Annotated in this window: 52 protein-coding genes (1 of these 52 only partly in view); 26 read left to right on the forward strand and 26 right to left on the reverse strand. The window is 62.9% G+C overall.

What is annotated here, in order from left to right; all coding sequences use genetic code 11:
• Positions 1–141: 141 nt before the first annotated feature.
• Positions 142–2,910 (reverse strand): WD40/YVTN/BNR-like repeat-containing protein, encoded by a 2,769-nt coding sequence (locus ACPQ6D_RS14520; protein WP_423225063.1) that lies wholly within the window; start codon positions 2,908–2,910, stop codon positions 142–144.
• Positions 2,911–3,270: 360 nt separating this feature from the next.
• Between ACPQ6D_RS14520 and ACPQ6D_RS14525 the strand changes: the two genes are divergently transcribed.
• The 5 genes from ACPQ6D_RS14525 (at position 3,271) to ACPQ6D_RS14545 (ending at position 8,357) form a co-directional block, all read left to right on the forward strand.
• The gene (locus tag ACPQ6D_RS14525) at positions 3,271–4,500 is read left to right on the forward strand and encodes a DUF3048 domain-containing protein (RefSeq protein ID WP_423225064.1); all 1,230 of its coding nucleotides are present in this window, start codon (positions 3,271–3,273) and stop codon (positions 4,498–4,500) included.
• Between the two features lie 117 nt (positions 4,501–4,617).
• A complete protein-coding gene (locus ACPQ6D_RS14530) occupies positions 4,618–5,646 on the forward strand; it encodes a DUF3048 domain-containing protein (protein ID WP_423225065.1) in 1,029 nt (342 codons plus the stop codon).
• Positions 5,647–5,659: 13 nt separating this feature from the next.
• The gene (locus tag ACPQ6D_RS14535) at positions 5,660–6,802 is read left to right on the forward strand and encodes a DNA gyrase C-terminal beta-propeller domain-containing protein (protein WP_423225066.1); all 1,143 of its coding nucleotides are present in this window, start codon (positions 5,660–5,662) and stop codon (positions 6,800–6,802) included.
• A 192-nt stretch (positions 6,803–6,994) separates the two neighbouring features.
• Positions 6,995–7,870, forward strand: a complete 876-nt coding sequence (locus tag ACPQ6D_RS14540; RefSeq protein ID WP_423225067.1) for a DinB family protein — start codon at positions 6,995–6,997, stop codon at positions 7,868–7,870.
• Between the two features lie 55 nt (positions 7,871–7,925).
• Complete coding sequence (locus ACPQ6D_RS14545; protein WP_423225068.1) at positions 7,926–8,357, forward strand: PaaI family thioesterase; 432 nt, start codon at positions 7,926–7,928, stop codon at positions 8,355–8,357.
• Positions 8,358–9,342: 985 nt separating this feature from the next.
• Here ACPQ6D_RS14545 and ACPQ6D_RS14550 read toward each other — a convergent pair.
• The 7 genes from ACPQ6D_RS14550 to ACPQ6D_RS14580 all read right to left on the reverse strand — a co-directional run bounded on the left by ACPQ6D_RS14550 (position 9,343) and on the right by ACPQ6D_RS14580 (position 17,827).
• Positions 9,343–10,680 carry a cytochrome P450 gene (locus ACPQ6D_RS14550; RefSeq protein ID WP_423225069.1) on the reverse strand — a complete coding sequence of 446 codons (1,338 nt, stop codon included), beginning with the start codon at positions 10,678–10,680 and terminating at the stop codon, positions 9,343–9,345.
• Positions 10,681–10,778: 98 nt separating this feature from the next.
• Positions 10,779–11,984, reverse strand: coding sequence for a 2-oxoglutarate dehydrogenase complex dihydrolipoyllysine-residue succinyltransferase (odhB, locus tag ACPQ6D_RS14555; RefSeq protein ID WP_423225070.1), 1,206 nt, complete (start codon positions 11,982–11,984; stop codon positions 10,779–10,781).
• A 44-nt stretch (positions 11,985–12,028) separates the two neighbouring features.
• Positions 12,029–12,541, reverse strand: a complete 513-nt coding sequence (locus tag ACPQ6D_RS14560; protein WP_423225071.1) for a protein-tyrosine phosphatase family protein — start codon at positions 12,539–12,541, stop codon at positions 12,029–12,031.
• 266 nt (positions 12,542–12,807) lie between these two features.
• Complete coding sequence (locus ACPQ6D_RS14565) at positions 12,808–13,200, reverse strand: nuclear transport factor 2 family protein (protein ID WP_423225072.1); 393 nt, start codon at positions 13,198–13,200, stop codon at positions 12,808–12,810.
• A gap of 62 nt (positions 13,201–13,262) precedes the next feature.
• Positions 13,263–14,051 carry an ABC transporter permease gene (locus tag ACPQ6D_RS14570; protein ID WP_423225073.1) on the reverse strand — a complete coding sequence of 263 codons (789 nt, stop codon included), beginning with the start codon at positions 14,049–14,051 and terminating at the stop codon, positions 13,263–13,265.
• Positions 14,048–14,932: an ABC transporter ATP-binding protein gene (locus tag ACPQ6D_RS14575; RefSeq protein ID WP_423225074.1), complete on the reverse strand. Its 885-nt coding sequence runs from the start codon at positions 14,930–14,932 to the stop codon at positions 14,048–14,050. The genes ACPQ6D_RS14570 and ACPQ6D_RS14575 overlap by 4 nt, the downstream gene beginning before the upstream one ends.
• 105 nt (positions 14,933–15,037) lie before the next feature.
• On the reverse strand, positions 15,038–17,827 hold the full coding sequence (locus ACPQ6D_RS14580; protein ID WP_423225075.1) for a 2-oxoglutarate dehydrogenase E1 component: 2,790 nt from the start codon (positions 17,825–17,827) through the stop codon (positions 15,038–15,040).
• A 288-nt stretch (positions 17,828–18,115) separates the two neighbouring features.
• Here ACPQ6D_RS14580 and ACPQ6D_RS14585 point away from each other — a divergent pair, with 288 nt between their 5' ends.
• The 4 genes from ACPQ6D_RS14585 to ACPQ6D_RS14600 all read left to right on the forward strand — a co-directional run bounded on the left by ACPQ6D_RS14585 (position 18,116) and on the right by ACPQ6D_RS14600 (position 22,874).
• Complete coding sequence (locus tag ACPQ6D_RS14585) at positions 18,116–18,775, forward strand: histidine phosphatase family protein (protein ID WP_423225076.1); 660 nt, start codon at positions 18,116–18,118, stop codon at positions 18,773–18,775.
• A 53-nt stretch (positions 18,776–18,828) separates the two neighbouring features.
• A complete protein-coding gene (locus ACPQ6D_RS14590) occupies positions 18,829–20,058 on the forward strand; it encodes a BaiN/RdsA family NAD(P)/FAD-dependent oxidoreductase (RefSeq protein WP_423225077.1) in 1,230 nt (409 codons plus the stop codon).
• A 167-nt stretch (positions 20,059–20,225) separates the two neighbouring features.
• Positions 20,226–21,563 (forward strand): BCD family MFS transporter, encoded by a 1,338-nt coding sequence (locus tag ACPQ6D_RS14595; RefSeq protein ID WP_423225078.1) that lies wholly within the window; start codon positions 20,226–20,228, stop codon positions 21,561–21,563.
• A gap of 198 nt (positions 21,564–21,761) precedes the next feature.
• The gene (locus ACPQ6D_RS14600) at positions 21,762–22,874 is read left to right on the forward strand and encodes an LLM class flavin-dependent oxidoreductase (protein ID WP_423225079.1); all 1,113 of its coding nucleotides are present in this window, start codon (positions 21,762–21,764) and stop codon (positions 22,872–22,874) included.
• A 20-nt stretch (positions 22,875–22,894) separates the two neighbouring features.
• Here ACPQ6D_RS14600 and ACPQ6D_RS14605 read toward each other — a convergent pair whose 3' ends face one another.
• The 7 genes from ACPQ6D_RS14605 to ACPQ6D_RS14635 all read right to left on the reverse strand — a co-directional run bounded on the left by ACPQ6D_RS14605 (position 22,895) and on the right by ACPQ6D_RS14635 (position 27,856).
• Positions 22,895–23,566: a nucleotidyl transferase AbiEii/AbiGii toxin family protein gene (locus tag ACPQ6D_RS14605; RefSeq protein WP_423225080.1), complete on the reverse strand. Its 672-nt coding sequence runs from the start codon at positions 23,564–23,566 to the stop codon at positions 22,895–22,897.
• The gene (locus ACPQ6D_RS14610; protein ID WP_423225081.1) at positions 23,563–24,627 is read right to left on the reverse strand and encodes a 3-oxoacyl-ACP synthase III family protein; all 1,065 of its coding nucleotides are present in this window, start codon (positions 24,625–24,627) and stop codon (positions 23,563–23,565) included. The genes ACPQ6D_RS14605 and ACPQ6D_RS14610 overlap by 4 nt, the downstream gene beginning before the upstream one ends.
• Before the next feature lie 167 nt (positions 24,628–24,794).
• On the reverse strand, positions 24,795–25,238 hold the full coding sequence (locus ACPQ6D_RS14615) for a universal stress protein (RefSeq protein WP_423225082.1): 444 nt from the start codon (positions 25,236–25,238) through the stop codon (positions 24,795–24,797).
• A 117-nt stretch (positions 25,239–25,355) separates the two neighbouring features.
• On the reverse strand, positions 25,356–26,150 hold the full coding sequence (locus ACPQ6D_RS14620) for an inositol monophosphatase family protein (RefSeq protein ID WP_423225083.1): 795 nt from the start codon (positions 26,148–26,150) through the stop codon (positions 25,356–25,358).
• On the reverse strand, positions 26,150–26,446 hold the full coding sequence (locus tag ACPQ6D_RS14625; protein ID WP_423225084.1) for a Dabb family protein: 297 nt from the start codon (positions 26,444–26,446) through the stop codon (positions 26,150–26,152). The genes ACPQ6D_RS14620 and ACPQ6D_RS14625 overlap by 1 nt, the downstream gene beginning before the upstream one ends.
• 88 nt (positions 26,447–26,534) lie before the next feature.
• The gene (locus ACPQ6D_RS14630) at positions 26,535–26,828 is read right to left on the reverse strand and encodes a Dabb family protein (RefSeq protein ID WP_423225085.1); all 294 of its coding nucleotides are present in this window, start codon (positions 26,826–26,828) and stop codon (positions 26,535–26,537) included.
• Between the two features lie 20 nt (positions 26,829–26,848).
• Complete coding sequence (locus ACPQ6D_RS14635; RefSeq protein WP_423225086.1) at positions 26,849–27,856, reverse strand: aminopeptidase; 1,008 nt, start codon at positions 27,854–27,856, stop codon at positions 26,849–26,851.
• Positions 27,857–28,051: 195 nt separating this feature from the next.
• On the opposite strand from ACPQ6D_RS14635, the gene ACPQ6D_RS14640 reads away from it, so the two are divergent.
• The 14 genes from ACPQ6D_RS14640 to ACPQ6D_RS14705 all read left to right on the forward strand — a co-directional run bounded on the left by ACPQ6D_RS14640 (position 28,052) and on the right by ACPQ6D_RS14705 (position 41,464).
• A complete protein-coding gene (locus tag ACPQ6D_RS14640) occupies positions 28,052–28,978 on the forward strand; it encodes a Clp1/GlmU family protein (protein ID WP_423225087.1) in 927 nt (308 codons plus the stop codon).
• A 15-nt stretch (positions 28,979–28,993) separates the two neighbouring features.
• Complete coding sequence (locus ACPQ6D_RS14645; RefSeq protein WP_423225088.1) at positions 28,994–29,341, forward strand: winged helix-turn-helix domain-containing protein; 348 nt, start codon at positions 28,994–28,996, stop codon at positions 29,339–29,341.
• A 72-nt stretch (positions 29,342–29,413) separates the two neighbouring features.
• Positions 29,414–30,304: an ABC transporter substrate-binding protein gene (locus tag ACPQ6D_RS14650; RefSeq protein WP_423225089.1), complete on the forward strand. Its 891-nt coding sequence runs from the start codon at positions 29,414–29,416 to the stop codon at positions 30,302–30,304.
• Positions 30,305–30,308: 4 nt separating this feature from the next.
• Complete coding sequence (locus ACPQ6D_RS14655) at positions 30,309–30,998, forward strand: ABC transporter permease (RefSeq protein WP_423225090.1); 690 nt, start codon at positions 30,309–30,311, stop codon at positions 30,996–30,998.
• A 122-nt stretch (positions 30,999–31,120) separates the two neighbouring features.
• Positions 31,121–31,840, forward strand: a complete 720-nt coding sequence (locus ACPQ6D_RS14660) for an ATP-binding cassette domain-containing protein (RefSeq protein ID WP_423225091.1) — start codon at positions 31,121–31,123, stop codon at positions 31,838–31,840.
• A 63-nt stretch (positions 31,841–31,903) separates the two neighbouring features.
• On the forward strand, positions 31,904–33,199 hold the full coding sequence (locus ACPQ6D_RS14665; RefSeq protein WP_423225092.1) for a hypothetical protein: 1,296 nt from the start codon (positions 31,904–31,906) through the stop codon (positions 33,197–33,199).
• Positions 33,200–33,223: 24 nt separating this feature from the next.
• Positions 33,224–34,132, forward strand: coding sequence for a PD-(D/E)XK nuclease family protein (locus ACPQ6D_RS14670; RefSeq protein WP_423225093.1), 909 nt, complete (start codon positions 33,224–33,226; stop codon positions 34,130–34,132).
• A 180-nt stretch (positions 34,133–34,312) separates the two neighbouring features.
• A complete protein-coding gene (locus ACPQ6D_RS14675; protein WP_423225094.1) occupies positions 34,313–34,819 on the forward strand; it encodes a transposase in 507 nt (168 codons plus the stop codon).
• A 94-nt stretch (positions 34,820–34,913) separates the two neighbouring features.
• Positions 34,914–35,198, forward strand: a complete 285-nt coding sequence (locus ACPQ6D_RS14680; protein ID WP_423225172.1) for a phospholipase D-like domain-containing protein — start codon at positions 34,914–34,916, stop codon at positions 35,196–35,198.
• 378 nt (positions 35,199–35,576) lie between these two features.
• The gene (locus tag ACPQ6D_RS14685) at positions 35,577–37,340 is read left to right on the forward strand and encodes an NAD(P)H-dependent oxidoreductase subunit E (RefSeq protein WP_423225095.1); all 1,764 of its coding nucleotides are present in this window, start codon (positions 35,577–35,579) and stop codon (positions 37,338–37,340) included.
• Between the two features lie 29 nt (positions 37,341–37,369).
• Positions 37,370–38,170 carry a formate dehydrogenase accessory sulfurtransferase FdhD gene (gene fdhD, locus ACPQ6D_RS14690; RefSeq protein WP_423225096.1) on the forward strand — a complete coding sequence of 267 codons (801 nt, stop codon included), beginning with the start codon at positions 37,370–37,372 and terminating at the stop codon, positions 38,168–38,170.
• On the forward strand, positions 38,148–38,378 hold the full coding sequence (locus tag ACPQ6D_RS14695; RefSeq protein WP_423225097.1) for a hypothetical protein: 231 nt from the start codon (positions 38,148–38,150) through the stop codon (positions 38,376–38,378). The genes fdhD and ACPQ6D_RS14695 overlap by 23 nt, the downstream gene beginning before the upstream one ends.
• Positions 38,379–38,454: 76 nt before the next feature.
• Complete coding sequence (locus ACPQ6D_RS14700) at positions 38,455–39,168, forward strand: 2Fe-2S iron-sulfur cluster-binding protein (protein WP_423225098.1); 714 nt, start codon at positions 38,455–38,457, stop codon at positions 39,166–39,168.
• 55 nt (positions 39,169–39,223) lie between these two features.
• Positions 39,224–41,464: a molybdopterin oxidoreductase family protein gene (locus tag ACPQ6D_RS14705; RefSeq protein WP_423225099.1), complete on the forward strand. Its 2,241-nt coding sequence runs from the start codon at positions 39,224–39,226 to the stop codon at positions 41,462–41,464.
• Here ACPQ6D_RS14705 and ACPQ6D_RS14710 read toward each other — a convergent pair.
• The 4 genes from ACPQ6D_RS14710 to ACPQ6D_RS14725 form a co-directional block, all read right to left on the reverse strand.
• Positions 41,439–41,663, reverse strand: coding sequence for a type II toxin-antitoxin system HicB family antitoxin (locus tag ACPQ6D_RS14710; protein ID WP_423225100.1), 225 nt, complete (start codon positions 41,661–41,663; stop codon positions 41,439–41,441). The genes ACPQ6D_RS14705 and ACPQ6D_RS14710 overlap by 26 nt on opposite strands.
• Before the next feature lie 95 nt (positions 41,664–41,758).
• A complete protein-coding gene (locus ACPQ6D_RS14715) occupies positions 41,759–42,148 on the reverse strand; it encodes a toxin-antitoxin system TumE family protein (RefSeq protein WP_423225101.1) in 390 nt (129 codons plus the stop codon).
• Complete coding sequence (locus tag ACPQ6D_RS14720; protein WP_423225102.1) at positions 42,132–42,452, reverse strand: hypothetical protein; 321 nt, start codon at positions 42,450–42,452, stop codon at positions 42,132–42,134. Before ACPQ6D_RS14720 ends, ACPQ6D_RS14715 begins: the two co-directional genes overlap by 17 nt.
• 339 nt (positions 42,453–42,791) lie before the next feature.
• Entirely contained in the window at positions 42,792–44,474 is a 1,683-nt protein-coding gene (locus ACPQ6D_RS14725) for a sulfatase-like hydrolase/transferase (RefSeq protein ID WP_423225103.1), read from the reverse strand.
• Positions 44,475–44,775: 301 nt separating this feature from the next.
• Here ACPQ6D_RS14725 and ACPQ6D_RS14730 point away from each other — a divergent pair, with 301 nt between their 5' ends.
• Together ACPQ6D_RS14730 and ACPQ6D_RS14735 are read left to right on the forward strand one after the other, a co-directional pair.
• Positions 44,776–45,006 (forward strand): hypothetical protein, encoded by a 231-nt coding sequence (locus tag ACPQ6D_RS14730; protein ID WP_423225104.1) that lies wholly within the window; start codon positions 44,776–44,778, stop codon positions 45,004–45,006.
• Between the two features lies 1 nt (position 45,007).
• Positions 45,008–45,385, forward strand: coding sequence for a hypothetical protein (locus tag ACPQ6D_RS14735; RefSeq protein ID WP_423225105.1), 378 nt, complete (start codon positions 45,008–45,010; stop codon positions 45,383–45,385).
• Between the two features lie 90 nt (positions 45,386–45,475).
• On the opposite strand, the gene ACPQ6D_RS14740 is transcribed toward ACPQ6D_RS14735, so the two are convergent.
• The 6 genes from ACPQ6D_RS14740 to ACPQ6D_RS14765 form a co-directional block, all read right to left on the reverse strand.
• Positions 45,476–47,830, reverse strand: coding sequence for a penicillin acylase family protein (locus ACPQ6D_RS14740; RefSeq protein ID WP_423225106.1), 2,355 nt, complete (start codon positions 47,828–47,830; stop codon positions 45,476–45,478).
• Between the two features lie 54 nt (positions 47,831–47,884).
• On the reverse strand, positions 47,885–49,126 hold the full coding sequence (locus tag ACPQ6D_RS14745; protein WP_423225107.1) for a glucose-1-phosphate adenylyltransferase family protein: 1,242 nt from the start codon (positions 49,124–49,126) through the stop codon (positions 47,885–47,887).
• Between the two features lie 19 nt (positions 49,127–49,145).
• Positions 49,146–50,402: a glucose-1-phosphate adenylyltransferase gene (locus ACPQ6D_RS14750; RefSeq protein ID WP_423225108.1), complete on the reverse strand. Its 1,257-nt coding sequence runs from the start codon at positions 50,400–50,402 to the stop codon at positions 49,146–49,148.
• Positions 50,403–50,445: 43 nt separating this feature from the next.
• Positions 50,446–51,867, reverse strand: a complete 1,422-nt coding sequence (locus ACPQ6D_RS14755; RefSeq protein ID WP_423225109.1) for an SH3 domain-containing protein — start codon at positions 51,865–51,867, stop codon at positions 50,446–50,448.
• A gap of 450 nt (positions 51,868–52,317) precedes the next feature.
• Positions 52,318–52,695: a phage holin family protein gene (locus ACPQ6D_RS14760; RefSeq protein ID WP_423225110.1), complete on the reverse strand. Its 378-nt coding sequence runs from the start codon at positions 52,693–52,695 to the stop codon at positions 52,318–52,320.
• A 30-nt stretch (positions 52,696–52,725) separates the two neighbouring features.
• Positions 52,726–53,745, reverse strand: coding sequence for a GNAT family N-acetyltransferase (locus tag ACPQ6D_RS14765; RefSeq protein WP_423225111.1), 1,020 nt, complete (start codon positions 53,743–53,745; stop codon positions 52,726–52,728).
• 262 nt (positions 53,746–54,007) lie between these two features.
• Here ACPQ6D_RS14765 and ACPQ6D_RS14770 point away from each other — a divergent pair, with 262 nt between their 5' ends.
• Positions 54,008–54,619: a cytochrome c3 family protein gene (locus tag ACPQ6D_RS14770; protein WP_423225112.1), complete on the forward strand. Its 612-nt coding sequence runs from the start codon at positions 54,008–54,010 to the stop codon at positions 54,617–54,619.
• Positions 54,620–55,571: 952 nt separating this feature from the next.
• On the opposite strand, the gene ACPQ6D_RS14775 is transcribed toward ACPQ6D_RS14770, so the two are convergent.
• A protein-coding gene (locus ACPQ6D_RS14775) for a HEAT repeat domain-containing protein (RefSeq protein ID WP_423225113.1) crosses the window boundary here: on the reverse strand, positions 55,572–56,049 show its end. 800 nt of this gene lie beyond the right edge of the window; the window shows 478 of its 1,278 coding nt (coding positions 801–1,278); the start codon falls outside the window, past its right edge; the stop codon is at positions 55,572–55,574.

Genomic DNA, 56,049 nt, shown 5'->3' on the forward strand with positions numbered 1-56,049 from the left:
CGTGCTGTGACCGCTGCGGCTGTTCCCACAACCAGGTGCGGTTGGTGAAGATGCAGCCGCAGCGGTCGGTGTCTGCGTCGCGGGACGCACCCCCAACCGCAACGGTTGGGGGTGCTGGTGTGCGCGTTGCCTACGTGTGGACTACGGTGATGGATGGCAGATCAGGAGCGCGGCATCGTCAAGGACCGTACGGCTGATGCCGCCCGTGCCGTTGTTGTAGGTGCCGAACTGCAGGCGCAGCGTCTGACCCGCATACGGAGTCAGGTCGAGGGATGTGACCTCTCGCCAGGTTGGGTTGTTGATGCGCTCGGTCAGCAACCAGACGAGACTGCCGTCGCTGCGGATGGCGAGGACATAGAAGAAATCGGTGAGCAGCGGCGCCGACGGGACATCGCTGGCGTCGTGGCTTAGAAAGTGCTGAAGTTCCACCTCGTTGCGCGGCAGCATCTGCGGATCGGGCGGCGCTGCGGTCGCCTGGCCGCTGGCGCCGTCACCCCACACGTTGTAGCGCCAGAAGCGCACCTCTGACCTCCCCATCCCTGCCACGACCACGGCCTGTTCGACGGGCGAGTAGCTCTCGACGTTGGCGCCGCCCTGCGCGATGCCTGTGCGCATGGCGCGGCTGCCGCTGTGCACCGGTGATGTCACATAGGCGGCCAGCACCGGATTGGGGCGGATGACCCACGCCTCGTTGGTCTCGAAGCCGCCGTTCACCAGCATGTTGGAGCAGTCGGAGGGTGTGGGCGTCGCCGTGGGCGTTGGCGTCGGGCTGGCGCCGGCCGGCGGCGTCGGTGTGGGCGTAGCGTAGCCGAAGTAGACGTAGAACGCCCCGTCTGGGCTGTTCAGCCACACGCCATTGCTGCCGTCGGTCAGCAGGCCATCCACCGGCTGATTATCCCAGCTGTAGCCGCTGATCTTTTGCCATGTCTGGCCGTAGTTGAAGCCCTCGTACAGCCCGGCCGCCGTGCCCACATACAGGCGGCTGGGATCGTCCAGGCGATTGATGATCTCGAGCAGGCCATAGGTCTCTCGACCTGGCGCCCAGAGTATATTCTCCAGGCCTGCGGTGAAGCGCTGCCAGGCGCCGCCGCCGTTCAGGCTGCGCCAGACGCCGTTCGGCTCCACGAAATAGACGCGGCTGGGATGGGTGGGATCCACCCACACATCAGTAACTCCCCAGATGTCGTCATACAGCGGAGTCACCTGCTGCCAGGTCTGGCCGCCATTGGTGCTGCGGGCCACCATGCCGCCGCCGCCTTCACTGATGCCGCTGGCGTAGACCGTGGTCCAGCTCGGATCAATCGGCGCGATGTCCGACACGAAGTAGGCCCGCCAGAGGTCGGAGTCCTGGTGCTGCCAGGTGGCTCCACCATCGTTCGTCAGGTAGACGCCATCGCAGCCAAAGGCGTAGACCTTATTGATGTTGGTCGGGTGGGCCACGACCGGCTGCAAGTTGAGTCCGGCCGGCGCTTCAGCCCACGTACGGCCGCCGTCTGTGCTCTTGTACATCGGCTCATCGGGCCCACCGGCCAGGCAGCGCGGCGTCAGCCCAGACCAGATTACGCTGGAATTGGCCGGGCTGAAGACGAATTTCGGCCGCGGCGCGGCGTTGTTGACCAGGGTCCAATCGTTGTAGCTAATCCTGCGATGCAGCCCCGCGAAGCTGGTGGCGTAGCGGTCTTGCGTGCGATAGTCAGCGATCTGACGAATGGCGGGATAGCCATTGACGATCAGTTGATACTGGTTGCTGGGCGGTGGGGGTGGGCCTGGCGGCAGGCTGAGCGTATGCCAGGTGGCGCCCTCATCGTCGCTGCGCACCAACTGCGTGCTCCAGTCGCCGGTGTCGGTCAGGTTGACGTAGAGCGCGGCGCCCTGCGGCCCCCAACCGACGGCCAGCGGAACCACCGACTTGTTGGCGCCAAAGTCGTGCACGAGCTGCCACTGCACATCCTCAGGCGTCGGCGTGTTGGCGTTGAGGCTGCGCCAGAGCTTACCGGGGCTGCGGCTGCCCATGTACAACGCGTTGGCGCCGTTGTCGAAGGCCAGACCGGTATTCACGTAATAGCCCATGGTGGGCAGCGGCAGCCAGCGCCAGTTGCCCGCGTTGGTGCCGCGGTACAGGATTCCACCGCCGTATTTGGTGGAGGTGGTCAGGTACAGCGTATTGGGATCGTCCGGATCAATAATGATGGGGTTGGCTGCGGTCCAGCCGCTGAGGTCGCCGCTGGCTGCGCGCCAGATCTGCCCGCCGTCGTCGCTCTTGATCACCATCACACCGCCGCCGAAGTCGTGACCCCAGTTGGGCGCGGCCCAGAGCGTGGTAGGCCGGCTGTACTCCACCGACAGCGCGTGGGTGTGCACGGTGTGCAGCATCTGCCACTGGCCGTTGGCGTTGGTGCGGAACAGCCCGGCCTCCGTGCCCAGGTAGAGCGTGCTGGGGTTGGCGTAGTCCATGCCCAGGCCAGCCCGGCCCACGGCCGGCGGCACGCCTTGCGGCGCCGGCTGCCAGCTCTCACCGCGGTCTGCGCTGACCAGCAGCAGTTGGCTGTTGGTCAGCGCATACACCAGACCTGGCTCGCCGGGCGCCACGACCAACTCGCGCACACTGGCGGGGAAGACCGCGCCGGTTGGGGTGGGCGTGGGGGTGCGTGAGGGAGTGGCCGTGGCCGTATGCTGCACGGTAGGCGTTGGCGTTGCGGTCGGCTGAACAGCAGGCACGTTGTACTGGAGCCGGGGCAAGTAAAGCCAGGACGTCCACGGCGGAGCCGGCCGGCCATCGGGGGGAGGCGTCAGCATGAACCAGGGGTCTGGGGGAGGGACGGTGCGCCCCAGGCTCGCCGAAGCCACACTCGCGAGCACGAGCAGGGCCAACAGCGCGCCGCCGATGAGCATTAGTGATTTGGATCTCATGCTATCCTCCTGCGCAAGGGGAATTGCTGCCGCCAGTTGCCCAGCCAGGCGCCGGCAATCTGGCTGCGGGCATGACGACCTCGGCGCTGCCCAGGTCGTCTGCTTTCCCATTGTGATGACGCAGGCCGTCCTCAGGCGATGTGGTGACATTATGACCAGGCGCGCGCCAGGTCGCGGTGCTCGTATGAGCCGAGGCCGTCGCCCGCACGGAGGTGAATCCTGACCGCCGCATCTCGTCCATCCATTATCTCCCGCCCCGGCCATTTGGGCCGCAGATACGCCGATGTTATAATCACGCGACGCCGCCCCTGGCTGCACGATGCCGGCGGCGCTGAACCTGTTGTTGCGAGAATGAGTCCTATGCCTATCAAATCTGCTGTGAATCACCGCCGCGCCTGGGGCCTTCCCTGGCTGCTGATTGCGATCCTGTTGCTGACGAGCTGCGGTCAGCCCAACGCCGAACCTTCTCCGACCCCGACCAAAACGCCGAAGGCGCCGGCGGCCCAGGCCACCGACGCGCCCAAAGAGACGGCGCCGACCGCGACGCCGGCGCTGCTGCCCAGCGACACGCCAGTGTTGCCGACAGACACTCCGGTCCCTCCCACCCAGACGCCCACCAACACACCGCTGCCCAGCGGCTATCTCGATCCAGCCAAAGATCCGAACCTGGCGCCTTTCACCGGCCTGCCGCTAACTGACGCGGCCGTGCGCGACCGGCGGCCCCTGGCGATCAAGGTGGCGAATACCGAAAACGTGCGGCCGCAAAACGGCCTGAGCAAGGCGGACGTGGTGATCGAGCAGCGCGTCGAGTACAACCTGACCCGGTTTACGGTGATTTACTACAGCCAGGGCGCGGAGCGCGTCGGCTCGATTCGCAGCGCGCGCCTGCCCGACCTGGAATGGCCGGCGGTGTTCGACGCCGTGCTGTGCTTCTCCGGCGGCGTCGAGCCGGTGCGCCAGAAGCTGTACGCTTCGGATTTTGCCGATCGCATCCTGGAACAGGCGCGCAACGGCAGCGCCTACTTCCGCGATCCCAAGATCGCCGTGCCGAACAATCTCTTTGCCAGCACCACCACCCTGTGGAACGTGGCTGCGGCGCGCGGCTGGAACAAGCGCCCACAGCCGGCGCTGGGCTGGGTTTTCAGCGTCAGCCCGCCGGCCAGCGGTCGCGGCGTATCCAGCCTCAAGATTCCCTATCCCACGGGCAGCGATCGCGTGGAGTGGCGCTATGACGCGGGCAGCGGCCGTTGGCTGCGCTGGCAAGGGGGTGTGGGGCAAACTGATGCCACCACCGGCGCGCAGTTGACCAGCGCGAATGTCGTGGTCATGGCGGCCAATCATGTGCCGACCCTGATTTTGGAGCATGACACGGTGGATCGCGGCGTCAACCGCTCGATTGAGATCCAGGTGTGGGGCGAAGGTCCGGCCACGGTGTACCGGGACGGCCAGGCCTACCAGGGCAAATGGATCCGCAGCGGTCGCCAGGATCCCTTGCGCTTCGTGGACGCCAACGGCAACCTGATCCCGCTCAAGCCGGGCAATACCTGGCTAGAGTTGATCCCGCTCGACATGGCGGTGACGGCGCAGTAGGGAGACCAGAGACCAGAGATCGGAGATCAGAGATTGGGTGGTGGGGGTGTTGATGGGAAGAAGGATCAGATGAGGAAGCAGGTTGATTTGGGGAAGAGAAGAGAAACGGAGGTGAGGATGCGACGGCTGTGGGGTGTAGCGCGGGTGTTGATGGGAGTGATTGTGTTGTTGACCGGTGTGGTCGGGCCAGCCAGGGCGGCGACGACGCCAGCCGATGGCGCGGTCGCGCCGTTCACGGGGCTGCCGGTGCGCGATTCGAAAATTCTGTCTCGGCGGCCGCTGGCGATCAAGGTGGCAAATACCGCGAATGTACGACCGCAAGGCGGGCTGAGCAAGGCCGATGTGGTGATCGAGCAGCGCGTTGAGTACAACCTGACGCGCATGACGGCTATTTTCCACAGCCAGGGCGCGGAGCGCGTCGGTTCGATCCGCAGCGCGCGCCTGCCTGACCTGGAATGGCCGGTGATTTTCGATGCCGTGCTCTGCTTCTCTGGCGCTTCTACCGAAGTGCGCAAGATGCTGTACGAATCGGACTTCAAGGATCGTCTTTTGGAGCAGGCGCTCAATGGCCCGGCCTATTTCCGCGACCCCAAGCGCGCCGTGCCGCACAATTTGTACGCCAGCACGACTACGCTGTGGAATGTCGCGCAGAAGCGCGGTTGGAACAAGGCGCCGGAGCCGCGGCTTGGTTGGGTGTTCGACGCCAGCGCGCCGGCCGGCGGCAGCGCAGTCGCCAAGCTCAAGATTCCTTACCCCACGCCCAGCGATCGCGTCGAATGGCGCTACGATCTGGCAACAACCCGTTGGTTGCGCTGGCAGGGGAACGTGGTTCACAAAGATGCGGCTACCAACACGCAGTTGACTGCGGCCAATGTGGTGGTGATGACGGCTGTGCATGTGGCAACGCCAATCCTGGAGCATGGCACGGTGGATGTGGGCATCAATCGCTCGATCGAAATTCAGCTGTGGGGCGAAGGCGCGTTGACTGTCTACCGCGATGGCAAGGCCTACCCCGGCAAATGGGTGCGCGCAGATCGCCAGGCGCCTTTGACGTTCCTCGACGCCAACGGTCAGGTCATTCCGCTGCGACCCGGCAATACCTGGATCGAGGTCGTAACGCCCGAGATGAAGGTAACCGCACAGTAAGAAAGAAGAGTCCATGCCTGACGACATTCACAGCGACCCCTTGCCGGACCTGACCGCGCTTTCTGCGGCCGTGCGCGCGTACATCGAGACGCTGCAGGCCGAAAATCGCAGCCTGCGCGCGGAGCTGGAGCAGGTCAGGGGCGTGCGCCGCCCCGCGCCGCCCGCCGCGCCGCGCGCCAGCGCGCCGCGGTCGCCCGCGGCGGAGCGGGGCGAGCCCGAGCCGCTCAATCTACCGGCCGTTCAATATCCGCCGGACACGATGCTCATCAGCCTCAGCGGCCAGGGCATGCTCAAGCGCACGCCGCTCAACGCGTATGGAAAACAGCGCCGGGGCGGCATGGGCGTCTACGACATCAAGCTCAAGGACGACGACGCGCCCGCGTTTCTGCTGACTGCGCTGGCGAGTGAGACGCTGGTGGTGGTGACGACACGCTGCCGCACCTTCCGCGTCCCCGTAAACACCCTGCGCCTGGGCGATGTACGCGACCGGGGCGACAGCCTGGCCGAGCGCCTGCGCCTGACCGAGGGCGAGAAGATCGGCGCGGTGCTGGCGGTGAATGATGCCAACGAAAGCGACCGCCCCTGGGTGCTGCTGGGCGCGGCCACGGGCGTCGTGCGCCGCCTTCGCCGTAACGTCATCGGCCCTAACCTGGCTGACGGGACCATTTTGTACGATCCGAAGGATGGCGGCGCGCCGACCGTCATGTGCCTGAGCCGCGGCGATGGCGATCTCTTCCTGGCGAGCAACACAGGCCTGGGCATCCGTTTCGAGGAGAAACTGGTGTCGCACCGGGGTACGCGCGGTATGCGGTTGACGCCGCAAGAACGACTGGTGGGCCTGACGCCGCTGCCGGCTGACGGCAGCGTGCTCCTGGTCAGCGCGGATGGGCAGGGCGTACGCCGGCCGATGGAGAGCTTTGCCGCCAGCAAAACCGTGGGCGGTCAGGGCAAAATTGCCATCAAGACCGATAACCTGGTGGCCGCGCTGTCGGTCAGCGATGCGGATGAGGTGTTGTGCATCAGCGCGTTTGCCAAGCTGATTCGCTTCGACGCCGCGGAGGTGCCGCCGCGCACCAGCGTGGCGCAAGGCGTCAATGTGATGGAACTGCGCGGTGATCGCGTGGCCGCCGCAACCGTCAGCACACCGCCTGGTTAGCGCAATTGAAATCGCGTCTGATGGGCGCACCGCCTGGCGTCTACCTGCGTAGACGCGATGCCGGTCGGCTTGCGCCGACCTTGCGGTGGAACGCTCTTTCAGTTCGAATTCATTCGGCGGCTGCAGTCGGCGTGGGATGCCTGAGCAGTTACCGATGCGCCAGGAAATGTCTTGCACGGAGGTATGATCAACATGAGTGACATCAGTATTGCGCAGGCCGTGGAGGCGTTCACACACGTCACGCAGGGCGCTTCGGCCGCTGACCTGGAACGACCCTGGGTGTGGGGGGCGTACGACGAGGAAGGTGTGCGCTTTGCCTTCTTTCGTACTTACGAAGAGCTGCGTGAACTGGCGGTGCGCTTGCTGACGGCTCGCGTTGCCGCTGGTTCCCCGCCCACGGCTGGCCAGCGCATCCTGGCCCTCTACCATCTGGCCCAACGTGATCTCGAGGCCGCGCTGCTGGGCGTCTCACCCGCCCTGGCGACCCGGCCGCCCGCGCCCGGCGAGTGGTCGGTGCACCAAGCCCTGGCTCACATGGCCCAGGCCACGATTGGTTTCTACGCCGTGGTGCGCTATACGCTGGACAGTCGACGCGACGGCATAGAACAGCCGCCGGAAATGACCGACGAGACGTGGGAAGCTGCCGTGGGCGCAAGCGATGCCGCGCTGCTGGCGCAGCTTGGGGGTGAGTTTGCTGATCTGCTGGCGTTTGCTGCCCAGTGGCACGACCGGGTGCTGGCTGAATTTGCCGATGTGACGGAAGAAGAGCTGGCCTGGCCGTCGCGTTATTGGGAAGGGTACGACCTGCCGCTGCGCTTTCGCCTGCACCGCTTCGATGCCCATCTGCGCCAGCATACGATCCAGGTAGACAAGACTCTGCTGGCCCTGGGGCACGCGCCCACGGAAGCCCGGCGCCTGCTGCGCTTGATCTACGCCGCGCTGGCTGAGGTTGAAGGTGCTTTGATTGGCGCCGCGGGCGTGGGCGATGCGCTTGTGCGGCACGCGGCGGCTTCTATCGCCGCGCGCAGCGAGGAGATCGCCGTAATCCTCAAGTCATCAGGCGACTGAGGCTTCGTCGTGAGCTCAGCCGAACGGTCGCGGCCACGGCTGCCACAGAGAATGAATGATGTCTGACAATCATGCACAACCCATGACCGCGGAAGCTCTGCAGCGTTTCCTGGTCGGTGAATTTCCCCAAACTACGCTTCAGATCGAAGCCGTGGGCGAGGGCAAGGCGCGCATCCGCCAGCCCATCGGGCCGCGCCATCTACGCCCCGGCGGCACTGTCTCCGGGCCGACGCTCATGACCGTGGCTGACACAGCCATGTACATGGCGCTGCTGGGCGAGATCGGCCTGCAGCCGCTGGCGGTAACGGTCAGCCTGAATATCAACTTCCTGCGCCGACCGGTCGCTGGGCATGACATCATTGGCGAGGCGCGGCTGCTCAAGCGCGGGCGCCGCCTGGCCGTGGGCGAAGTCCTCATCTACTCGGGGGATGATCCCGACGCCGTGGCGCACGCGACCGTGACTTACGCGATTCCCTACGCCATTTGACCGTTATTGCAAAGCGCCCGTATCTGAGGATGCGGGCGCCTCGATCGCTCACTTCTTTCGTAGGTCACATCTCCGGTATGACAATCGCACTCACAGCATGAGCTCTCATCGTAGGTCACATCTCCGGTGTGACAATCGCACCCAGGGCACGGCTTTCTTCAAAGCTCAAGTCGTCGCTGTGACGTCGCACGTCACAGCGGAGCTGTGACCTACAATCCGTCAATTCAGTGTGACGTCGCACGTCACAGCTCCGCTGCGACCTACAACTATCCCGTTTAATCTGCGTGTTTCTGCGACCATCTGCGTCCTACCTCGAAATCCCACTCGCGGTTACAAGTTCTTTCGTAGGTCACATCTCCGGTGTGACAATCGCACCCACGGCATGGCTTTCTTCAAAGCTCAAGTCATCGCTGTGACGTCGCACGTCACAGCGGAGCTGTGACCTACAATCCGTCAATTCAGTGTGACGGCGCACGTCACAGCGGAGCTGTGACCTACAACTATCCCGTTTAATCTGCGTGTTTCTGCGACCATCTGCGTCCTACCTCGAAATCGCACTCACGGCACGAGCTTTTTTCGCCGGTCACATCTCCGGTGTGACAATCGCACCCACGGCATGGCTTTCTTCAAAGCTCAAGTCATCGCTGTGACGTCGCACGTCACAGCTCCGCTGCGACCTACAACTATCCCGTTTAATCTGCGTGTTTCTGCGACCATCTGCGTCCTACCTCGAAATCCCACTCGCGGTTACAAGTTCTTTCGTAGGTCACATCTCCGGTGTGACAATCGTACCCACGGCACGGCTTTCTTCAAAGCTCAAGTCATCGGTGTGACGTGCGACGTCACAGCAGAGCTGTGACCTACAATCCGTCAATTCAGTGTGACGGCGCACGTCACAGCGGAGCTGTGACCTACGATTAGACACGACTTGTCTCATCGGTCACATCTCCGGCGTGGGAATCACACGTCACCGCGGAGCTGTAACCTACGACCGCCAGGCGGTGATGCTGAAGCCGAAGCCTTTGGGGGTCATGGACGGCAGATAGGCCTTCTTCAGCCGATAGTTGGCCGGATCGAGGGCAAGCTCGGCATGATGCAGCAGCGTCGCGATGACGAGCATAATCTGAACTTCGGCCAGACCGGCGCCCAGGCATGTGTGGGGACCAGAACCAAAGGGGGCAAAGACGCCCCGTTTCTTGTGCTCAAGGCGCGGCTCGCTATAGCGCGTGATGTCGAATCGGTAAGGATCGGCGTAGAACTGCGGGGCGAAATGGGGCGCCGCATTCGCCACCATGAAATGTTCGCCCTTGGGGATCACGTAACCGGCAAACTCGAAGTCGCGGGCTGTGATGCGCGGCAGGACGCCGGCAATGGGATACAGGCGCAGCGTTTCCAGCGCGGTGGCGTGCAGCGTGGGCATGGCACGTAAGCTGTCCGCGGCCGGTGTGCCCTGCGCAAACGCTTGATCGGCTTCGGCGCGGACGCGCGCCAGGATGTCCGGATGCTTCAGCAGCTCATAGAGCATGAACGAAGAGACATTGGCGACCGTGTCGAGGCCAGCGAAGTAGGCCACGAGGGTCAGGAAGAGGGCTTCGTCATGGTTGAGGAATTCCGGGTCCTGCTGACTGGTATCAGCGAGATTGTCCAGGAAGTTGTCTTCAGCCGCGACAGGACGGTTGGCTTGCCGATCCGTGAACACCGTGGTGGCAAACTCCTTGACGCGTGCGCGCGCCTGACGATAGGCAGGTTGGCTGATCTTGCTTACTGGTTTTGAACGCGAGATGAAGACTTCCATCATCGTATTCCACCACAGCACGATGTCGTCAAATTGATCGCCCGGCACACGTCCGTTGCTCAAGAGACCCAGGACGTCCGCGGTCATGCGCTGCATGAAGTAGACGCCTGGGATACGGGCGCCAACCGTGTAACGGCGCAGAGACTCAACGACCACGTCGGTGACCATCGGGATGTGAGTGACCAACGCTTCACGTGAGAAGCTTTGGCGTAAGAGTCGTCGCATGCGGGCATGTTCGGGGCCATCCACCATTGTCAGGGTTCTGCGGCCGCCGAAATCGCGCACGACAGGTTCCCAAATATCCCAGGCTGTGAAGGCGTCTGGCTGTGTCGCCATGGCAATGTTGATCTCAGGCCCGGCCAGCACCTTGAACTCGCGCCCCAAGGCGCGCACGCGGAAGGCATTGCCCAACTGGCGATACTGGGTGTAGAAAAAATCCTGTGCATCTTGCGCCAGCGCAAGGATGCTGCCCACGAAAGGCAGGCCCGGCGCCAAAGGCGGGATGTTTGACGTAGTAGACGTTGTCATAGGTTTCCTTAGCATTTCGTTGCTTGTTGGAACGCAAGGCAGCAGCGGATCGCGCCGGCGCGCCTGGCGTTCCCATCAGGGGTTAGTCGGGGGCATCGTCAGGCTTCCAACAGCAGTGCCTCCGGGTCTTCGATCAACTGCTTGACCTTGACCAGGAACTGCACCGCCTCGCGGCCGTCCACCAGGCGGTGATCGTAGCTGAGCGCCAGGTACATCATCGGCCGAATGACGATCTGACCGTTGACGACGACCGGCCGCGACTCGATCTTGTGCATGCCCAGGATGCCAACCTGGGGGGCATTGAGGATAGGCGTGCTCAACAACGAACCGAAGACGCCGCCGTTGGTGATGGTAAACGTGCCGCCTCGCAGATCGTCCAGCGTGAGCGTGCCCTGGTCAACCTTCTGCGCAAACGCCTTGATGGCCTGCTCGATTTGGGCAAAGGTCATGCGGTCGGCATCGCGCAGCACCGGCACCACCAGGCCTTCGGCCGCGCCAATCGCCACGCCAATGTCATAGTAGTGCTTGGTGACAATCTCATCGCCCTCGATTTCCGCGTTGAGCCGCGGAAAGGCCTTCAGCGCGGCGATGACCGCTTTGGTGAAGAAGGACATGAAGCCCAGGCCGATGCCATGCTGTTCCTTGAACGACTCTTTGCGCCGGCTGCGAATGTCCATCACGGCGCTCATGTCCACCTCGTTGAAGGTGGTTAGCATCGCGGCCGTATGCTGCGCTTCCACCAGGCGTCGGGCGATCGTCTGGCGCCGGCGGCTCATACGCACGCGCTCCACGGAGCGGCCAGCATCGGCGCTGACGACTGTGGGCGCGGCGGTTGTGGGCGGTGGCGGCGGCGGCATGACCGGAGCCGTGGGTTGTTCCTCTTTGGGCTGGCCCGCAAAGCCTTGCACATCAGCCTTGGTCACACGCCCGCCGGGGCCAGTGCCGGGCACACGACTGACATCCACCCCCGCCTCTTGCGCCACGCGCCGGGCCACGGGCGTGGCTTTGTCATCCGCGCGGAGCGCGGCCGGCGGGGCGGCGGGCGCTGCAGCCGCTCTGCTCTCGCCTGCCAGGTTCAACATGCCAAGCACTTGCCCCACCTGGACATCCGCGCCTTGCGGTTGAGCGATCTGTGCCAGCACCCCGGCCTGTTCCGCACCCACCTCCAGGTCAACTTTGTCCGTTTCCAGACGCACCAGCGCCTCGCCCACGGCCACGGCATCGCCTTCCTTCTTCAGCCATTCTGCCACCGTCGCCTCGACGACCGACTCGCCCAGGCTGGGCACAACGATATTGATTGCCATTCGATCTCTCCCTGGTGGCGCCCCGCCGTCACCCGTTGTTCGGTTTAGCCGTCAAGCAGCGCTGGCGCCGGCTCTTGGGCGATAAGTTGTTCTACCCACTGTTTTTGCTCCGGCGTCTCAGGCGCCGGACAACCGCGGCTCATCTCAATCTGCCGAAATGCTTGTTCAACCCCAACGCCGGCATTCACTAGCAGCGCCGCGGCGAGCAGCGCTGAACGCCCAACCCCTTGCCGACAATGAATGGCGACGTTTTTACCTTGTGTCAACAGGCTCGTCAGCCTACCAACCAGTTCTTGTGCGTCCCATCGCCTTGATGGTACACCGCGATCAACAATGGGGAATGAGATAAACAGGAGTCCTTGTTCTGTGATCGTGGTGGCTTCATTCGTTAAGCCTAATTCTTGGTTCTCCTGGCGTGTGAGCAAAGAAACCACAACATCAATTCCTCTTTGTCGCCAGCGCAGAACCTCATCTGCAAGCCACTCACCGCCACGCGGTCGAGCCACAATCGCGAGTCGTCCTGCCCACGGTCCTTCAATTGCGTAAATGGTTTTCACCGTTTGTCACCTTCTGGGGACAATTTCGCGCGGCAACTGATCCACGTCAATACCACGTTCCCGCAGCACTTGAATGCGATGATGCCCATCCAGAATAGTGCCATCGGCTCTGGTTTTGAGTGCTCCTGGATGCCCAGGTAACAAAGACGTGATAAGTTCTTCTGTTCTCAAACGCCGAAATTGGCCGAGCTTCTGTTGGATCAAGGTCTGTGCGGGATGTAGCGGCTTTAACGGCGGTAAGCTCATGATACAACCTGTTAACCAACTTAGAACATGGTGTTGTCATGGGCCGACGTTGCCGGCACTACCTGCAGCACATCCCAATGCTCGACAATCTTGCCGTTGTCATCCAGACGAAAGATGTCAATACCGGCCCATTCGCGGTCACGATCGCCGGGCCACTCCTGGTAGCAGTGCAGCACCACAAAGTTGCCCTCCGCGATGGCGCGTTTGAAAGTGACGCGCTTGCCGGGATATTCCGCGGCCATGCGCTCGAAATAGGCGATGAACGTCTGCTTGCCGTCAGCGACATGCGGGTTATGCTGAATATAGACCTCACCCGCGTACTGTTGAATCGCGTCGGCGGGCTTGCACTGGTTGAACATCAGGTCGTAGAAGCCCATGACGGCCTGTTTGTTGCGTTCGAGTTGATCGTTCATCAGAGAGCCTTTCACACAGTAATTACCGAACCTGCCTCAAAAACCGGATTCATGATCGGCGGCTAGCGCGCCTGATCTGCGCGCTGCCACCATGCAAAGGTGGCTGCCATCCCCACCACGAAGACCAAAAACACCACCAGGTAGCTGTGCAATGCAATCCTCTCGGCGCCGAGACCAGCCATGCCGCTGGCCAACGCGGGCACCGCCCAGGGAAACCAATCGCCCCACCCCAACACGACGGCGATTTGGGCAAAGACCAGGGTTGACAAAGCCCAGCCCAGGGGAGGCAGATAACCGCGCCCCGCGCTGGCCGCCAGGGCTACGAGCGGCATGAGCTGCATGAGCAGCCAGGCGATCAACAAAAGCGTGCCGCCTGAGGCCCAGGCCAGGCCCAGCGACCAGCCTGGCATGCCGACGGCCGCTCCGACGCCAAGCGCAACCACGAACACCAGCACGGTCAGCCCCAGGGTCCACAGCGCCAGCAGCACGAACTTGGCGCCGACGATGGTCTCACGCCGCGTAGGCAGGGCCAGCAGTTCCTTCACGGTGTGATCGGAAAACTCGCGGCCAAAGACCCAGGCGGTGATAAAGGCAAAGATCATGCCGCCGCCCACGGCCGCACCCTGCGTCAACAGACTCCAAAACGCCGGCCAGTCAGCCGTCCCGCCCACCAACTGCGCCTTGACGCTGATCAGTCCCAGGGCACGCGCCTGCTCCGGGTTCTTCAAGATGATCATGAACAGCCCGCCGATCAGGGGCAAGATCAAGAAACCCGCCGTTGTTCCCCAAGTGACCCGGGAACGGCGCGCTTTGAGCGTCTCCGCCCACAAGGCGGCCAGAAATGCGTTCATACCTCGCCTCGCGTCAGGCGCAGGAAGTAATCTTCGAGATCCTCTTGTTCCACAGCCAGCCTGGTGGGCGGCGTTCCCGCGTTGACGAGGATGGCGGCTACCTCATCCGGCGCTTCGATCGCGCGCATGTCGCTGAGGATCAGACCGCCTGCGCCCGCCTTCACCGCCAGGCCGGCTGCGGTCAGGGCGCCGCGCGCACCTTCCAGGTCGCGCGCTTCGATTTCCAACCGCTGTGCGCGCAAGGCTTCCATTTGGTCAGCCTCGAGTTCCTGGATCAAGCGGCCCTGGTGGATGATGCCGATGCGGGTGGCCAGGCGATCCACCTCGGTCAAGATATGGCTCGACATGAACACGGTCACGCCTTGCTCATGCGCGAGGCTCGCCAACAGGTCGCGGATTTCAACCACGCCCGCAGGGTCAAGCCCGTTCGCAGGCTCATCGAGAATCAACAGCGCAGGCTCGTGCAGCAGCGCGCGCGCCAGGCCGAGGCGCTGCAGATTGCCGGTGGACAGCGCGCCCGCCTTGCGCTGCGCGTACGCAGCAAGGCCCAGGCGCTCGATCACATGGGACGTGGCGCGCACGTCGGCAATTCCGTGCAGGCGGCGGGCGATCTCCAGGTTCTCGGCGACGGTCAACTCGGGATAGGCGGCCGGCTGTTCGACCAGGTGACCGACTTGCCGCCAGGGTCCGCGCCCTTGAGGCCCTACCGGCTGTCCCAGTACAGACACCGAGCCTGCGCTCGGACGGATCATACCCAACAAGGCGCGGATGGTGGTGGTTTTCCCTGCGCCATTCAGCCCCAGGAAGCCGTAAATTTCTCCCGGGCCCACGCGCAGATTGACCGCGTCCACCGCGGTCACGGCGCCGTACGATTTTGACAACCCATGGGTTTCGATGGCGAACGTCACAGCGGTATCTCTCTTAGCTTTTTCGCCCTGTTGGCTGAACTCTCGATGATTCATGCCACGTGCTGAGATGACGCCGTTTCACCCGATGTGTGATAGCGGCTGAAACGCCTGTTCGATCAGTGCGTTTTGGTTGACGACATGCCAGTTGGTAGATCCTTCGGCCGGGCTGGAGGCGCGCGGGCGGCCGAGGTAGCGCAGAGGCCAGCGCTTTTCCAGCAGCTCCTGCAGCCGCGGGCGCGCATACGTCCAGGCGCCCATATTTTCCGGCTCCTCTTGCAGCCACACCACCTCGTGCAGGGCCGGATAACCTTCCAGCAGCGGCCCCAAATCGGCCAGCGGGAACGGATACAACTGCTCGACGCGCACGATCGCGACTTCGGGATGCGCCGGCCGCTGCTTGCTCGTCAGCAGGTCCACAGCCACTTTGCCGCTGCACAGCAGCACCCGGTGGATCGCCTGCGGCTTGGCCTGCGCGTCGTCAATTACCGGCTGCCAATGCCCCTGCGCCAGCGCGGCCAGCGGCGACGCTGTGAGCGGATGGCGCAGGAGGCTCTTGGGCGTCAACACCACCAGCGGCAGGGGATCGGTTTCCAGCAGCGCGGCCTGGCGGCGCAGCAGGTGGAAGTATTGCGCGGCCGTGGTGCAGTTGGCGATGCGTATGTTGGTTTCGGCCGCGGCCTGCAAGAAGCGCTCCACCCGCGCGCTGGAGTGATCCGGGCCTTGCCCTTCGTACGCGTGCGGCAGCAGCAGCACCAACGACGGCGTCTGCCCAAACTTGGCGCGCGCGGAGGTCAGATACTCGTCAATCAGGACCTGCGCGCCGTTGATGAAGTCGCCGTACTGCGCCTCCCAAATCACCAGCCGCCGCGGGTCTTGGATGCTGTAGCCATACTCAAAGCCAATCGTCGCACCTTCCGTCAGCGGGCTGTTGTGAATCTCGAATGAGGCGCGCGCGTGCTGCAAAGCCTGCAGCGGGATAAAGCGCGCGCCGGTCTTGACATCGTGATACACCGCGTGACGATGGCTGAAGGTGCCGCGCTCGACGTCCTCGCCCGTCAGACGGATCGGGGCGCCGTCGGCCAGGATCGAAGCCAGGGCCAGCGCCTCCGCCGTGGCCCAATCCACCGACGTCTCCTCATCGCTGGGATTGGCGAAGGCCTGGCGTCGTTTTTCCATAGCCTTGAGCAGCTTGGGATTGACCGTGAAGCCAGGCGGAGTTTCCAGCAGGGCCGCGTTGAACGCACGCAGCTGCGCGGCCGGCACGCCGGTCTTGGTGCGGCGAGCCGCGCCCGGCGGGGGCGGTGCGGGCGGCTGTTCCGCCAGGTCCTCTTCCGGTTTGAGTGAGGCCAGCACCTGCTGCAGCGCGTCCATGCGCGCTTGCTGCAGCGAGTCGGCCCAGGCCTGGCTGCTGACGCCGCGGCCGATCAGCGCGCCTGCCCACAACTGGCGCACCGTGAGGTGTTTTTCGATCGCCTGGTACATCAACGGCTGCGTGAAAGTTGGCTCGTCGCCTTCGTTGTGCCCGTAACGCCGATAGCCGATCAGGTCAATCAGGAAGTCGCGTTCGAAGCGCGCCGTATACGCATAGGCCAGCCGTGCGACCTCGATGCAGGCTTCTGGGTCGTCCGCGTTGACGTGTACGATTGGAACTTTGAAGCCTTTGGCCAGATCGCTGACATACAGCGTGCTGCACACCTCAGGCCGCAGCGCGGTGAAGCCAATCTGGTTGTTCGCGATGACATGAATGGTGCCGCCGGTGCGATAGCCCGCAAGCCGCGAGAAGTTCAGCGTCTCCGCCACAATGCCCTGACCCGGGAAGGCCGCATCGCCATGAATGAGGATTGGCAGGCACGCGTGTTCATCAAGGATCGGCGGGCCAGGCTGATAGGCCTGCGTGGCGACCGCGCGCGCCATACCTTCGACCACGGGGTTGACAAATTCGAGGTGACTAGGGTTGGGCGCCATGCTGACCAGCAGGTTGACCAGCGCGCCTTCGCCAATCGCGCGCAGTGCGCCCTTGTGATACTTGACATCGCCGGTCCAGCCCAAATCTTCACGGATGGTGTAGCCAGCCCCGCGCAGCGGATCTTTGTACTCGGCCAGGATTTGCGCGTAAGGCTTGTTGAGCACATGGGCCAGCACGTTGAGGCGCCCGCGGTGCGCCATCCCCATCAGCACGCTGCGCACCTCATCTTCCGCCGCGGCGCCGATGATCTCATCGAGCATGGGCACCAGCATGTCCAGCCCTTCCAGGGAGAAGCGCGTCTTGCCAGGAAAAATGCGGTGCAGGAAATGCTCGAAGGCTTCGACCTGGGTCAGGCGTTCGAGCAAGGCCAGGGGCCGCATGGGCAGCGCCGGCGGCCGGAACGGGCCTGCTTCCGCGGCCGTGCGCAGCCAGGCGCGCTCGTCTGGGTTGCGGATGTGGTCGTAGTCATAGCCGATGTGGCCGGCGTAAGTCTGGCGCAAAGCCTGGATGGCTGCGGCCGCGGTGCGCGCGGACGCGGCCAACGGGCCGCCGATGAGCGAGGCCGGCAGCATCTGCAAATCCGCCTCGGTCAAGCCGTGGCTGGCCGGGTCCAGCGCGGGATCGCCTGGCGGCGCGGAGCCGAGCGGGTCGAGCTGCGCGGCCAGGTGCCCGTACTCCCGAATCGCCTGCGCCAGGTTGACGACCGCCATCACCTTGTCCAGGTTGGGAGGCGGCGCGGCAGCTGCGGCGGGCGCGGCCAGCAGGGTCTCGCGCGGCGGCTGCCACGCGGCAAACGCGGCGCGCGTGGCCGGGTCTACCGAGCCTGGGTCGCGCACGAAACGATCATATAGTTCCAGGATGTAGCCCGCGTTGGGGCCATGAAATTCTTGCCAGATGTCCATCGGTTTCTTTCCCATAGCATGTCAGGGCAGTTGGAGTTTAGCACAAAGCAGGCAGAACATCAAGGCGGGGTGGAAATTGAAGAAGGGAGATCGGAGATCGGAGATCAGAGACCGGAGATCGGAGGTCGGAGACCAGAGATCGGAGATCGGAGACCGAGGCAGGAGCTGCGGGACGCGGGCCAGGGGTCGAACGATGCCCTGGTGGCTCTGCTGGTTTTGTTGTATCCTTATCCTGTGTGCTACAATAAAATCCGAATTTCCACTTCAGTCTTCCAGGAGGAGACCGTCATGTCCACACGACTGTTCCTGATTCGCCACGGCGCAACCGTTCTTTCGGCCGAAGACCGCTTTGCCGGGGCCACGGATGTTGAGCTGTCGGACGTCGGCCGCGCGCAGGCCGAAGCCCTGGCTCGCCGGCTGGCGGATGACCACGTCACGACCGTCTATGCCAGCCCGCTCAAGCGCACGCTCGAGACTGCGGCCATCATCGGCCGGCCGCATGGCCTGGCACCCATCCTGCGCGACGGCCTGCGCGAGATTGACCACGGCCGCTGGGAGGAGTTAACCCGCGCCGATGTCGAAGCGCAGTTTGCGGAGGAGTACGCGGCCTGGGAGGAAGACCCCTACATCTTTGCCCCCGCAGGCGGCGAGTCCGGGATCAGCGTCCTGGCGCGGGCGCTGCCAGTCATACGCGAGATCGTGCTGCAGCATAAAGGCGAAAACGTAGTGGTCGTCTCACACAAAGCGACCATCCGCCTGATCATCAGCAGCCTGCTCGGCTTCGATGCCCGCGGCTACCGCGACCGCCTCGACCAGTCCCCTGCCTGTCTGAACGTGCTCGACTTCAAGGACGCGGTGCGCGCGCGGCTGATGTTGTTCAACGACGTCTCGCACTACGTGGATCAGCCGCCGCGCTCCGATGGGCGGTTGTCCAAGTGGTGGGATTAGTCCCTGCCAGTTGACTCGGTGTCTATGCTGCAAACTACCCTTCAATACAGTCCATGAATTCACACCCGAATGTTGTTATCATTGGCGGCGGGGCCGCGGGCTTCATGGCTGCCATCACCTGCGCGGAGGCGAATCCGCGCGCGCAGGTGACGATCCTGGAAAAGGCCGCGCAGCCGCTGAGCAAGGTGCGCATCTCCGGCGGAGGACGCTGCAATGTCACCCACGCCTGCTTCGATCCAGCGCAGCTCGTGACGTTTTATCCACGCGGCGGCAAAGCCTTGCGCGGGCCGTTCATGCGTTTTCAGCCGCGTGACACGATTGCCTGGTTTGCCGACCGCGGGGCGGCGCTCAAGACCGAGGCGGACGGTCGCGTCTTTCCAGTGACCGATTCTTCGGCGACGATCGTGGCCTGCCTGCTGCACGCCGCGCACGCGGCCGGCGTGGCGCTGCGTACGCACGCGTCTGTGACGCGGGTGAGCCGGCTCACGGGAGGCGCCTTTCAGATTGAGTTGGCGACCGGAGAGACCCTGACGGCGGATGGCGTGCTGCTGGCGACCGGCGGCGAACGCCGCGCATATGTCTGGGCGCAGGACTTGGGCCACACCATTCAACCGCCCGTACCCTCGCTGTTCACCTTCACGGTGCCTGATGCGCGACTGGCCGGTCTGGCCGGCGTGTCAGTGCCGTTGGCGCATCTACGCCTGCCAGAGAGCGGGCTGGCGCAGTCTGGCCCGCTGCTCATCACGCACTGGGGGTTGAGCGGGCCGGCCGTGCTGAGGCTGTCAGCGTGGGGCGCGCGCGTGCTGCACGATCAGCAGTACCAGGCGGAGCTGCGCATCAACTGGTTGCCCGGCTGGACGCGACAGGCTGCCCATGATCATCTGCAAGCGGTCAAGACCGCGCAGGCGCGCCGCACACCGGGCAGTCAGGCGCTTTTCGATCTCCCGCTGCGCCTGTGGCAGCGGTTGGCGCAGGCCGCCGGGGTGAGCGAGGGCCAGCGTTGGGGCGACCTGACCCGGCTGCAATTACAGCGCCTGCTGGATGAGTTGACAGCCGGAGTGTATGCCATCGAGGGCAAGGGCGTATTCAAAGAGGAATTCGTCACCTGCGGCGGCGTGACCCTGGACGAGGTCAATTTCAAGACCATGGAGAGCCGCTGCTGCCCCGGTCTTTACCTGGCCGGTGAAATCCTGGATGTGGACGGTGTGACCGGCGGTTTCAATTTTCAGAGCGCGTGGACGACCGGCTGGCTGGCTGGCAATGCGCTCAGCCGCCGCGGGTGATCCAACACCTTGTTCCTCTCAGAAACGGGTGTTCGAAGGTAAGAGATCAGAGACCGGAGATTCGTCAACATTTAGCGTCTTGACGCCATGCACAATCTGTGATATTATTCCATAGATTTACTAAGATTTTGATATAAATTCCATTTCTGAGCGTGACCATCAACCTCATGTCTTCATCTTCTCAAGCCAAGCTGCCCTTGTGGCGCATTCTGAAACTCGGCCTTTTCCACATCGGCTCGGCCATGATTGATCTGTTGGCTTTCAGCGTGTGGAATCGCGTCATGATTGTTGAGTTGGGCCTGCCCGCGACGCCGGTTGGGCTGGTGCTAACGCTGCACAATTTTCTTGCCCCTCTTTTAGTTTGGGGCGGCTATTTGTCAGACGTGCGACCGCTGGCGGGACTGCGCCGTTTGCCCTATGCGCTAGGCGGCCGCCTGCTGATGGTGGCGCCGTTCCCACTCTTGCCGCTGATTGCCTGGAGTATTGCGTCCGGCGCCTCATGGGGCTGGAGCGTGGCCTTCATTGCCTTTGTGCTGTACGGCATCGGGCGCGCCATCTCGGGCACCGCGTTCCTGGCGCTCATCCATGATGTGGCGCCTGCGGAACAGAGAGGCCGCGCCGTGGGCATTGTGTGGACGATGCTCATCACCGGCTTTGCCGTCGTGCCCATCCTGTACGCGCGCCTCCTGCCGGTCTACGATCCGGCGGCCGTGCAGAAGCTGTTCTTGGTGGCGCCGACCATTGCCACGGCGCTCTTCTTCATCTCCTTGTGGGGTGAGGAGAAGCGGCAGCCAGCAGCGGCCGCGACCCGCCAACCCGCTCCGGCTCCGCTGCGCCGCACCCTGGCCGCCGTGTGGAACAACACCGGCACACGTGTTTTTGCCGCCTTCCTGCTGATCTCAGCGCTTTTCATCTTTGCCTACGATCAGATTCTGGAGCCGTTTGGCGGCGATGTTTTCAGCCTGCCGGTGGGCAAGACTACCATGTTCAACGCCTACTGGGGCATGGGCGTGCTGTTGGGCATGTTGGGCACGCTGGCGATCAGCAGTCGGCCGCGCCGCCCGACGGATGTCACGATCTCGATTGTGGGCGCGGTGGGCAGCGCCCTGGCCTTCGTCCTGTTGAGCCTGGCTTCCGCCCGCCAGCAGCTGCCGCTGGTTTCGCCCGCGCTGCTCATCCTGGGGCTTAGCATGGGCATCTTCAACGTCGGCAGTCTGGCGCTGATGATGCGCATGTCGGATGAGCGCCTGGCCGGCACCTTCATGGGCGTTTGGAGCCTGATGCAGTTGATGGGGCGCGGCCTGTCGGGGCTGATCGGCGTCATCTCACGCGACCTGTCCCTTGCCTGGTTGGGCAATTTTGGGGCCGCCTATGGCGCGACCTTTGCCCTGGAAGCCGTCGGCGTGGTAGTGGCGGTCTTCTTCCTGCTCCGGCTTGACCTGGGGCAATTCACACAAACGGTGGAGCGGCGGGCGGCTGATTTGATCGGCGCCGCGGCTGATTGATATCTCACGGGGCGTCGCTTCGGCAGGGAAACCGGGTTTTGGCACAGACCCGGTTTTCTTTTTCACCCAATCCCGTCTGGCGATTCTCGCACGTATTGTCCGTTCGGCGCGCTGCGGGTATAATAGCGCCGCCTTAAACAACCAGTGCTTCCCAGTCGCGGTTGCTTGGGCCACGATGTTGACCAATAGGAGTAGACCATGCCAATCCAACCCTCCCCGCAGCCCGATGTGCACAGCCAGGCCTTTGAACTGGGCATTTATTCGTTCGTTGAGCTAACGCCTGATCCCGTCACCGGCGCGAGTGTGAGTCCGGCGCAGCGTATGCGCAACCTGCTCGAAACAATTGAGTTGGCTGACCAGGTCGGCCTGGATGTCTTTGGGATTGGTGAGCACCACCGACCCGATTTTGTCTCTTCCTCGCCGGCGACAATTCTGGCCGCCGCGGCCGCGCGCACCAAGCGCATCCGCCTGACCAGCGCGGTCACAGTTTTAAGCTCGGACGACCCGGTGCGTGTCTTTCAGGACTTCGCGACGCTCGATCTGCTCTCCAACGGCCGCGCGGAAATCATGGCCGGCCGCGGTTCGTTCATCGAGTCGTTTCCGCTGTTCGGCTATGACCTGAAAGACTACAGCGACCTCTTTACGGAGAAACTCGATTTGCTCTTGAGGCTGCGCGCTTCCGAACGCGTCACCTGGTCGGGCGTCCATCGGCCCCCGCTGCGCGATCTCGGCGTCTATCCGCGTCCGGTGCAAGAGCCGCTGCCGATCTGGATTGCCGTCGGCGGCACGCCGGAGTCTATTGCGCGCGCAGGCCGGCTGGGGCTGCCGGTGGCGCTCGCCATTATCGGCGGTATGCCCGAACAGTTCGTGCCGCTGGTCGAACACTATCGCGAGGCGGGCCGCCGCGCCGGCCACGCCCAGCTCAGCCTCAGCATCAATTCGCACGGATTTTTGGCCGACAGCTCGCAGCAAGCCGCGGACGATTATTTCCCCAGCTATGCGCTAATGATGAACAAGATTGGACGCGAGCGCGGATGGGGCGCCATCACGCGCCAGCAGTTCGAAGCGTCACGCCGGCTGCGCGGCGCGGATTTCGTCGGCACGCCGGAAGAAATCAGCGCGAAGATTCTCTTTCAGCACGAGCTGTTCGGTCATCAACGGCTGCTCTTGCAGCTTGGTGTGGGGACCATTGCACACCCCAAGATGATGCGGGCGATTGAGCTGCTGGGCACGCGGGTGGCCCCGGTGGTGCGTGAGGAGATTCAGCGCCGTATTGCGGCCAAGGCGACGCCTGCTACGTCACCCAGTTAGGTCTGTTGCAGAAGGGATGCTCAGAACTCGTCGTCCTCATGCCCCGCGACCAGCGGCTGTGCGACCAGCTCACGCCACGCCGCGAGAACCGTTTCATCAGCCAGACCCGCCAGAAGCCGGTCTGTCACCGGGCCTGGATCGCGCTTGAATGAGGGAAACGTCAATAACAACAAGGCGATATCGCGCCAATCGGTCCCTGCCTTGGGGCTGCTGCGGCGCTGAGCATAGGCGATGACTTTGCTGGCAAGAAGCTCGACAGGCGCTATGACCAGGATGTCGGCCAGTCGCTCGACCGCCGGCAGGGTCGTCACCCCTCGCACATCAACCAGGTGACGGTTGCCTGTCTTTTGCACCTGGTACAACCGAAAGCCCCGCCCGCCGGCAACCTCACGAATACGTACGGCGATGGTGAAGCGGCGCGCCAGGTAGTCACGCAACTCTGCGGCCAGTTCAGCCGGATGCGTTGACATGAGGTCAATATCCTGCGTCATACGCGGCTCACGCACGTAGGCGTTGACCGCTTGCGCCCCAAAAACCGCCACGTCGTCACGGTGGCGTAGGAAATCCAATACCGCTTCGTGAATCACGGCCAACGGCAACGGTTCAGCCGTAGCATACTCGCGCAAGGTCAAGGCGCCAGCGTTCAGGCTGTGCTCGTAGGCGATGGTTGAGGTGGCGATGTCGTCTGTCATGGTGCTGCTAACCCCTTGGATTGCCCGCTTCCGGTAGCAACTGATACCGGTGTATAGCCTGTCTGCGCGGCTGTCCAGCGGAAAAGGACGCAGCCCATGGCCATGCCGCCGCCGGTCGCGCAGAAGATGACATAATCGCCAGCGCGTGGCCCTTTGCCCTGCTCGATCGCGTCGTCCAGGGCCATCGGAATGCAGGCCGAGCCTGTGTAGCCCCATTTATCCATGATCCAGTGCGTCTTGCTGAGCGGCTGGCCGAGGTTGCTCATCACCGTCTTGATGGTGTTGACGTTGAGCTGCGTGAAGAAAAACCAGTTGACATCATCCACGGTCAGCCCCGCGCGTGCGACCACCTGGCGGATCAGCGGCGGCCAGCGCTCGCTGTTGAAGGTGGCTGGGAACTTGCGCACGAACTGCACACGCGGCTTGCCTTGCGCGTTGATGACTTCGGGTGTGGCCGGCCGGAAGGTGCCGCCGGTGTAGACGCCGAGCGCGTCGTGAAATTCGCCCATCGCCAGCAGCTTGCCGCCCAGGAAGCCTGGTTCGGCGCCCGCGCCCAGGATGACGGCGCCCGCACCGTCTGCAAAGAGCGCGCCAGTCTGCTTGTCATGCCAGTCGAGAAAGCGCGTCATGCCATAAGCGCCCGCGACCAGGATATGGCTGTAGCTCGCATCAGTGGCGATGTAGCGGCTGCCGATGTCCAGGGCTGTGACCCAGGCCGCGCACGCGCAGTTGACATCAAAAGCGCCGGCCTGGGTCGCACCCAATTTACCTTGCACCACCGAGGCCGTGGCGGGACTCAAATAATCGGGCGTGTCGGTCGCCACGATGATGAGGTCTAGATCGGTAGCGACCAGTCTGGCGCGGTCTAGCGCCTGCTGGGCCGCGGCCACCACCAGGTCAGAGGTCGCCTGCTCCGGCGCCATGACGTGGCGCTCCTCAATCCCCACCTTCTCCATCAGCCAGGGGCCAACATCTTGGCCCAACATGGCGCTGACATCGGCGTTGGTGACGACCTGTTCAGGCACGTAGCGGCCTGTGGACAGAATCTGCGCGTAGGGCATGAACCGATTCCTGTGTCCGGATTCAGATTTGGGAGTACAAGGCGCCCGTTGACATGCGAGACGCATGGCCGGGGATAGTAACGACTTCAGGCTGCCAGTCCGTACGCTAGTGAATTGGCCCCGGTCTGCGCTGTTCCTGAAGTCGTTACGACCCGTGATCTGTGACCCTAGTTCACCGCTTCGTCAGCCGTGGCATGGGTGATGAGGATCGGCACATCGGTCAGATTGAGTACATGGTCGCTGACGCTGCCAAGCAGCGTTTGCCCCATCGGCGAGAGGCCGCGGCGTCCCATGATGATGAGATCGCAGCCTTGCTCGGCGGCGACGCGCACAATGGCTTCGGCGGGCGGGCCTTCGACGATGGCCGGGTGGACAACAACGCCGTGGCCCTCCGCGTTTTGCATGGCCGGGGACATAATGCGCAGGGCTTTGGTCTTTTCCTGGTCTAGAAACTCATCCACGTCGTCCAACAGGGATGAACTGGTAATCGGGGCATAGGCATGCAGAATCCAAAGTTCGGCATGAAGGACCTCGGCCATGCGCATGGCGTAGGTCAAGGCCTTGCGGCTGTGGACCGAGCCGTCAAAGGCGAGCAACAATCGCTTGAACATGCAACACTCCATTTTTCGTCGGCGCTTGTATTGCGCCTGCACGGGAGGCTCAGCAGGGGACTTTCGGACGCCGACCCTATTCGTGAAAACAGCGCCTTTTCATGCGGCGCTCATACCCTAACGCTGACTCACGTGTGGGGCGGCGCGCTCAAAGAGGGCCTGGTTAGCCGCCATCAACAGTGGGAACGTGAGATCGCGATAGTTGATCCCGGCTTGCGCGGGAAACGGCGTTTGCAGGGCGCCGCTGCGGTCGGGAATGACATTGACCACGCCGCCTGCTTCGGTGACCAGCAGCCAACCGCCAGCCAAATCCCACAGGTGCGGGGTTGCCGCCAGGCCGAGCATGGCCGTGCCACGCGCCACCAGGGCAAAATCATAACCGACGGCGCCTAGCACACGCGGCTTGGCGCGAATGCCGGTCACCTCGAAGTGGCGCCATGAGCGGGAGCAGGCGACCAGAATCTGGTTGGGATGCAGCGTTGCGCTCTGGCTCGTGTGCAACGGCCGATCATTGCAGAAAGCGCCGCCGCCCAGGCGCGCGTGGTAACACTCCTCCAGGCACGGGAAATGCTGCACCGCCAGCACGGGTCTGCCCTGGTGCAGCAACGCCAGCAGCACGCCCCAGATGGGAAGTCCGCCAACATAGTTCGTCGTCCCATCAATAGGGTCTACCACCCACTGGAACGCCTCATCGCCAACGTCGTGCGCCAGTTCCTCAGACACGATGCCGTGATCAGGAAAGCGAGCGCGCAGCGCGTCACGGATCAGGTGATCGGCCTCGATATCGGCCTCAGTGACCAACGAACCGTCATATTTGATCTCTGCTGTCACCTGGCTGCGTCTGGCGACCAACTGTTTGCCCACCTGGTTCGCCAGGGACAAGGCGAAGGCCAGCGGTTCATCCCAGTTCATCAGGACGCCCAGAAATTGGTGCGCGTGATGCTGTTGCACATCCGTCGCGCGTCGGTCACAACCTGCACATGGGCCGGGTGCTTGTCGTAGGCTTCCAGGTCGGCTGCGCTGTCGAAACCTGAAATCAGGCAGACTTCGGCATTCGGCCCACTGCGACCGGTCAGCTCGCGTCCCACTTCCCAGAGGCGAATCACGCCAATCTGGTTGACCAACTGCTGCAGCGTGACGACCCAGGCTTCGAGGTCGCTGTCGGGGACCTCGGCTTTGAACTTGAACAGAACAACGTGTTTGAGCATAGAACCGCCATAGAATAACGAGACGTGAAACCATAGACCCCAGTGTCTCGCGTTTCACGTCTCGTGGGTATTGGCCACGACCACAGAATCAGTCCGTGCTGTAGTCCACCGAGATACGGCTGGAACACAAGTGATCAATCTTGGCCAGAACTGCCTGCACCGCCGGATGCTTAAAGTAGCGCAGGAGCGCCTCTCGGTTCTCGAAATCGCCGACAATGGCCACATCGTAAGCCAGGTCTATGTTGATCTCGTTACAGCCAGTGGACCAATGCAAAATCTCCGGCACCTGATTGGGTAAGTCAGCCAGATCACGCACCAGCTGCTTGCATTCCGCTTCGGGTTCGTGTGTCTTGAATTTGAGAGATACGACATGTCGAAACATACAGCATTTTCCTCTTTAGATTAGAATACAAATTTGCCGTCAATCATGATCGTGCGTCCATCCAACTCGATGGTGCACGTCGTAGGAATGACATCCACATGAATCGCGGACGACCACGTCGCGCCCGTTTCGTAGGGATAGCTATCGCCAAACGCCACATGGACGCCCGGTAGTTTCTCGTCCTGCAGCAGATTTCCCGTCAATCCGGTCAGTGCAATGTTGGTGCCGATGGCAAACTCGCCCATCCGCCGGCCGTTTTCGCTGGAGGAAAGATAGGTCGCCACCTCGTTCACCAATGCCTGGTTCGCGCCCCCCACCCGGCTGATTTCGCCATCCGTGATGTGGAAAAAAACCGGTGTCGGCAGAACGCCATATTTCTCGCTAAAATAGTCGCCCAACACAGTGGCAGCCACCACACCCTCGGCCGTCGCCGGACAGGTGAAGGTTTCTCCCTCAGGCAGGTTTCCCCACTGCCCCGCATGATGGTAGATGCCGGTGCAGGGCACCCAGCGCAGTCGCGGGTCAAACTGAGCCACCAGGTCGGTTCCAGCCGGGGAAATGACACGAATCTGGTGTGCATCGCGCACCAAATCATACACCTGCTGCGTTAAGCGGGCAATCTGCTGATAGTCCGCGGTCATGCCTTCAGTCATCAGCTGCTCAGTAATGCCGATCATGTGCGCGTGACGCACATGCAGGTCCCGCATCAGAATAACGCGCAGGCCAATGCGAAAGGTGATCTCGCCCTTTTGACTGCCAGCCGCATAGAAGGTAACACTCGGCGCAAACGCTAACAAGTCCTGGTGCAGCGCCATCGGCACCGCCAAAATCGGCCGCGCCGCGTAATCTTCCAACTGCGCGACGCGCACTTCAGCGCCGCAGGATCGAACGGCTTCGGCCAGAGCCTCGCCAATGGTCGTCCGGGTCTGATCGGTGAGAATGAAGACACGATCTTGAGCCGTTACCCCCATACAGGTGAACACGGCGTTGTGCGCACCTTGACGCAGGGCCGCCAATGGATCAGTCACCGTTTTTTCTCTCCTTTCGCCCTCTTGTACGAAGGACAATCGCCCAACCGCGCGTCCTTGATGATCTACTCTGATTATACCCAGGAACGGCATAACCGTAAAGAACCTACGTCATATTGCGCGATTGTTTTTTCGCAGTATAATGCCGCCCTGCACACCTGCGTGCATTGCTGCCCGACGAAAGGAAATTGCATCGTGAGCGTGACGACGCAGCAGCCGCTACAGATCCCGGAGGCATGGACGCATTTGCCCGTTGAGCGCGTGCACGGCGTCATCTTGCTGATGGGCGCGCCCAGCACGGGAAAGAGCACGCTGGCGCGGTACCTTTTTGAACGCCTGGCGGCGCAGGGTCGCCGCGTCGCTTATCTGGACGGCGATCCAGGCCAGAGTACGCTCGGTCCGCCCACCACGTTGACTCTCGCCCTGGCCGCCGAGACTTCAGCGAACCACGCATCTGCGCCGGCGCGCGTTTCCTTTCCGCCGACCGGGCCCTCTTGGCGACGCTTCTTGGGCGCCACCTCGCCGCGCGCACACATGCTGCCGTTCCTGGTGGCAGCCGCACGCCTGGTGCAGGCCGGCCACAGCGGCGGCGCCGAGGTCATTATCTACGATACGTGCGGCTTCGTGGACCCCCTTTTTGGCGGACTGCATCTCAAGCTCGCCAAGATTGATCTTCTGCGCCCCGCGCTGGTCATTGGCCTGGCTCACGGGGAGGAACTTGACCCCCTCCTCGCGCCGCTGCGTTACAGCCATCGCACCCGCGTGGAAAAGCTGCAGCCTGCGGTGTCCGTGCAGCCACGCACCGCGGCTGAGCGCCAGGCCCATCGCGCGGCGCGCTTTGCCGCTTACTTCAGCACAGCTCGCGTGCAGACCATTGATTGGCGACGGCGGGCGGTTCTCCCATCCCCAGAATTCCCCGCACAGCGCCTCCTGGCGTTGGAAGATGACCGCGGCTTTACGCTTGGTCTGGGCATCGTCCTCGGCGCGGACATGGCTTCGCGCCGGGTGTCTCTGCTGACGCCGCTTGCTGCCTTCGATCACGTGGATACGCTCAACCTGGGCCACGTACTGCTGGACATGCAAACGTTTCGCGACCAACGCATGATCCAGCCAGAACGGTGAAGGAGGTTTTGGACGATGACGAACGCACTTGCTCCGCACATCAACTTATGGGTGGCGCATGAGAATGAAGTGGTGCTCAGTGGTTGGCGCATAGACCTGTTAGAGGCCATTGCCAGTACTGGCTCCATTTCGGCCGCCGCGGACCAACTGCAGGTCAACTACCGCGTGGCCTGGAACAAAATCAAGGAGATGGAGCATGGCCTGGGCGTCTCTCTGCTGGAGACACACATCGGCGGCAGTCACGGCGGCGGCGCCGAGCTGACGCCCGCGGCGGTGGCCTTCATTCAGCGCTATCGCCTGCTCAGCGCCGGGCTGGACGAATGGGTGCAGCGGCGTTTCGCCGAGGTGTTTGGCGATCTGTGACATAGATCATAGTCAGGGTGAAGCGTTATGACGAAAATGAATAACGCCCCTATCACCTGTTGAGGAGGATCTATGCGTTATCGTTTATTTGTGATGATTTGCCTGTCGGCCTTGCTGCTCACAGCCTGCGGCGCCCCCGCGGCGTCGCCTACCGCAACGGCCGCGCCGCCCACGGCGACGCCACCCACGGCGGCGTTACGCCTGGCCACAACCACCAGCACGGCCGATTCTGGCTTGCTGGACGCCATTCTGCCGGTGTTCGAGAAAACCTGTCAGTGCAAGGTGGATGTGGTGGCCGTGGGCAGCGGCCAGGCACTCGAGATTGGGCGCAAAGGCGACGCGGATGTGTTGTTGGTGCACAGCCGCAAGGGTGAAGACCAGTTCGTCGCGGAAGGTCACGCCGTCGCGCGTTTCGATGTGATGGTCAACGACTTCATCATCGTTGGCCCCACGGCCGACCCGGCCGCCATCAGCAGCCTGGGCAGCGCCAAAGACGCGTTCAAAGCCATCATGACCAAACAGGCGCCGTTTGCCAGTCGCGGCGACAAGTCCGGCACCAACACGAAAGAGCTCTCCATCTGGGCTTCAGCCGGCATCACGCCGACGGCTGAGATGACGTGGTACAACGCCCTGGGCCAGGGCATGGGGGACACCCTGGTCTTTGCCAACGAACGCCAGGCTTACACCCTGAGCGATCGGGGCACCTTCTTGTCCATGAAAGACAAGTTGCCCGGCCTGACTATTCTGCTGGGCGGCGCCACCCTGGCTGACAACAAAGACAAAAGCTTGCTCAACCCATATGGTGTGCTGGCGGTGAACCCGCAGATGCACCCCGGCGTCAATGCCGCACTGGCCGACAAATTCGTGGCCTGGATTCTGGCGCCGGAGACGCAACAACTGATCGGCGCTTTTGGGGTTGACAAATTCGGACAGCCGCTGTTCTATCCAAATCCGAGTAAGTAGACACATGAATGATATCCTGCGCAGCCTGGACCAGGCTTTGCGCCTGATTGCTGCCGGCGACGCCAGCCTGGCGGCGATCATCGCCCTGTCGTTGCGCGTGACGGGGTTGGCGCTGCTGGTCAGCACACTGGGCGGGGTGCCGTTGGGCGCGGTTCTCGGCCTGGGCCGCGTGCGGCTGCGGGGGTTGGTGACGGCTCTGCTCTACACGGGAATGGGCTTGCCGCCAGTCGTCGTGGGACTCTTTGTTTACCTGATGCTCTCGCGCAGCGGACCGCTGGGCGCCTGGGGTTGGCTCTTCACGCCCAATGCCATGATCGCGGCGCAAACGATCATCGCCTTCCCGGTCGTGGCCGGGCTGACGATGACCGCGGTGCAGAGTGTGGATCCAGGCCTGCGCCTACAGGTGCGCGCCCTGGGCGCCACTTCGGGCCAGGAGGCTTGGGCCGTTCTGATGGAGGCGCGCATCGGCGTGGTGGCCGCCATCGTGGCTGCGTTCGGCAGCATCATCTCGGAGGTGGGCGCGGTCATGCTCGTGGGCGGCAACATTGCCGGCAAGACACGGGTGCTGACCACGGCGATCGTGCTGGAGACGCGGCAAGGTGATTTTTCCCTGGCGCTGGCGCTGGGCGTCATCCTGCTGGCGCTGGCCTTCACCGCCAATCTGATCCTGCTGCGCTTGCAGGGCCGCGACTGAGACCTCACCTCATCCCCCGGCCCCTTCTCCTCTCCGCACGACGGAGGAGAGAAGGGGAGGCGGTCGCGACCCCGCGGTCGAAGCTGGCCGTGCGGCGGCTGGAGATAGTGGACGCTTTTCTGATGACGAATTTGTACGAGATTGAGCAATTAAGGCATGCCTATCACGGGCGCACGGTCCTGGACATCGCGCACCTGTCCGTGCCCGAAGGGCGGGTGTTAGCGTTGGTGGGGCCAAGCGGCGCGGGCAAGACAACCCTGCTGCGTCTGCTGAACTTTCTGGAACCGCCCACGGCCGGGGTGATACGCTTTGCCGGCGAATCGGTGCACGGGTCCGCGCCGTTGGCCGTGCGCCGTCAGGTGACCACCGTTTTCCAGCGCCCGGTATTGCAGCGCAGCAGCGTGCGCCGCAACGTGGCCTATGGGCTGCAGCTGCGCGGCATCGCGCCCGATGGCCAGGTGGATGCCATGCTGGCGCAGGTTGGCCTGGCCTCGTTTGCCCAACAGCCGGCGCGCCTGCTTTCCGGCGGCGAGATGCAGCGCGTGGCGCTGGCGCGTGCGCTGGTCATCCGCCCGCGTGTTCTGCTCCTCGATGAGCCGACGGCCAATCTGGATCCCTACAACGTCGGCCTCATCGAAGATATCATCCGCCAGGCCAATGCCGAACAGGGCCTGACCGTCGTGCTGGTGACGCACAACGTGTTTCAGGCGCGGCGCCTGGCGCACCACACGGGCCTGCTGCTGGGCGGACGCCTGATCGAAATGACCGACACGGCGCGCTTTTTTGAACAGCCCAGCGACCCGCGCACGGCGGCCTTTGTGCGCGGGGATATGGTCTACTGAGCCAGTGATGGCCGCATCGGTCGCGGTTTGCTGCGCTCATCGTTCTCGTGCTACAATGCGCTCATGCGTGACCAAAGGTGGTTCTTTCAGCCTGCGCTTGGGCTTTTGCTCTTCTTGACGGTTGGTTTGCTGTTGCTGTTAAGCCCCGACCGCCAGCCGGCCCTGCGCGCGCAGGCCGCGGCGCCGCAGGCCACCGTCGTCAGCGCGGCCGTCACGGCCTTCCTGGACGACACCGCGATCAAGGTGGACACGACACCCACCAATTTGAACAGCGACATCCTGCAGCGTTTCGGCCGCAGCGTGGTGAATTACGTGGATGGTTGGCGCTTTCAAAACGTCGCCATCCCACAGGGGGTGGTCATCGTCAGCGCGACCCTCACCCTCAACCCGGCCCTGTGGCAGACCGGCATTCCGATCCCCGTTTCCCTCGTGGGCGAAGCCAGCGACAATGCGGCCGATTTCGATCACGCGCAGGTTCTGGCTCATCTCCGGCCGCGCACCAATGCCAGCATTGACTGGACTCTGGTGACGACGCCAACCACGGCTTTCAACTCGCCAGACGTGGCGCCGGTGATCCAGGAAATTGTGAGCCGGCCTGGCTGGGCCAGCGGCCAGTCCTTGGTTTTATTAGCGGTCAGCCGTGGAACCAACAGCGCCTATCTCGATCTTTTCACCTACGATTTTCGGCCAGACCAGGCCGCGCGCCTTTCGGTGGCTTACCAGCCGGCCATAGGCACCGATACGCCCACACCTACCATCACTCCCACGCCGACGCGCACAGCCACGCCGACGCGCACGCCAACCCCCACGCGCACGCCGACGGCCACGCCACGCCCGCCGACCTCAACCCCGACGCCCACGGCGACTGCAACCGCGACGGCCACCGCCACGTCATCCGCGACGCCCACGCCCACGGCCACCCCCGGCCTCGACCTCTCGCTCGCCACGCCCATCGGCTGTTGGCAGCGGGTCGGCGATGCCAACCTGGGCGCGGCTAGTCAGATCAGCCAGTATGCTTGCCGTCCCGATTGGTTGGAAAGCGGGCCGGAGCGGGTGTACGCCCTCTCCCTCGATGCGAACGAGCCGGTGATGATCGAACTGATCTACCCGCCGCAAGGGCCTGACCTGGACATTTTCCTGCTGTCAGGCGCCCTGCCCTCCATGTGCCTGGCGTACGGCGATCGTTACCTCAACTATACGACCAACAGCGCCGGCGTCTACTACCTGGTGGTGGATGGCTACCAGGGCGCCATCGGCAGTTTTGATCTGCACGTGGCCTGTCCGGCGCGCCCGACGCCGACGCCCGTCTCGACTCCAACCCCAAGCATCCGCGGCTTTTTACCCTGGATGCCACGCTAATGCCTGATTCGGGAGGCCTGCGCAATGGCACCACCTACGCCGGTTACGGCCATTCACACAACCCAGTCCGCGCTCGTTCGTCGCCCGCCGACTCCGGCTGAGCTGACCTTCAGCCAGGGCAGCCTGCAAGATTACACGCAATGCCCGCGACGTTTTCAACTGCGCTTTCTGCTCAATCAGCCCTGGCCCGCGTTGGAATCGCAGCCTCTGCTCGATTTTGAGCATTACCAGGAGTTGGGACAGCGCTTTCACCGCCTGATCCAGCGCCATATCAACGGTGTGGCGGCCGCGCGGATCAGCGCCGGCATTCAAGATTACGATCTGCGCCGCTGGTGGCAGGCCTATCTAGCTTCACCGCCGCCCGGATTGCCCATGCCGCTCCTGGCCGGCGCGCACGCCGATTGGCTGATTTGCGCCGAAGAGGTGCTCTCCACGGTGATCAGCAGCCAGCGGGTGGCGGCGCGTTACGATCTGCTCGCCATCCAGGAAAACGGCCAGGCGCTGATCGTGGACTGGAAGACCAGCCGCCAGCCAGCCACGCGCGCACAGTTGGCGCAGCGCATGCAAAGCTGGGTCTATCCCTTCGTCTTGGTCGAAGCGGGCGCGGACCTGGGACGGGGCGCCATCGCGCCGGAACAGGTGCGCATGGTCTACTGGTTTGCCAATGACCCTGAGCGGCCGCAGACCCTGGCCTACAGTGCACGGCAGCATGAGGCCCATCGGCGCTACCTCGCCGCGCTGATCGAGGAAATCGCCACGCGGCGCGACGCGGTCTGGCCTCTCACGTCCGACGAGTCACGCTGCCGGTTCTGCACCTACCGCTCCCTGTGCGACCGCGGCGTCGAGGCCGGCGATTGGGCCACCTTCGACGACGAGCGCCAGCCTGACCTGGACTTCGGTCTGGAGGACGTACCCGAAATCGCGTTCGCGTAAGGGCACGAGGTGGGGCCGGAAGGACCATGCGATTTGTGCCGAGACTCGAATCGGCCCCACCTCGTTAGGGAACGCTGGGCGGCGTAAGGGCACAAGGGGCGGCGGAGTAGGCATTACGCGACAAGCCAGGTTGCTCCGCCGCCCCTCGTGCCCCAACGGGAACGCGCGGAAGGAGGAATCATGACCGAATACCGTCGCCGCAACACGCTACGTTACGTTGGCTACGACTACACCAACGCGGGGGCCTATTTCGTGACGCTCCGCGCCCACCGCGGCCTGCGCGTGTTCGGTGAGGTTGTGAATGGCGTCATGGTGCTGAATCCGCTGGGGCGGATCGCTGATCAATGCTGGACCGAATTCGCCGCGCGCCACACCGATGCCCAGGTGGATATCCATGTGATCATGCCCAACCATGCGCATGTGCTGCTCTGGATCATGGACACCGGCTCTGCGGAGCCGGGCGCGGTCAGCAAGACGCGCAAGTTTGGCGATGCCATCGCCGGATCGCTGTCGAGCCTGGTGGGCGCTTACAAGAGCGCTGTCACGCAGCAGGCGGCGCATCGCGGTCTGATCCCTGAGCCGCCGCTGTGGCAGCGCAACTTCCACGATCATATCGTGCGCGGCGAGCAGGAATTGGAACGCATTCGTGAATACATCCGCCAGAACCCCGCGCGCTGGCGCTGTTAGGGCACGATGTGGGGCCGGGAGAGCTTTGCAGCTTATGCCGAGACTTGCATTGGCCCCACATCGTGCCCCAACGAGGTGGGGTCGGAGGAGCCGTATGAGTGATAGTAAGGGCACGGGGGGTGAGGGGAGAGACTCAGCCCTATCGCCTATCGCGTCCCCCGCCGCCCCTCATGCTCAAACGATCAACCGTTACTCCTCACGCAGCCAACGGCTCGACCACGCGTTCCTGCGCGACATGCTGCGCGGCGCCACGTCGTACAAGCGCATCGCGGGTTGCTTCCGCAGCTCCATCTTCGAGCTGGTCGGCGAGGAGATCGGGGGTGTCCCCGACGTGCGCGTCGTCTGCAACAGCGATCTCGACGCCGTGGATAGCTTTTGAATTTGAGGGCGGCCTCTATTTGCGGCTATTCGCCGTGAATACAACCGAGCTTGAGAGTTGGAATCTGTTTTCCCCAGAGCACAAGGTACTGGTCATTGGACCAGGTGTGCACTGGCCCTACATCAGGTCGGATGTCGTGAGCGAAGAGTCGTAGATCTTCATGTTCTGTAGATGAAGCCTGGCGCGGGACCGCGGCCCCGCGCTGACCCGCTTCGCCGTGGCCGAGTACTTTCGGCGCTTGCAAACCACCGCCAATGCGGGTATAATCCCCTTCTCACCGTACCCCCCAGCATCAGCCTAAATCTTGTGCTGCACGCCACGACCACCTGCGGTTGTCGGCGCTGTAAACTCTTGCGTGTGCAATCAGGAACACCGGCCATGCCCTTACCCGTGCTGCCGACATCCGAGGCTGTGGCGTCTGTCCTGGCGACGTTCCAGGGCAAGGGCCGCGCCTACCTGCTGCCCTGTCTCCTGGCCGTGCAGCGCGTCCACGGCTGGCTCTCGCCTGACCTGGTGGCCCGCATCGGCGCGGCGCTGGCCGTTCCCCTCGCCGACATCTACGGCGTGATTGACTTCTACACCATGCTCTACAGCCAACCGCACGGCCGGCATCTGCTGCGCGTGTGCGATGATGTCGCCTGCTCCCTGGCGCGGCCAGCGAACAGCGAATCGTTGCGCGCGGCCATCGCCAGCCACACCGGCCTGCGCCAGCGCGGCGATACCACGCCCGACGGCGCGCTGACCCTGGAGATGATGCCTTGCCTGGGCCGCTGCGCGGACGCGCCGGCGGTTCTGCTGGACGAGGCGCCGCTGCCTGCCGATGCGCTGCTCTCCTGGTTGACCTCGGATCGTGAGCCTGATGCGCTGCTCTCCGCGGCGACCGCGGCTGCCGCCCCCGCAGAGCCGGTGCTGGGTGACGTTGTGCTGGCAGAGCACGTGGGCCGGGTTGACCCCTGGAGCCTGGCGGACTATGAACAGCACGGCGGGTTTGCGGCCCTGCGCCAGGCCCTGGGCGCGATGACGCCGGCCGCGGTCGTGCAGGCCGTCGAGGCGTCGGGCCTGGTGGGCCGCGGGGGCGCGGCTTTTCCCACCGGGGTCAAATGGCGCAGCGCCGCGGATGAGCCGGCGACGCCCAAGATGGTGGTGTGCAACGCGGATGAGAGCGAAACCGGCACTTTCAAGGATCGCCCCCTGCTGCAAGGCGATCCCTTCCGGCTGATCGAGGCCATGGCGCTGGCCGCGTACGCGATTCAGGGCCAGGGCGAGGTGGGCGGCTACATCTACCTGCGCGGCGAGTATGGCTACGTGGCGCCGGTGCTGGAGAACGCGCTGGCCCGCTGTCGAGCGGCCGGCTACCTGGGGCGCCATCTGTTGGGCAGCAACCTGCACTTCGACATCGAGCTGCGCCTGGGCGCGGGCGCGTACATCTGCGGCGAGGAGACTGCGCTCTTCGAGTCCATCGAGGGTAAGCGCGGCATGCCCCGCGTCAAACCGCCGTTTCCGGTACAGGCGGGCCTCTTCGGCAAACCCACGGTCATCAACAACGTCGAGACTTTCTTCAACATCCCCCCCATCGTGCGCCACGGCCCCGGCTGGCTGCGCCAATATGGCACCGCGCAATCGCCGGGCACCAAACTGTTCGGCGTCAGCGGCTGTGTGCAGCGCCCCATGCTTTACGAACTGCCGCTGGGGCGCTCCTTGCGCCATCTGCTGTTCGATCAGGCTGGCGGGCCGCTGCCTGACCGCCGCATCACGAGCGTGCTGCTGGGCGGCGCGGCCGGCACTTTCGTCGGCGCCGCGCACTTCGACGTGGCCCTCGACTGGCAGTCGCTGCGTGAAATCGGCGCCACGCTTGGCTCCGGCGCGGTCATGGTGCTGGATGATGCGGTCGCGCCCTGTGAGGTAGTCAGCCGCGTGGCCCACTTCTTCGCCCATGAGTCGTGCGGCAAATGCTACCCGTGCCAGATGGGAACGCAGCGCCAGGTTGAGATCGTCGAACGCTGGCGCGCCGGCCAGGCGCGACCCCAGGATCGGCTCGACCTGGACGACCTGGCGGGCGCGATGCGCGATGCGTCGCTGTGCGGCCTGGGACAGGCCGCATCCGGCGCGATTTTGAGCGCCGTGGAACTGTTCGGCGGTTGAATTCAGACAAACAGAAATCAAACAAACCGATGGATGGACTGGTTAATTGCAGCTACGCCGCGTATGAGCGGGAAGGCTGGCGCGTGGTGGATGGCGCGGCGCCGGGCGAGGAATTCCTGCGCCTGCACGTCAACGGCCTGGAACTGGCGACGCTGATGTGCTCGCCGTTCGAGCAGGACACCCTGGCGCTGGGGTTCCTGCGCGCCGAGGGCGTCATCCAATCCCTGGCTGACGTGCGGCTGGTCACGGTCTGCCCCAGCGGTACGTGCGTGGATGTGTGGCTGCGCGATGCCCATTTTGAGCCGCCCCGCCGCGTCATCATCACCTCCGGCTGCGGCGGCGGCGTCACCTTCGATGACCTGGCGGAGCAGCAGGCGCCGCTCACCTCCAGCCGGCGGCTGGCGCCAGAGCAGCTCATGCGCCTGATGGGCGATGTGCAGGACGCGGCTGTGCTCTATCGCACCGCGCGCGGGATTCACACCAGCGGGCTGAGCGATGGCGACCAGGTGTTGATGGTGGCGCAGGATGTGGGGCGTCATAACACGATAGATCGTCTGTGGGGGCAGTGCCTGCGCCGCGGCCAGCCGACGGAAGATCTGATCCTGCTCTCCACGGGCCGCATCAGCTCGGAGATGCTCAACAAGGCGGCCAAGATGCGCATTCCCCTCGTGGCCAGCCGCACGTCGCCAACGGCCCTGTCCATCGAGTTGGCGCGCGCGTGGAATATCACCCTGGTGGGCTATCTACGCACCGGCAGCCTGCGCGTCTACACCGCAGCAGAGCGGCTGGGCTTCGACGGAGGAAATCATGGCTCTCAATCAAGTTCATAACTACAGCATTTGGCACCAGGCGGGCAGCGACAAAGCTGAGATTCGGCTGCTGCTTGACACTGGCTCGCTGGCCACGATCAGCAATCTGCCATTGGCTTCGGCCACTTTTATCGTGGACCTGCTGCGGCATGAGAAGCCAATCTACTGGGACAGCGTGGCACGGCTGGTCTACACCTCATCCTGGGAACCGGTCGGCGAAGGCGAGTAGCTCCAGCTCTAGCCTCCTGAACTTGTTCGGGAGGCCGCTGAGGAGAGAAAGGGATTCAACGATGAGCCACTCACCCATGCCATCATCGGTGGGCGTCGTGATTGACGGCCACGCCTTGACCGTATCCACGGGCACTACCGTGTTGGCCGCCGCGGCCGAGATTGGCGTGGACATCCCCACGCTGTGCTATCATCCCAACCTGACGCCCAACGCAGTCTGCCGCATGTGCGTCGTGGAGCCGACCCGCGGTCGCACCCTGATCCCGGCCTGCGTCGCGCCCTGCGTCGAGGGACTGGAGGTGCACACCGACACCCCGCGCGTGCAGCGCGCGCGCAAGGTGATCCTGGAACTGCTTCATTCGACCGTGGACTGCTCCGAGGCGCCGCAGATTCAAACCTACAGCGCGCGCTATGGCGCGGACCCCGCGCGTTTCGCCGGCGGCAAGCGCCGCGACGCGGCCGTCAAAGACGACAATCCCTTCTACGTGCGTGACTACAGCAAATGCATTCTGTGCTGGCGCTGCGTGCAGGTCTGCGCCGACGACGTGCAAAACACCTTTGCCTTGACCCTGGGCGAGCGCGGCTTTCACACATCCATCGCCACCTTTTTCGACGCGCCGATGCCGGACACGACCTGCGTCTTCTGCGGCAACTGTGTTGAGGTGTGCCCCACGGGCGCGCTCAAAGGCAAGCAGGAATGGCTGCTGGAGCAAGGTCTGTCGTTGGATGAGATTCGCCTGCAAACTCGCCGCGCACGGCGAGCCGTCCGCCGCACGGAAAGTGACGATTGAGCGCGCCAGGCAACGCCGAAAAGTGAGCTTGGCGGCGACAGTGGGAGGTGACCAGATGATTGCTGAGCATGTGACTCGCTCCACCTGCGCGTACTGCGGCGTGGGCTGCCAGGTCAATCTGCACGTCAACGCCGAGCAGCAGATTTTTCGGGTCAGCGCGCCGCAAGACGCCGCGCCGAACTATGGCCGGCTGTGCGTCAAGGGGCGCTTCGGCATGGACTTCGTCTACCATCCCAGCCGCCTGACCACCCCGCTGATCCGTCACGACTACGCGGATATTCAAGCCGGCCGCGCCCGGCGAGGGCCGCTTGATCTGGATGGCTTCCGCCCGCTGAGCTGGGATGCCGCGCTCGACTTAGTCGCGCAGCGGCTGGCCGCGATCAAGGCGCAGCACGGCGGCGACGCGATTGCCGCGCTCTGTTCGGCTAAAGCCACCAATGAAGACAACTACGTCTTTCAGAAGTTCATGCGCCAGGTGCTGGGCACGAACAACGTAGATCACTGCGCGCGCCTCTGTCACGCCGGTTCGGTGACCGGCCTACAGATGGCGATCGGTTCGTCGGCCATGTCGAACGCGATTGCGGAAATGCCCACGCTGGAGTGTTTCATCGTCACCGGCTCCAACACCACCGAAACGCATCCGGTCATTGCCACGTTCCTCAAGCAGGCGGTGCGCAAGCACGGCGCGCATCTGATCGTGGCGGATCCGCGCCACATTGAGCTGGCCGATTTTGCCGAAGTGTGGCTGCGCCAGAAGCCGGGCACTGATGTGATCCTGTGGCAGGCGCTGGCGCATGTCATCGTGCGCGAGGCCTGGTATGACGCCGACTTCATCCGCACGCGCACCGAAGGCTTTGCAGATTACATCGAGAGCCTGGAACGTTGGACGCCGGCTTACGCCGAAGAGATGACCGGCGTGCCGGCCGCGGACATCGTCAAGGCCGCGCGGCTCTACGCGACGGCCAACCGCGCCGCGATCTACTGGGGCATGGGCATCAGTCAAAGCACGCATGGCACTGACAACGCGCTGGCGCTGGCCAACCTGGCGCTGATGTGCGGTCATTTGGGCGCGGAGGGCGCCGGCCTCAACCCACTGCGCGGGCAGAACAACGTCCAGGGCTGCTCGGACGCGGGCGGGCTGTTCGACATGTTCCCTGGCTACCAGCGTGTAGACCACCCCGAGATTCGCGCCAAGTTTGCCTGGGCCTGGGGCGCGCCGCTCAACCCGCAGCCCGGCCTTGCCACGCCGGAGATGGTGGACGGCGCGGGCAGCGGTGCGCTGCGCGCCTTCTACGTCATGGGTGAGAATCCGCTGATGAGCGAGCCCAACCTGGCGCATGCGCGGCACTGTCTGCAGAACCTGGATCTGATCGTCTGCCAGGACATCTTCTTCAACGAAACCTGCGCGTACGCCGACATCATCCTCCCCGCCACCAGTTTTGCCGAAAAGGATGGCACCTTCACCAACTCGGATCGTCGCGTGCAGATGGTGCGCGCCGCGATTGAGCCAATCGGCGCGGCGCGCGCGGATTGGGAGATCGTGTGCGATCTGGCCGGCCGCGTGCTGCACGAACTGCATGCGTTGGGCGCGACGCCAGGCTCACGGATGGGGGATTTGCCGGCGGCTGCGCCGGCCGCGGTGGCCGACCTGGCCCTGGGCGCGCTGGCCGGCTATGCTTACGATCATCCGGCGGCGATTTGGCAGGAGATGGCGCGCTTGACCCCGCCCTTCCAGGGCATCAGCTACGCGCGCTTGGAGGCGGAGGGCGGCGTACATTGGCCTTGCCCCACGTCCGATCATCCCGGCACGCCGTACCTCTTTGCGGAGAGTTTTCCGCGCGGCCGCGGCAAGTTCCACAGCCTTGACTTCCTGCAGCCGCATGAGCTGCCGGATGCCGACTATCCGCTGATTCTGTCCACAGGGCGCGTGCTTTTCCATTGGCATGGCGGCACGATGACGCGGCGCTCGAAGCTGGACGACATTTACCCGGAGGCGGTGGTAGAGGTGCATCCGGAGGATGCGCGGACGCTGGCGGTCAGCTCAGGGGCGTGGGTGGAACTCAAGTCGCGACGCGGGCGCATCGAGTGCAAGGTGTTGGTGACGGGGCGTTCGCCGCAAGGGACGGTCTTCTTGCCCTTCCATTTTGCTGAAGCCGCCGCGAATGAGTTGACCCTGCACGACCTCGATCCGCTGGCAAAGATACCGGATTACAAAGTGTGCGCGGTGCGCCTGACGCCGTTGGATCGGCCGGACGGGGCTGTGTCGGGGGTCAGCAGCCCCGGCGCGCGGCGGTGAGTGGAGCAAGAGAAGATGAGATCTGATTATGGGCCAGCAAGGCCGCAATGTGCTGTTGAATGGCGACACGGATGTTACGCCTGGTCTCTTCGATAGTCATGCCATTGCTAAAGCACCCTGGCAGGCTAGGGCTATAGGCGAAATACCCTTCGTCTTCTGGCTCTTTCTCCATGACAATCCCAAAGTCATAGAATTTCACGGCTCACCGTCCTGGTTTGCACCCTACGTTGGTAGATCCGATTCTTGGTGCACCGGAGAAAAGTGCGTAACTGGTGGATAAGCCTGGGGCGCGGTTCAAGATACTAACACGCCTTTTGATTTCAGCCAGGTTTCTACTTCTACCAAAACCCATATCAGATCAATACTCGGTTTACCTGTCAAGGGTGACTCGCTGACGCGGTTATGCTCGTCATGAAAATGGTGCGGCGACGTGGATATGCTTGGATAGTGCGGAGCGTTATCCCATCTCAACAGTGGCACGCTCGTAAACAATTGATATGCGTAGTCTAGAGAAGTCGTCTCCTGGTGTAACCAGACCTGAAACTGATAGTTATCTAGCAATCGGCAACGGATTTTCACCTCTAGTTGACCGGCTGGGGTTTCGTCATAAGACACGATGCGCGTGTTCTTGATCAGAGATGCTCCTTGTAAGATGTTGAGCAGGTTATCAACGAGGGCGAGCATGCAGTAAATCCTGGTAGGTCTTCTGCCAGTCAGAGAGCATTGCACGAGCTGTGCGCCATGCCAGCCAATCGTCTTCTTCAGAGGGCGTCGCGCGGTTCTGCAGGTAGGCTGTAAACTGCTCGAATTCCATCGCGTGTTTGTGTTCGAGCCTACGCACGCGACGCCGATAGTAAAGCAATTTGGTGTGCACAGCCGACAATGCCAATTCCCACAAGGCTTCCTCGACTGTGGCGTAGCGTTGTTGGGCGACGAGTGCACCCGCGACCTTATCTAGAATGGTAGCTGCAGAAATTCCAAGCGCCATGAACAGATCCTTTCGGTGCGTGGAGCGATCAGGCAAACGTTCCTGGTGAAACAGGGATGTGGAGGTCGCCTGCCTGGCATCAGGAATTGCTCTGAAGCCCTGAATGGGTCATCAGAGAAGTCAGTGTACACTTATCGACTTGGCGTGTCAATTTCCCCGGCATACGTTTAACAGTCAGTGACGCCAGTAGAACGTCCCGCGCCTACATAGTAACAGATGACGTTTAGTTGACTGCCGTCATTCCGCCGTTAAGGCGCCGATATTCCGCCGTTAAACGATAACGGCGCGACTTGCGCGCCGGGTCGGCCACGGCGCGCCAACCGTCGGCCACCCACGCCATCATGAGATCACGCGCGGCGCGCGGGGAGTTCTCATTCCCAAGGGCGGCGGGCAGATTTCTTCCCAGCGTGCGGCGATGACGGTGATGTCGGCCGCGTCTATTACCAGGTTGTCGTCCAAATCGTAGCGCGGGTCCCAGCCAGGCGCCTGCGCAGTTTCCCCCCAATGCGCCGCCACCTGCGCGATATCAATCACCGTCACACTGCCGCTGTGATCGAAGTCCAGCTCCGCGCAGGTGGGCGGCGCAGGTGGCGGCTGCATCTCCAGGCTGCGACAGGTGTCCGCGGCGCAGCCCTTCAGCACAGACAGCCAGGCGGACAACTGGGTCAGGGTGGTCGGATCGGCGCTGGCGGCTAGATTTTCCAATTCGTAGGGATCGGTCGCCAGGTTGTACAGCTCGCGCTCGCCGGTATCATACTCGATGTACTTCAAGTCTGCCGTGCGCAGCCCGGTGTAGAACAAGGGGACGCTCACAAAGCGCGGCGAGTCGAAAGGATCGGGCGGCTCACCCAGGGGATCGCGCAGCAGGAGGTGATCGCCCACAAACTGCTCGAACAGGAAAGCCTGCCGCCAGGCCGTGGATGAACTGCCGTTGAGCAAGGGCAGCAAGGAGCGACCGTCCATGTAGGATGGTGGTTTGATCCCCGCGATGTCGGCCAGGGTTGGCGCAAGGTCCACGATACCAGCCAGGTAAGGTACGGTTTGACTGATTGGCGCCTGCGGACCGCGCACGTACAAAGGCGCCCGGATATCCTCTTCATACCCCAGGTACTTGCCGGGCAGCAGGCGGTGCTGACCCATGTGATAGCCGTTGTCGCTGGTGAAGAAGAAATAGGTGTTGGTCAACTGCCCGCTGGCTTCCAGAGTCTGGACCAGACTGGCGATCGTTTCATCCACAGCCTGCATAGACTGCAACCATAAGCGGTACTGATTGTCAATCTGCTGCACTTCGGCCGGCGTCAGCAAAGGCAGGTTCTGAATCGCCTGCGGCTTATCGCTGACGTCTGGCTCGTTGAACGACGGCGTGCGCGGCGCCAACGTGTCGGTGAAGAGTCCGGTATGACGGGGCGCAGGCGTGGAGGGCGTGTGGGGAGAGAATGACCCAAAATAGACAAAGAAAGGCTCGGTGATGGCGATCGTGCGCGTGATGAAGCTCAGCGCTTTGGTGGTCAGCACGTCCTGCAGATAGTCCTGCGGGGCGCTGCCATAGGCCACCAACGTTCCGTTTTCGTTCAACGTGTAGTTGAACTGATTGTAGCCGGGCGCGGTGGGAGACGGGCTGTACCATTCGTTCCATCCCGGCGGGATGTAGTTGGACGGGCTGCCATACGGATAGCGATTGAGGTATTTGCCAAACAGGGCCGTGCGATAGCCCGCGCCTTGTAGTCGCGTGGCGATGGTGTCGTTTTCCAGGCCCAAATCACGGAAGGCTTCGAAACCGCCGCCGGGCGGCGGCCCATTGTTGTAGACGCCGTGGTTGTGCACGTACTCACCGCGCAGCAGGGAGGCGCGCGAGGGGCAGCAGATGGAGGCGTTGACGAAGAAGTGGGTAAACGTCATGCCTTGCCCTGCCAGCAGCGCCTGCAGGTTGGGCATCGTGGTTACGGTATCCAGGTTCAGATCGAGATCATCGGCCAGGAAGAAAATGATGTTCGGCGGCGGAGGCGTGTGTGCGGTCGTCATGGGGCTGGCATCCTGCGGCCCAGCGGGCGACAGCGCCAGCCCGGGCCTGGCGCTGTTAACCAATAGGGCGAGTATGAGCAGAATCGTCCCGTATGCCAACAGGATGCCTCCGACAAACGACAGAAATTGGGGCGTTGGTATGCACGAGGCGTCAAGCGGTGTTATTGTAACAAGCCTCACCGTTTCCAGCAAGTCTGGGCCGCTGACCAGCATCCTCATCGAAATTCGTGGCGCCCTGGAGCGGTCTTGCCAGCAACCGCGGATTGTGATACCATGCGAAGCGTTGAAAGGAGCATAGACGATGAGGGAAACCGAGGCCGATCTGGTTGTCCAAGTGCAAGAACTCAACCGACGGCTGCAACGAATCGAAGAGACGTTGCGGCGGCTCGAGTCATTGCTCAACACGCAAGAGGCGCCGGCAGAGACCGACGTATTGGTTGATCTCCCACAGACCAGCCTTGTCGCCAGTCCGCGCCTACGCTATCGCCGCCAAGCCGCGGACTTTGTCATGACCGTGGTGCGGGAGCGCTGACATGCCAGCTTATCATACAGGTAGTTTTGATCCGCCCGCACCCGTCGGTGTCGCGTCATTCGTCAACTTGGGTAATGAGCGACAAATAGACAACGTCCCGATGCTGCTCGACACTGGCGCCGACGTCTCATTTGTGCCGGAGAGCGTGCGTCAGGCCGTAGAGGCTGAAAAACAAGAGACAGCCTATGAGATTGAATACCTGGAAGGCAGAACGCCTTCGCTGTTGGCGTCCGTTTATTTGCAGATGAAATGGCAGGGACTGAAGTTTACCGGCAGCTACCTGGTCACGACGGCCTCCTATGGCGTCATCGGCCGCAACATCCTCAACCGTTTGGTGCTCGTCCTGGACGGCCCATCCCAACAATGGGAGATCCGTTAACCGCAGTCTCTGTTGGCAGCATCAGTACCAAGCGCAGAGAGGTGGGCTGCCCTCTGCACTTGGTACACTACCCTTTGCACCCGGAGCGTTCTACGGCTGCAGGCGCAGCGTACTCACCGCCTTGACCTGGTCGCGGTCGAAGCGCATGGGCAAGTATTCTACTTTCTGCCAACGGGCGATCAAGTCGTCGTAGTGGCTGCTCAGCACGTTGCCGGACTGGCCGGTGGTGTGCATGAAGCGGCTGTTGTTCCAATTGCTCAGGTCGCTGATCTGCCGGTAGGATGGCACATGACGCTGGGCGAACGGTTTGCTGGGCCGGAATGGCGCCACGTCCACCGTGGAGCCGTCGCCGCCGTTCGGAATCTGGCGGCTGAAGATGTTCTTCAGAGCGCTGACCTGGTCGAACGGGTTGTGTGGGAATTCTGCCACGTGCACCTTGTCCCAGCGCCAGGTTTTGAGGTCGCTGCTGCCCATGCGTTCCGTCAGGTCCTTGAGCGCCTCCTGCAGGGCGACATGCTGGGTAGTTCGACAATCCTCCGCGTCCGGGGTCAACACGTTGTCACACCACGGGCTGTTGGCCTGGGACAGGGTTTGCAGCAGGTAGGTGGGGTGGAAACTGGCGAGGTAGTCCGCGCCCAGGGTCTTGCCCAGGTCGTCCTGCAAAAGGGCCGGCTGCAGATGCAGCAGCCAGGCCGCGTAAATGGCCGCGGCCGCGCTGTCCTGGCGCATGACGCCGTCCCAACCCTTGAGCAGCTCAAGCGCCTGCGCCTCTTGCGGGGTCTGCGTGGGCGTTTGCAGGAAGAAGGGGAGCAGCTCCAGCGCCTGCAGCGACTTCTGGTCGGCCTGCATGGCGGCGATGTCGTCTGGCGACAGCTTGGCCTTGGCCTCGATCATCTGCACGATGCGCGTGGCGCGGTAGGGCGGCGCCCAATCGGTAGCCAGGAAGTAGGGATAAGCGTCCGGCGCAACCTTGTTATTGGCCGTGGCGATGAAGCCGCTGGCCGGGTTGAAATCGTGCGGCAGGTCATCGAACGGAATGAATCCGGTCCAGGCATAGTCGTCATTCCAACCAGGAACCGGCATGTAGCCATTTCCCTGCGCCCGGATCGGAATGCGGCCGGGGCCGTAGTAGCCGATGTTGCCGTCTACGTCCGCGTAGACGAAGTTCTGCGATGGCCCGATGTAGGCGCGCAAGGCGGTGCGAAATTCGTCCCAGCTCCCTGCGTACATCACGCCCAAGAAGGCCTCGACGGTGGTGTCGCCGGCATCCAGGCTCGTCCAGCGCAGGGCCAGCGTCGTGCTGGCATTGCTGGTCACATCGGAGATCAGCGGCCCGTGCCGGCTGGCGCGCGCCGCCCAGTAGATCGGCTCCTTGCGTCCTTTGACCTGGATCGTCTCGCTGATGACAGTCAGCGGCTGCCACGCGCCGTTGACTTCGACCTCGTTGGGGTTGGCCGGGTTGATGCGCTCCATGTACAGGTCCTGCACATCTGGCCCCAGGTTCGTGACACCCCAGGCGATGCGGTCATTGTGACCGGTGGGCACGCCTGGCATGCCAGGCAGCGTCGCGCCAATCACGTGCAGGCGATTGCCCTGGATGCTGGCCAGGTACCAGATGGAGGGAATCTGCGCGCCCAGGTGCGGGTCGTTGGCCAGCAGCGGTTTGCCGGTGGTAGTACGCGTGCCGCTGACCACCCAGTTGTTGCTGCCGATGTTGAGCGCATCGGCGCCCAGCAGGGCGCGCACGCCGCTTGAGAGATGCGCCAAGTCGCCGGCGCTCTGCCCCAGGTTGGGCACAATCAGGGCACCGTTGTCGGGATAGGCCGGAAAGAGCTGCGCGGCGCGTTCGGGTCCCAGCGCCTGATAAATCTGTGCGCGCACCAGTTCTGACACGTAGTCCCCGCCCAAATTCCAGGCCATCATCTTGGCCCAGACCAGGCAATCAGCCGGCTGCCAGGGCGCCGGACTGAAGCCCAGGATCGTGAACTCGATGGGTAGCGCCGGTTTGCTCGCCAGGTACGCGTTGACGCCGCTGACATAGGCCTGGACGACCTGCTGCGCCTGTGGAGAGAGCGCGTCCCAGGCTTGTTCGGCCGCGCGATACGTCCCGAGCGTGCGCAGGAATTTGTCGGTATCCACCGTGGATTCGCCCAACACCTCCGACAGGCGGCCGGCGCCCACGCGACGCTGAAATTCCATCTGCCACAGGCGATCCTGGGCGTGGACGTAGCCCAGGCCGAACATGGCATCCAGGTCATTCTGCGCGTAGATGTAGGGGACGCCATCGGCATCGCGCACGATGTCCACCGCGCCTTGCAAGCCCTGGACCTTGACCGACCCGTTGACCTGGGGCAGTGAGCGACGCAGCAAGAGGTACCCACCGCCGGGTACCAGGATGAGTAATGCCAAAATGATACCGAGGATCGCGAACAGGACTCTGCGCATGGTTGGTTGCCTTTCAATCAGACTTCCGAAGTCTTCAGACTTCGGAAGTCTAGCTTAAATCGTTTCCCCGCTGGCGATGGTCTTCTCGTTGAAGTCTTTTTCACGGCGATGGGGTCGAATAACGCAGTTACGACCGATGCGGGCGCCGGCGGGGATGCGCGCGTCCGTGCCAATCACCGTCAGGCCGGTGCTGAAGCGCGCGGGGTCCTGGCGGTTTGGTGCGTTATCATCCCCAGAGCCGATTTCGGCTTTGGCGCCTACGACGACATCGGTGTCAATGATGGCGCGATCCACGATGGCGCCTTCACCAATGATCGTGTCGCGCATGATGATGGAATCGCGCACCAGCGCGCCCGGGGCGACGAAGACGCCGGGCGAGATGACCGAACGTTCGACGCGACCCTGGATGCGACAGCCGTCGCACAGCAGGTTGCCATCCACACGTGCGTCTGCGCTAATCCAGGCCGGGGGGCGTTCTTCGCTGCGGGTGTGAATGACCCAACGCGGGTCATCTAACTCCAGCGCGGGCGTTTCGGCCAGCAGGGCCATGTTGGCTTCCCAATAGGCCTGCAGGGTGCCGATGTCAACCCAATAGCCTTCGAAGTGGTGCGCAAAGACCCGGCGGCGTTTGACCAGCGATGGAATCACCTCCCGGCCAAAATCCACCTGCTCCTTGCCGTCGCGCGTCAGCCAGTCAATCAATGTCTCGCGTTTGAAAACGTAAATGCCCATCGAGGCCAGCGTGCTGCGCGTGCGCCGCGGCTTCTCTTCGAAGTTGCTGATGCGTCCATCAATTTCAGTCTTGACCATGCCGAAGCGGTAGGCGTCGAACGGGCTGACCTCGCGCACGGCCAGGGTGACGTCGGCTTTGGTCTGTTCATGAAAGGCTAACAGCTTGCGATAGTCCATTTTGTAGACGTGGTCGCCGGCCAGAATGAGGACAGCATCCACGTTTTGTTCCTGGACGAAACCCAGGTTGGAGCGAATGGCATCGGCCGTGCCGCGCTGCCAACCGCCGCCGTCACGCGTCGGGTACGGTTGCAGAACCCGTACACCTCCCGTCGTGCGGTCGAGATCCCACGGTTTGCCCAGGCCAACGTGCTCTATCAGCTCACCGGGCTGGTATTGCGTCAACACCGCGACGTTGAAGATGTCTGAGTTGACGCAGTTGGATAGCACAAAGTCAATAATGCGAAACTTGCCGGCAAAAGGCACGACCGATTCAGCCCGCTGCGTGGTCAACACGCTGAGCGCAGGGCTTTCACCGCCGGCCATGATCATGGCGAGCGCTTTCATGGCACCTCTCTTCCTCTATTTATCCTACGGTCTCGCCGCTGGCAATCGTCAGGCCAGGGAAACTGCTCTCGTCAAGGTCGCTGTTGATCAGTACATTGCGGCCGATGCGCGTATTGGGCGGGATGCGGGCGCCCTTACCGACCACCGTGACGCCGATGTTGAGTTTGTCCGGTTCCTTGACATTGGGCGTGATATCGTCGCCTTCGCCCACCACGGCGCCGGCTCCCACCCACACGTCCTTGTCAATGATAGCCTTGTCAATCACAGCGCCGGGGCCGATGTAGGTATCGTTCATGATGATCGAGTTGCGCACGACTGCGCCAGGGGAAACATAAACGCCCGGCGAGAGCACCGAATGTTCGACCAGGCCGCGCACGTTGCAGCCGTTGGAAACCTGGCTCTTGACCACACGTGCTTGCAGACCGATCTTGGCCGGCGGCCGTTCTTCCGAGCGAGTGTGAATGACCCATGTGGTGTCGTATAGATCGAGCGCCGGCTTATCCTCCAACAAGGCCAGGTTGGTTTCCCAGTAGCTTTGGATCGTGCCGACGTCCACCCAATAGCCTTCGAAGGGATAGGCGTATACGGCATCATCAGCGATCATGCCCGGAATCACGTGCTTGCCAAAATCAAGGCTCGACTCTTTGGCCGCACCCTGCCGCAAACGCTTTTCCAGCGCGTCGCGGTCAAAAATATAGATGCCCATCGAAGCCAGGGTGCCTTTGTCGCGCAGTTTGGGCTTCTCGGTAAACTCGGTGACCTGTTGATTCTCGTTGACGCTCATGATGCCGAAACGATCGGTCTCTTCCAGGGGCACATTCATGACCGCCACGGTCAGCGATGCGCCCACTTCCTGGTGATAGCGCAGCATAGCGCCGTAATCCATACGGTAGATGTGGTCGCCAGACAGGATCACGACCAGGTCGGCCTCGGTATCGTCCAGGTAGCCCAGGTTTTGGTAAACGGCATCCGCCGTGCCTTTATACCAATCTTCCGCGCGGCGGCCCTTGTAGGGCTGCAACAGGCGTACGCCCCCGCGGTTGCGATCGAGGTCCCAGGGCTTGCCAATGCCGATGTGATCGTTGAGCGAGTGTGGACGGTACTGCGTCAGCACGGCGACATTGAAGATGCCAGAATTGACGCAGTTGGAGAGGGTGAAATCAATAATGCGGTATTTGCCAGCAAAGGGCACCGATGGCTTGGCCCGTTTTTCCGAGAGCACGCTGAGCCGCGCGCCCTCGCCGCCGGCCAGAATCAAAGCGACGACTTTCTTCAAGATTTACCTCCCTAAAAAAGAACCATCAAAGACGTATGCCCCCTTAGGGCGCTAACAGCAGCCATTGATCGGCGCACCAGCCTTGACCGGCTTCCCCTTTGACTTCCCACCAGGTGTAGTTGTCGGCCGTAATGGGACCTTGCACCACGGTCAGGATCGCATCGGCGGGAAAGCGTGTGGCTAATTGAAAGCGCAGGCCCGCGCTGCGCCGAGCATTCAAGAATTGCGTATTGACGACTCGCACTTGACTGCCAACCGTGATCGTGCTGCTGACGGTGGCGGACAACGTCGCCGTCGGCGTGATGACCAGGGTTGCCGGCGGCAAGGTCACGGTGGCCGGGGGAAGGGTGGGCGTCAAGGGCGCGGCGTCAGTCGGCGCTGCGCTGGCCGCTGACGTAGGCGCCGCCGCCAGGGCGGTGGGCAGCGGCGTAGGCTCCGCCGCGGGTGAACGTCCACGCAGCGCGGTAATGAATGGGGCCGGCGCCCGCAGTCCGGCTTGAATCAGAGTGAGGGGGGATCGAAGCGCGCCGCCCACCCAGCGTGTCGCCACGCTTCCTGCTCGATCCCCAAAACGCGGCGATGAACGGTCAACGAGCGCGGTCGCCAGAAAGGCCAGGATGAGGAAGATGGCGGCATAGCCCAGCAAGCGGTCGGGACTGAGCTTGCGAACGCCGCGCACAGCGTAAACAACGCCGGCATAGAGACCGACGGGAAGCCCAAGCACGATGATGAAGCCGATGAAGAGCCACGGCCACGGCAGGTTGAGTGTCCAGCGGGCCAGGAAAAAGGCAGCCAGGCCAATGCCGATGAAGGTCAAGCCGATGAGCAGAGACTGCAAACCCTGCTGCCATTCTGGACGCGCGTGCTCCTGTTTGTTAACGCCAGCCAGGATCGCACGCAGGCGGTCCACCTCGTTGTTGGCCGCGGCCAGTGCGCGTGACTGGCGCAGCGAATTCTGCTCTAGTTCAACGGTGCGTTGGCGTTGGCGCTGCATCTCGCGCTGGAGCTGAACTACGTCGGAGGGTAATGCTTCCTGGATGGTACGGTACAGCGGCTGCTCGACCCGAGGCCAGGGGCGATCGCTCAGGTGCGGCCAGATTTCAACCGCCAACTGCGCCGCCAGGTTGGCCTGTTGATGTAGCTCGTCGCCGGTCACGCTGGCATCGCCGCCGAGAACGCGCGCGGACAGCGCCTGAATATCAGACAGGGCGGCCGCGCGGTCAGGTGTGAGCAGGTTGGTGAGCGCGGTGGCGGCCTGACCGATCTCTGGAGTCTGGGACGCGGGATCGGTCGCCAGATTTGACGGAAGGCTGGGCTGCGCCAGCGGCTCCTGGTAGAGAGCCTGCGTCAGCGCCGCGTTCAACTGCAGCAGGGCCAGCGCCGACTCAGCCGGCGACTGCGCGCTGTTTTGGGCGTGGATAGCCGCCTCCAGGCGTTCGCACACACTCTCCAGGCTTGGTGACATCCCACAGACCTCAACGTAATGCGGGGTGATTGGTCGCACGGCCAACATGAAACAACTAACGGAGAACTTGCAGCCGCGCAAGTATACCGCATGAACGCGAAAACCGTCAATCCACTTGGTCGAACGGGGTGCATTTCAGAATGGGGGCGGGTCGGGCGATTGAATCGCTGCAACCACTGCCAAGCCGAACCTTTGTGGGGCTACGCCGCGATACTGAAATGCGCCCGCTACGAGATGCAAGCCCCTCCGGAGCTGTCAGGCCCGATAGGGCCTTTCACTTTGTAGCCCGATCCGTTCACGGTCGGGCGGCGTTGGTTGCGCGCAGGCCATGCGGCATCCAACCCCGCCGGAGGCCAAAGGCCATCCGGCTACGAAGTGCAAGCCCCTCCGGGGCTACGCCCTCATTCAGAAATACACCCGTCGAATGGCACAATGCCACATAACGTCGAACTAGGCGTTGACGCGTCGCTCGCCATCGTCGCGTACAAAAACCGAGAGGAAGAAGCTGACGATGCTGATGATCAGCCCGCCGAAAAACGCGGCGCTGAAGCCGTCGACGCGAAAGCCGATGTTCAGCGCCTCGGCGATGCTGCTGGTCAGCAGGAGCATCAGCGCGTTGATGACTAGCGTGAAGATGCCCAGGGTCAGGACGATGAGCGGGCAGGTCAACAGCGTTAGGATCGGTCGGATGATCGCATTGACCAGGCCGAAGATGAACGCGACGATGATAACCGACTGCCAACCGTCATAGGCGATGCCTGGCACCACCTGCGCGGCAATGCCGAGCGCCAGCGCATTGATGAGCAGGCGAATGATAAAACGATTCATCGTGACCTCCTTGTCTGTGGCGCGCGCCGCTCATAGCCGCTTACGCATGGTGAGCAAGGTGCGCATCTCGTTGAAACCAAATCGCTGCAGCACATCGGCTGCCTCTTGATGCGTCGCCTGAATTGAAGTATAAATTGGATAAATGGGATAATCGCGCAGCATCGTCAGAGCGTGATGAATCAATGGGTATTCGATCTTGCCGCGCTCATCCGGGTGTACAAACAACTCCAGCGTATGTTGGCCTTGCCAGCGGGCCATTTTCAGCAGTAAAAAGGCATCGAACTGGTTGGGCTTGGCGGCATTGGGCGCCACCAGGCGCGCAACCCGCGAGTGGCCCAGTACGTTGAGAAAGGCTTCATTCAGGCGCCGTTCGATGTAAAGATGAAAATGATCGGCGCGCACCGGGCGCCACCAGTGCATGAGGCTAGGGGTGGCCGCCAGCGCCAGTTCATAGGTGGCGTACCATTCATCCACGTGCAGCGGGCGCAGCCCCGGCGGCGGCGCAAACGAGGCCATAGTCTTGGGCACGCGCGCCAGGCGATAGTCGCTCAGTCCGCCCAGCACGTCGAAGCCCATGCGCTCGTAGAGACCACGCGCGATGTCGTTGTCGCGCCGCACCTGCAGAATGGCCCAGTCTCCGCCGCGGTGATGGATATAGTCGAGCGCCGCGGTCATCAGTTGGCGGGCAATGCCGCGGCCGCGATAGGATCGCGCCACGGCCACGTTGGCAATCGCCCAGCGCTGTCCGTAGCTGTCAACCCGCTGGACGGTGATGTTGCCAACCACCTGGTCATCTTCCTCCCAGACGAAGCCGTCGAGCATGTCGTGGAAATCTGGGCTGAAGCGGCTGAGGAACATGGTGAATGGCCCCATGTGGCCGAAGGTGCGCATTTCGCGCAGCGCACTCAGGCCGCTGGCGTCCAGCTCATCGGCAAAGGCGTCGTGAATGAGGTCAGCCACCTCGCCCAGGTCACGCCGCACGTCGAGCGGGCGCAAATGGGCAGCTTGCATTGGTTGATTCGCCGTCGCGGTCAGCGCGTGCGTGGTCATCGGTCCCGGTCTGCTCCCAGGTCGCTTGGATGTGGTGAGTTTAACATCGTTTCGGGGAGATGTCAAAGGCGTGGTTTTGTCAGCGAACAGCAATTACTGGCATCGGCTGTCGGGGCAATCCCTTAACAAATTCTTAAACGAATTCTCATACGATCAGCTTGCCTTTTCGGCGCGATAGGGGTATGCTATCGGTCATGCACGCGGCTGCTGGGCAGCAGGTCGCGGCTGCATGACGGCTCATTGGCTCGGCGCGGAGGTTGGTATGGCAGGACGTGATCCAAAAACGAAGAAAAGTGCGCCTGTGATGCGGCGCGCCTGGTGGTTGATTCCAGTGGCGCTGCTGGGTGCATTTTTCGTGCTGACAGGCGGGGGTTTTCTGGCGGCCAAAACGCTGGAGGAGCGAGATAGCTTTTGCGCGTCGTGCCACTCAGAACCCGAGGCGACCTACTACCAGCGTTCGCTGGCTGCGCAGCCAAGCGACCTGGCTTCCTTTCATCACGGCAAGTCCACGCGCTGCATTGACTGCCATGCCGGGCCGGGATTGGGTGGTCGCGTGGCGGCCATGCGCCTGGGCGCGGGCGACCTGCTGGCCTTTGCGCTGCACACCGCCGTGCAGCCGGCGCCGCTGACGCAGCCGATTGATGACGCCCACTGTTTGAAATGTCACGCCGACGCCGTCGCCACACGTGACATGAACCGCCACTTCCACGCCTTTCTCAGCCAGTGGCAGGCTCGCGACCCCAAGGCCGCCACTTGCGTGGATTGCCATCAGGCCCATCCCAGCAATGGCGATCCCAAGCTGCAATTCCTTAACCGACAGCACACCGAAGAGACTTGTCAGCGCTGCCACAGCTTCCTCGGTGAAGGCGGCTAATGCGGCTGATTTCGTGCTGATTCAGATCGGACGCAGATAAACGCAGAAAAACGCAGATTGGATCTGAGCAGCTCCTCAACGCAGCGCCTGCTGCCCAGCAGTATCGCCCAATCTGCGTGCGTAGCCAGCGTTGATCTGCGTCCTGTCTATGCCTGTGCACGCCTACATCCGAAAGAACCGGAGTTCTGGCGTGGGACGCAGATAAACGCAGATGAACGCAGATTCGAGCAAAAATCTGCGTGCGCAGCCAGCGTTGATCTGCGTCCTGTCTATGCCTGTGCACGCCTACATCCGAAAAACCGGAGTTCTGGCGTGGGACGCAGATAAACGCAGATGAACGCAGATTCGAGCAAAAATCTGCGTGCGCAGCCAGCGTTGATCTGCGTCCTGTCTATGCCTGTGCACGCCTACATCCGAAAAACCGGAGTTCTGGCGTGGGACGCAGATAAACGCAGATGAACGCAGATTCGAGCAAAAATCTGCGTGCGCAGCCAGCGTGAATCTGCGTCCTGTCTATGCCTGTGCACGCCTACATCCGAAAAACCGGAGTTCTGGCGTGGGACGCAGATAAACGCAGATGAACGCAGATTCGAGCAAAAATCTGCGTGCTCAGCCAGCGTGAATCTGCGTCCTGTCTATGCCTGTGCACGCCTACATCCGAAAAACCGGAGTTCTGGCGTGGGACGCAGATAAACGCAGATGAACGCAGATTCGAGCAAAAATCTGCGTGCGCAGCCAGCGTGAATCTGCGTCCTGTCTATGCCTGTGCACGCCTACATCCGAAAAACCGGAGTTTTGGCGTGGGACGCAGATAAACGCAGATTCGAGCAAAAATCTGCGTGCGTAGCCAGCGTGAATCTGCGTCCTGTCTATCCCTTTGCACGCTTACATCCGAAAGAACCGAGCGAGCTGGTCTCCTGACCAGCTCGCTCGGTTTTTTGCGCTCAGGCGCTTACGCCTCGTCGTTTAGCTCAAGGCCCTCCGCGGGCGCAGGTGGTTCGGCGTCCGGAGCCTTGCGTTTGCGCGGCGCGCGCTCACGCTTGGGCGCGGCTTTGCGCGTGGAGGGTCGCTTCGGCGCAGTCGCTGCGACCGGCTCCGTGGTCACGATTGCAGGCTCAGCCGCCCCATCGTCAGCTTCTGGCGTAGGCGGCGTGGCCGGCGCAGGCGTTTCTACTCGGCTTGGCTCTGCGGCCGCGGCCGGCGCAGGTTCTGGCGTGGCCGGCGCCAGGCCCAAGCGCTGCTTGCGCTCGCTCAGGCTCTCTTCGCCGTGCTCAATCGGCGCTTCGGGCGTCGGCGGCCGCAGCTCGGCGTTGCGCGCTTCGATTTCCTGGATCGCTTTGATGACGGCCATGGCCACCGTGCCGCGGCCGGTGTCGTGCCAATCCTCTACTAACGGCCGCAGCAGGCTGATCACCCTGGCGTGACCGATC

Origin of the sequence: Candidatus Amarolinea aalborgensis (assembly GCF_900491745.1) — a bacterium.
Taxonomy (GTDB): domain Bacteria; phylum Chloroflexota; class Anaerolineae; order SSC4; family Amarolineaceae; genus Amarolinea; species Amarolinea aalborgensis.

What these genes read in the sequence shown, in the direction of transcription:
- ACPQ6D_RS14520 (WP_423225063.1), bottom strand. Translation starts at nt 2,910, where the DNA reads ATGAGATCCAAATCACTAATGCTCATCGGCGGCGCGCTGTTGGCCCTG.
- ACPQ6D_RS14525 (WP_423225064.1), top strand. Translation starts at nt 3,271, where the DNA reads ATGCCTATCAAATCTGCTGTGAATCACCGCCGCGCCTGGGGCCTTCCC.
- ACPQ6D_RS14530 (WP_423225065.1), top strand. Translation starts at nt 4,618, where the DNA reads ATGCGACGGCTGTGGGGTGTAGCGCGGGTGTTGATGGGAGTGATTGTG.
- ACPQ6D_RS14535 (WP_423225066.1), top strand. Translation starts at nt 5,660, where the DNA reads ATGCCTGACGACATTCACAGCGACCCCTTGCCGGACCTGACCGCGCTT.
- ACPQ6D_RS14540 (WP_423225067.1), top strand. Translation starts at nt 6,995, where the DNA reads ATGAGTGACATCAGTATTGCGCAGGCCGTGGAGGCGTTCACACACGTC.
- ACPQ6D_RS14545 (WP_423225068.1), top strand. Translation starts at nt 7,926, where the DNA reads ATGATGTCTGACAATCATGCACAACCCATGACCGCGGAAGCTCTGCAG.
- ACPQ6D_RS14550 (WP_423225069.1), bottom strand. Translation starts at nt 10,680, where the DNA reads ATGACAACGTCTACTACGTCAAACATCCCGCCTTTGGCGCCGGGCCTG.
- odhB (WP_423225070.1), bottom strand. Translation starts at nt 11,984, where the DNA reads ATGGCAATCAATATCGTTGTGCCCAGCCTGGGCGAGTCGGTCGTCGAG.
- ACPQ6D_RS14565 (WP_423225072.1), bottom strand. Translation starts at nt 13,200, where the DNA reads ATGAACGATCAACTCGAACGCAACAAACAGGCCGTCATGGGCTTCTAC.
- ACPQ6D_RS14570 (WP_423225073.1), bottom strand. Translation starts at nt 14,051, where the DNA reads ATGAACGCATTTCTGGCCGCCTTGTGGGCGGAGACGCTCAAAGCGCGC.
- ACPQ6D_RS14580 (WP_423225075.1), bottom strand. Translation starts at nt 17,827, where the DNA reads ATGGACATCTGGCAAGAATTTCATGGCCCCAACGCGGGCTACATCCTG.
- ACPQ6D_RS14585 (WP_423225076.1), top strand. Translation starts at nt 18,116, where the DNA reads ATGTCCACACGACTGTTCCTGATTCGCCACGGCGCAACCGTTCTTTCG.
- ACPQ6D_RS14590 (WP_423225077.1), top strand. Translation starts at nt 18,829, where the DNA reads ATGAATTCACACCCGAATGTTGTTATCATTGGCGGCGGGGCCGCGGGC.
- ACPQ6D_RS14595 (WP_423225078.1), top strand. Translation starts at nt 20,226, where the DNA reads ATGTCTTCATCTTCTCAAGCCAAGCTGCCCTTGTGGCGCATTCTGAAA.
- ACPQ6D_RS14600 (WP_423225079.1), top strand. Translation starts at nt 21,762, where the DNA reads ATGCCAATCCAACCCTCCCCGCAGCCCGATGTGCACAGCCAGGCCTTT.
- ACPQ6D_RS14605 (WP_423225080.1), bottom strand. Translation starts at nt 23,566, where the DNA reads ATGACAGACGACATCGCCACCTCAACCATCGCCTACGAGCACAGCCTG.
- ACPQ6D_RS14610 (WP_423225081.1), bottom strand. Translation starts at nt 24,627, where the DNA reads ATGCCCTACGCGCAGATTCTGTCCACAGGCCGCTACGTGCCTGAACAG.
- ACPQ6D_RS14615 (WP_423225082.1), bottom strand. Translation starts at nt 25,238, where the DNA reads ATGTTCAAGCGATTGTTGCTCGCCTTTGACGGCTCGGTCCACAGCCGC.
- ACPQ6D_RS14620 (WP_423225083.1), bottom strand. Translation starts at nt 26,150, where the DNA reads ATGAACTGGGATGAACCGCTGGCCTTCGCCTTGTCCCTGGCGAACCAG.
- ACPQ6D_RS14625 (WP_423225084.1), bottom strand. Translation starts at nt 26,446, where the DNA reads ATGCTCAAACACGTTGTTCTGTTCAAGTTCAAAGCCGAGGTCCCCGAC.
- ACPQ6D_RS14630 (WP_423225085.1), bottom strand. Translation starts at nt 26,828, where the DNA reads ATGTTTCGACATGTCGTATCTCTCAAATTCAAGACACACGAACCCGAA.
- ACPQ6D_RS14645 (WP_423225088.1), top strand. Translation starts at nt 28,994, where the DNA reads ATGACGAACGCACTTGCTCCGCACATCAACTTATGGGTGGCGCATGAG.
- ACPQ6D_RS14650 (WP_423225089.1), top strand. Translation starts at nt 29,414, where the DNA reads ATGCGTTATCGTTTATTTGTGATGATTTGCCTGTCGGCCTTGCTGCTC.
- ACPQ6D_RS14655 (WP_423225090.1), top strand. Translation starts at nt 30,309, where the DNA reads ATGAATGATATCCTGCGCAGCCTGGACCAGGCTTTGCGCCTGATTGCT.
- ACPQ6D_RS14660 (WP_423225091.1), top strand. Translation starts at nt 31,121, where the DNA reads ATGACGAATTTGTACGAGATTGAGCAATTAAGGCATGCCTATCACGGG.
- ACPQ6D_RS14665 (WP_423225092.1), top strand. Translation starts at nt 31,904, where the DNA reads ATGCGTGACCAAAGGTGGTTCTTTCAGCCTGCGCTTGGGCTTTTGCTC.
- ACPQ6D_RS14670 (WP_423225093.1), top strand. Translation starts at nt 33,224, where the DNA reads ATGGCACCACCTACGCCGGTTACGGCCATTCACACAACCCAGTCCGCG.
- ACPQ6D_RS14675 (WP_423225094.1), top strand. Translation starts at nt 34,313, where the DNA reads ATGACCGAATACCGTCGCCGCAACACGCTACGTTACGTTGGCTACGAC.
- ACPQ6D_RS14680 (WP_423225172.1), top strand. Translation starts at nt 34,914, where the DNA reads ATGAGTGATAGTAAGGGCACGGGGGGTGAGGGGAGAGACTCAGCCCTA.
- ACPQ6D_RS14685 (WP_423225095.1), top strand. Translation starts at nt 35,577, where the DNA reads ATGCCCTTACCCGTGCTGCCGACATCCGAGGCTGTGGCGTCTGTCCTG.
- fdhD (WP_423225096.1), top strand. Translation starts at nt 37,370, where the DNA reads ATGGATGGACTGGTTAATTGCAGCTACGCCGCGTATGAGCGGGAAGGC.
- ACPQ6D_RS14695 (WP_423225097.1), top strand. Translation starts at nt 38,148, where the DNA reads ATGGCTCTCAATCAAGTTCATAACTACAGCATTTGGCACCAGGCGGGC.
- ACPQ6D_RS14700 (WP_423225098.1), top strand. Translation starts at nt 38,455, where the DNA reads ATGCCATCATCGGTGGGCGTCGTGATTGACGGCCACGCCTTGACCGTA.
- ACPQ6D_RS14705 (WP_423225099.1), top strand. Translation starts at nt 39,224, where the DNA reads ATGATTGCTGAGCATGTGACTCGCTCCACCTGCGCGTACTGCGGCGTG.
- ACPQ6D_RS14715 (WP_423225101.1), bottom strand. Translation starts at nt 42,148, where the DNA reads ATGCTCGCCCTCGTTGATAACCTGCTCAACATCTTACAAGGAGCATCT.
- ACPQ6D_RS14720 (WP_423225102.1), bottom strand. Translation starts at nt 42,452, where the DNA reads ATGGCGCTTGGAATTTCTGCAGCTACCATTCTAGATAAGGTCGCGGGT.
- ACPQ6D_RS14725 (WP_423225103.1), bottom strand. Translation starts at nt 44,474, where the DNA reads ATGACGACCGCACACACGCCTCCGCCGCCGAACATCATTTTCTTCCTG.
- ACPQ6D_RS14730 (WP_423225104.1), top strand. Translation starts at nt 44,776, where the DNA reads ATGAGGGAAACCGAGGCCGATCTGGTTGTCCAAGTGCAAGAACTCAAC.
- ACPQ6D_RS14735 (WP_423225105.1), top strand. Translation starts at nt 45,008, where the DNA reads ATGCCAGCTTATCATACAGGTAGTTTTGATCCGCCCGCACCCGTCGGT.
- ACPQ6D_RS14740 (WP_423225106.1), bottom strand. Translation starts at nt 47,830, where the DNA reads ATGCGCAGAGTCCTGTTCGCGATCCTCGGTATCATTTTGGCATTACTC.
- ACPQ6D_RS14745 (WP_423225107.1), bottom strand. Translation starts at nt 49,126, where the DNA reads ATGAAAGCGCTCGCCATGATCATGGCCGGCGGTGAAAGCCCTGCGCTC.
- ACPQ6D_RS14755 (WP_423225109.1), bottom strand. Translation starts at nt 51,867, where the DNA reads ATGTCACCAAGCCTGGAGAGTGTGTGCGAACGCCTGGAGGCGGCTATC.
- ACPQ6D_RS14760 (WP_423225110.1), bottom strand. Translation starts at nt 52,695, where the DNA reads ATGAATCGTTTTATCATTCGCCTGCTCATCAATGCGCTGGCGCTCGGC.
- ACPQ6D_RS14765 (WP_423225111.1), bottom strand. Translation starts at nt 53,745, where the DNA reads ATGACCACGCACGCGCTGACCGCGACGGCGAATCAACCAATGCAAGCT.
- ACPQ6D_RS14770 (WP_423225112.1), top strand. Translation starts at nt 54,008, where the DNA reads ATGGCAGGACGTGATCCAAAAACGAAGAAAAGTGCGCCTGTGATGCGG.